Source organism: Kiloniella sp., assembly GCF_048259265.1.
Classification (GTDB): Bacteria; Pseudomonadota; Alphaproteobacteria; order Kiloniellales; family Kiloniellaceae; genus Kiloniella.
The window spans coordinates 346,029-403,699 of sequence record NZ_JBLXHT010000002.1 but is presented as its reverse complement, the minus strand read 5'-3'; the positions used below and the strand labels follow the sequence as shown (position 1 = coordinate 403,699).

The 57,671-nt window shown below is 44.0% G+C and carries 55 protein-coding genes and 4 tRNA genes (1 of these 59 only partly in view); 36 read left to right on the top strand and 23 right to left on the bottom strand.

Annotation, left to right across the window (positions count from 1 at the left end):
• The 5 genes from metC to ACN0QW_RS05095 form a co-directional block, all read left to right on the top strand.
• Positions 1-434: the final stretch of a cystathionine beta-lyase gene (gene metC, locus ACN0QW_RS05115; RefSeq protein WP_417429341.1), read on the top strand. It extends 748 nt beyond the left edge of the window; 434 of the gene's 1,182 nt are visible here — the last part of the coding sequence; its start codon lies beyond the left edge, outside the window; the stop codon is at positions 432-434.
• A gap of 11 nt (positions 435-445) precedes the next feature.
• Complete coding sequence (gene hisI / locus ACN0QW_RS05110; protein ID WP_417429339.1) at positions 446-856, top strand: phosphoribosyl-AMP cyclohydrolase; 411 nt, start codon at positions 446-448, stop codon at positions 854-856.
• Positions 857-1,053: 197 nt separating this feature from the next.
• On the top strand, positions 1,054-1,833 hold the full coding sequence (locus tag ACN0QW_RS05105) for a response regulator (protein ID WP_299372048.1): 780 nt from the start codon (positions 1,054-1,056) through the stop codon (positions 1,831-1,833).
• Positions 1,834-1,947: 114 nt separating this feature from the next.
• Positions 1,948-2,268, top strand: coding sequence for a peptidylprolyl isomerase (locus ACN0QW_RS05100; RefSeq protein ID WP_417429337.1), 321 nt, complete (start codon positions 1,948-1,950; stop codon positions 2,266-2,268).
• A 69-nt stretch (positions 2,269-2,337) separates the two neighbouring features.
• Positions 2,338-2,634, top strand: coding sequence for a PilZ domain-containing protein (locus ACN0QW_RS05095; protein WP_417429335.1), 297 nt, complete (start codon positions 2,338-2,340; stop codon positions 2,632-2,634).
• Positions 2,635-2,694: 60 nt separating this feature from the next.
• Here ACN0QW_RS05095 and ACN0QW_RS05090 read toward each other — a convergent pair whose 3' ends face one another.
• Complete coding sequence (locus ACN0QW_RS05090; RefSeq protein WP_417429333.1) at positions 2,695-3,423, bottom strand: protein phosphatase CheZ; 729 nt, start codon at positions 3,421-3,423, stop codon at positions 2,695-2,697.
• A gap of 254 nt (positions 3,424-3,677) precedes the next feature.
• On the opposite strand from ACN0QW_RS05090, the gene ACN0QW_RS05085 reads away from it, so the two are divergent.
• The 12 genes from ACN0QW_RS05085 (at position 3,678) to ACN0QW_RS05030 (ending at position 14,934) form a co-directional block, all read left to right on the top strand.
• A complete protein-coding gene (locus tag ACN0QW_RS05085) occupies positions 3,678-4,679 on the top strand; it encodes a BMP family lipoprotein (protein ID WP_417429331.1) in 1,002 nt (333 codons plus the stop codon).
• Positions 4,680-4,730: 51 nt separating this feature from the next.
• The gene (locus ACN0QW_RS05080; protein ID WP_417429329.1) at positions 4,731-6,380 is read left to right on the top strand and encodes an ABC transporter ATP-binding protein; all 1,650 of its coding nucleotides are present in this window, start codon (positions 4,731-4,733) and stop codon (positions 6,378-6,380) included.
• Positions 6,377-7,510: an ABC transporter permease gene (locus tag ACN0QW_RS05075; RefSeq protein WP_299372331.1), complete on the top strand. Its 1,134-nt coding sequence runs from the start codon at positions 6,377-6,379 to the stop codon at positions 7,508-7,510. Before ACN0QW_RS05080 ends, ACN0QW_RS05075 begins: the two co-directional genes overlap by 4 nt.
• Positions 7,503-8,477 carry an ABC transporter permease gene (locus tag ACN0QW_RS05070; RefSeq protein ID WP_417429326.1) on the top strand — a complete coding sequence of 325 codons (975 nt, stop codon included), beginning with the start codon at positions 7,503-7,505 and terminating at the stop codon, positions 8,475-8,477. Before ACN0QW_RS05075 ends, ACN0QW_RS05070 begins: the two co-directional genes overlap by 8 nt.
• Position 8,478: 1 nt before the next feature.
• Positions 8,479-8,877, top strand: a complete 399-nt coding sequence (gene cdd, locus ACN0QW_RS05065) for a cytidine deaminase (protein ID WP_299372325.1) — start codon at positions 8,479-8,481, stop codon at positions 8,875-8,877.
• The gene (locus tag ACN0QW_RS05060) at positions 8,874-9,692 is read left to right on the top strand and encodes a purine-nucleoside phosphorylase (protein ID WP_417429322.1); all 819 of its coding nucleotides are present in this window, start codon (positions 8,874-8,876) and stop codon (positions 9,690-9,692) included. The genes cdd and ACN0QW_RS05060 overlap by 4 nt, the downstream gene beginning before the upstream one ends.
• 4 nt (positions 9,693-9,696) lie before the next feature.
• A complete protein-coding gene (gene deoC / locus ACN0QW_RS05055; RefSeq protein ID WP_417429320.1) occupies positions 9,697-10,452 on the top strand; it encodes a deoxyribose-phosphate aldolase in 756 nt (251 codons plus the stop codon).
• Positions 10,452-11,774 carry a thymidine phosphorylase gene (gene deoA, locus ACN0QW_RS05050; protein ID WP_417429318.1) on the top strand — a complete coding sequence of 441 codons (1,323 nt, stop codon included), beginning with the start codon at positions 10,452-10,454 and terminating at the stop codon, positions 11,772-11,774. The genes deoC and deoA overlap by 1 nt, the downstream gene beginning before the upstream one ends.
• Before the next feature lies 1 nt (position 11,775).
• Complete coding sequence (locus tag ACN0QW_RS05045) at positions 11,776-12,996, top strand: phosphopentomutase (protein ID WP_417429316.1); 1,221 nt, start codon at positions 11,776-11,778, stop codon at positions 12,994-12,996.
• 78 nt (positions 12,997-13,074) lie between these two features.
• Positions 13,075-14,043: an adenosine deaminase gene (locus ACN0QW_RS05040; protein WP_417429314.1), complete on the top strand. Its 969-nt coding sequence runs from the start codon at positions 13,075-13,077 to the stop codon at positions 14,041-14,043.
• A gap of 39 nt (positions 14,044-14,082) precedes the next feature.
• A complete protein-coding gene (locus tag ACN0QW_RS05035) occupies positions 14,083-14,679 on the top strand; it encodes a thymidine kinase (protein WP_417429312.1) in 597 nt (198 codons plus the stop codon).
• A gap of 45 nt (positions 14,680-14,724) precedes the next feature.
• Positions 14,725-14,934, top strand: coding sequence for an ATP-binding protein (locus tag ACN0QW_RS05030; protein ID WP_417429310.1), 210 nt, complete (start codon positions 14,725-14,727; stop codon positions 14,932-14,934).
• 43 nt (positions 14,935-14,977) lie between these two features.
• On the opposite strand, the gene ACN0QW_RS05025 is transcribed toward ACN0QW_RS05030, so the two are convergent.
• Positions 14,978-15,478, bottom strand: coding sequence for a GNAT family N-acetyltransferase (locus ACN0QW_RS05025; protein WP_417429308.1), 501 nt, complete (start codon positions 15,476-15,478; stop codon positions 14,978-14,980).
• A 101-nt stretch (positions 15,479-15,579) separates the two neighbouring features.
• On the opposite strand from ACN0QW_RS05025, the gene ACN0QW_RS05020 reads away from it, so the two are divergent.
• The 3 genes from ACN0QW_RS05020 to ACN0QW_RS05010 all read left to right on the top strand — a co-directional run bounded on the left by ACN0QW_RS05020 (position 15,580) and on the right by ACN0QW_RS05010 (position 16,877).
• Positions 15,580-15,903, top strand: coding sequence for a dATP/dGTP pyrophosphohydrolase domain-containing protein (locus ACN0QW_RS05020; protein ID WP_417429305.1), 324 nt, complete (start codon positions 15,580-15,582; stop codon positions 15,901-15,903).
• 97 nt (positions 15,904-16,000) lie between these two features.
• Positions 16,001-16,453, top strand: coding sequence for a VOC family protein (locus ACN0QW_RS05015; RefSeq protein WP_417429303.1), 453 nt, complete (start codon positions 16,001-16,003; stop codon positions 16,451-16,453).
• A gap of 121 nt (positions 16,454-16,574) precedes the next feature.
• Positions 16,575-16,877 (top strand): Rap1a/Tai family immunity protein, encoded by a 303-nt coding sequence (locus ACN0QW_RS05010; protein WP_417429301.1) that lies wholly within the window; start codon positions 16,575-16,577, stop codon positions 16,875-16,877.
• A gap of 266 nt (positions 16,878-17,143) precedes the next feature.
• Here ACN0QW_RS05010 and ACN0QW_RS05005 read toward each other — a convergent pair.
• The 3 genes from ACN0QW_RS05005 to ACN0QW_RS04995 all read right to left on the bottom strand — a co-directional run bounded on the left by ACN0QW_RS05005 (position 17,144) and on the right by ACN0QW_RS04995 (position 17,687).
• Positions 17,144-17,220: transfer RNA gene (locus ACN0QW_RS05005), tRNA-Arg, on the bottom strand.
• Positions 17,221-17,239: 19 nt separating this feature from the next.
• A complete protein-coding gene (locus ACN0QW_RS05000; RefSeq protein WP_085902768.1) occupies positions 17,240-17,545 on the bottom strand; it encodes an ETC complex I subunit in 306 nt (101 codons plus the stop codon).
• 65 nt (positions 17,546-17,610) lie between these two features.
• Positions 17,611-17,687: transfer RNA gene (locus tag ACN0QW_RS04995), tRNA-Pro, on the bottom strand.
• Positions 17,688-17,908: 221 nt separating this feature from the next.
• On the opposite strand from ACN0QW_RS04995, the gene ACN0QW_RS04990 reads away from it, so the two are divergent.
• Positions 17,909-18,247, top strand: coding sequence for a DUF1491 family protein (locus ACN0QW_RS04990; protein WP_299377946.1), 339 nt, complete (start codon positions 17,909-17,911; stop codon positions 18,245-18,247).
• Between the two features lie 113 nt (positions 18,248-18,360).
• Here the strand turns inward: ACN0QW_RS04990 and ACN0QW_RS04985 are convergent, their stop codons facing one another.
• On the bottom strand, positions 18,361-19,938 hold the full coding sequence (locus tag ACN0QW_RS04985) for a peptide chain release factor 3 (RefSeq protein WP_417429298.1): 1,578 nt from the start codon (positions 19,936-19,938) through the stop codon (positions 18,361-18,363).
• 153 nt (positions 19,939-20,091) lie between these two features.
• Positions 20,092-20,415 (bottom strand): ArsR/SmtB family transcription factor, encoded by a 324-nt coding sequence (locus ACN0QW_RS04980; protein WP_417429296.1) that lies wholly within the window; start codon positions 20,413-20,415, stop codon positions 20,092-20,094.
• Between the two features lie 86 nt (positions 20,416-20,501).
• Between ACN0QW_RS04980 and ACN0QW_RS04975 the strand changes: the two genes are divergently transcribed.
• Together ACN0QW_RS04975 and ACN0QW_RS04970 are read left to right on the top strand one after the other, a co-directional pair.
• Complete coding sequence (locus tag ACN0QW_RS04975; protein WP_417429294.1) at positions 20,502-20,855, top strand: putative quinol monooxygenase; 354 nt, start codon at positions 20,502-20,504, stop codon at positions 20,853-20,855.
• A gap of 245 nt (positions 20,856-21,100) precedes the next feature.
• Positions 21,101-21,403: a hypothetical protein gene (locus ACN0QW_RS04970; RefSeq protein WP_417429292.1), complete on the top strand. Its 303-nt coding sequence runs from the start codon at positions 21,101-21,103 to the stop codon at positions 21,401-21,403.
• A 37-nt stretch (positions 21,404-21,440) separates the two neighbouring features.
• Here ACN0QW_RS04970 and ACN0QW_RS04965 read toward each other — a convergent pair whose 3' ends face one another.
• Positions 21,441-21,914: a DUF192 domain-containing protein gene (locus ACN0QW_RS04965; protein ID WP_417429290.1), complete on the bottom strand. Its 474-nt coding sequence runs from the start codon at positions 21,912-21,914 to the stop codon at positions 21,441-21,443.
• Between the two features lie 291 nt (positions 21,915-22,205).
• Here ACN0QW_RS04965 and ACN0QW_RS04960 point away from each other — a divergent pair, with 291 nt between their 5' ends.
• Entirely contained in the window at positions 22,206-23,036 is an 831-nt protein-coding gene (locus ACN0QW_RS04960; protein WP_417429288.1) for a universal stress protein, read from the top strand.
• Between the two features lie 78 nt (positions 23,037-23,114).
• On the opposite strand, the gene ACN0QW_RS04955 is transcribed toward ACN0QW_RS04960, so the two are convergent.
• The 3 genes from ACN0QW_RS04955 to ACN0QW_RS04945 form a co-directional block, all read right to left on the bottom strand.
• A complete protein-coding gene (locus ACN0QW_RS04955; protein ID WP_417429286.1) occupies positions 23,115-24,104 on the bottom strand; it encodes an alpha/beta hydrolase family protein in 990 nt (329 codons plus the stop codon).
• Positions 24,105-24,206: 102 nt separating this feature from the next.
• Positions 24,207-24,530, bottom strand: coding sequence for an antibiotic biosynthesis monooxygenase family protein (locus tag ACN0QW_RS04950; protein ID WP_417429284.1), 324 nt, complete (start codon positions 24,528-24,530; stop codon positions 24,207-24,209).
• Positions 24,531-24,711: 181 nt separating this feature from the next.
• Positions 24,712-26,169, bottom strand: coding sequence for a sodium:proton antiporter (locus ACN0QW_RS04945; RefSeq protein ID WP_417429282.1), 1,458 nt, complete (start codon positions 26,167-26,169; stop codon positions 24,712-24,714).
• Positions 26,170-26,528: 359 nt separating this feature from the next.
• Here ACN0QW_RS04945 and ACN0QW_RS04940 point away from each other — a divergent pair, with 359 nt between their 5' ends.
• The 3 genes from ACN0QW_RS04940 to ACN0QW_RS04930 all read left to right on the top strand — a co-directional run bounded on the left by ACN0QW_RS04940 (position 26,529) and on the right by ACN0QW_RS04930 (position 29,706).
• A complete protein-coding gene (locus ACN0QW_RS04940) occupies positions 26,529-26,768 on the top strand; it encodes a hypothetical protein (RefSeq protein ID WP_417429280.1) in 240 nt (79 codons plus the stop codon).
• Between the two features lie 292 nt (positions 26,769-27,060).
• Complete coding sequence (locus tag ACN0QW_RS04935) at positions 27,061-27,531, top strand: helix-turn-helix domain-containing protein (RefSeq protein WP_417429278.1); 471 nt, start codon at positions 27,061-27,063, stop codon at positions 27,529-27,531.
• Positions 27,532-27,717: 186 nt separating this feature from the next.
• On the top strand, positions 27,718-29,706 hold the full coding sequence (locus ACN0QW_RS04930; protein ID WP_417429276.1) for an MHYT domain-containing protein: 1,989 nt from the start codon (positions 27,718-27,720) through the stop codon (positions 29,704-29,706).
• Between the two features lie 150 nt (positions 29,707-29,856).
• On the opposite strand, the gene ACN0QW_RS04925 is transcribed toward ACN0QW_RS04930, so the two are convergent.
• The 3 genes from ACN0QW_RS04925 to ACN0QW_RS04915 form a co-directional block, all read right to left on the bottom strand.
• A complete protein-coding gene (locus tag ACN0QW_RS04925; protein WP_417429274.1) occupies positions 29,857-29,982 on the bottom strand; it encodes a hypothetical protein in 126 nt (41 codons plus the stop codon).
• A 167-nt stretch (positions 29,983-30,149) separates the two neighbouring features.
• A complete protein-coding gene (locus ACN0QW_RS04920; RefSeq protein ID WP_417429272.1) occupies positions 30,150-30,473 on the bottom strand; it encodes a hypothetical protein in 324 nt (107 codons plus the stop codon).
• Complete coding sequence (locus ACN0QW_RS04915) at positions 30,466-31,518, bottom strand: phosphotransferase family protein (protein WP_417429270.1); 1,053 nt, start codon at positions 31,516-31,518, stop codon at positions 30,466-30,468. Before ACN0QW_RS04915 ends, ACN0QW_RS04920 begins: the two co-directional genes overlap by 8 nt.
• A 132-nt stretch (positions 31,519-31,650) precedes the next feature.
• Between ACN0QW_RS04915 and ACN0QW_RS04910 the strand changes: the two genes are divergently transcribed.
• Positions 31,651-32,301 (top strand): DsbA family oxidoreductase, encoded by a 651-nt coding sequence (locus ACN0QW_RS04910; RefSeq protein WP_417429268.1) that lies wholly within the window; start codon positions 31,651-31,653, stop codon positions 32,299-32,301.
• 9 nt (positions 32,302-32,310) lie between these two features.
• Here the strand turns inward: ACN0QW_RS04910 and ACN0QW_RS04905 are convergent, their stop codons facing one another.
• From ACN0QW_RS04905 to dctP, 3 genes are all read right to left on the bottom strand, one after another.
• The gene (locus ACN0QW_RS04905) at positions 32,311-33,588 is read right to left on the bottom strand and encodes a TRAP transporter large permease (RefSeq protein ID WP_417429266.1); all 1,278 of its coding nucleotides are present in this window, start codon (positions 33,586-33,588) and stop codon (positions 32,311-32,313) included.
• Between the two features lie 9 nt (positions 33,589-33,597).
• The gene (locus ACN0QW_RS04900) at positions 33,598-34,119 is read right to left on the bottom strand and encodes a TRAP transporter small permease (protein ID WP_417429264.1); all 522 of its coding nucleotides are present in this window, start codon (positions 34,117-34,119) and stop codon (positions 33,598-33,600) included.
• A 96-nt stretch (positions 34,120-34,215) separates the two neighbouring features.
• Positions 34,216-35,205, bottom strand: coding sequence for a TRAP transporter substrate-binding protein DctP (gene dctP, locus ACN0QW_RS04895; RefSeq protein WP_417429262.1), 990 nt, complete (start codon positions 35,203-35,205; stop codon positions 34,216-34,218).
• 251 nt (positions 35,206-35,456) lie between these two features.
• Between dctP and ACN0QW_RS04890 the strand changes: the two genes are divergently transcribed.
• Both ACN0QW_RS04890 and ACN0QW_RS04885 read left to right on the top strand, forming a co-directional pair.
• Positions 35,457-36,179 carry a metallophosphoesterase family protein gene (locus tag ACN0QW_RS04890; protein ID WP_417429260.1) on the top strand — a complete coding sequence of 241 codons (723 nt, stop codon included), beginning with the start codon at positions 35,457-35,459 and terminating at the stop codon, positions 36,177-36,179.
• A gap of 70 nt (positions 36,180-36,249) precedes the next feature.
• Entirely contained in the window at positions 36,250-37,509 is a 1,260-nt protein-coding gene (locus ACN0QW_RS04885) for a hypothetical protein (protein ID WP_417429258.1), read from the top strand.
• 58 nt (positions 37,510-37,567) lie between these two features.
• Here ACN0QW_RS04885 and mfd read toward each other — a convergent pair whose 3' ends face one another.
• Positions 37,568-41,050 (bottom strand): transcription-repair coupling factor, encoded by a 3,483-nt coding sequence (mfd, locus tag ACN0QW_RS04880; protein ID WP_417429256.1) that lies wholly within the window; start codon positions 41,048-41,050, stop codon positions 37,568-37,570.
• 74 nt (positions 41,051-41,124) lie between these two features.
• Positions 41,125-41,409 carry a succinate dehydrogenase assembly factor 2 gene (locus tag ACN0QW_RS04875; protein WP_417429254.1) on the bottom strand — a complete coding sequence of 95 codons (285 nt, stop codon included), beginning with the start codon at positions 41,407-41,409 and terminating at the stop codon, positions 41,125-41,127.
• 123 nt (positions 41,410-41,532) lie between these two features.
• Here ACN0QW_RS04875 and recG point away from each other — a divergent pair, with 123 nt between their 5' ends.
• A complete protein-coding gene (recG, locus tag ACN0QW_RS04870) occupies positions 41,533-43,614 on the top strand; it encodes an ATP-dependent DNA helicase RecG (protein ID WP_417429252.1) in 2,082 nt (693 codons plus the stop codon).
• Positions 43,615-43,624: 10 nt separating this feature from the next.
• Here the strand turns inward: recG and ACN0QW_RS04865 are convergent, their stop codons facing one another.
• Together ACN0QW_RS04865 and ACN0QW_RS04860 are read right to left on the bottom strand one after the other, a co-directional pair.
• On the bottom strand, positions 43,625-45,055 hold the full coding sequence (locus tag ACN0QW_RS04865) for a DUF502 domain-containing protein (RefSeq protein WP_417429250.1): 1,431 nt from the start codon (positions 45,053-45,055) through the stop codon (positions 43,625-43,627).
• A gap of 175 nt (positions 45,056-45,230) precedes the next feature.
• Positions 45,231-46,103 (bottom strand): LysR substrate-binding domain-containing protein, encoded by an 873-nt coding sequence (locus ACN0QW_RS04860; RefSeq protein ID WP_417429248.1) that lies wholly within the window; start codon positions 46,101-46,103, stop codon positions 45,231-45,233.
• A 121-nt stretch (positions 46,104-46,224) separates the two neighbouring features.
• Between ACN0QW_RS04860 and ACN0QW_RS04855 the strand changes: the two genes are divergently transcribed.
• The 5 genes from ACN0QW_RS04855 to ACN0QW_RS04835 all read left to right on the top strand — a co-directional run bounded on the left by ACN0QW_RS04855 (position 46,225) and on the right by ACN0QW_RS04835 (position 56,328).
• Positions 46,225-46,926 carry an FMN-dependent NADH-azoreductase gene (locus ACN0QW_RS04855; RefSeq protein WP_417429246.1) on the top strand — a complete coding sequence of 234 codons (702 nt, stop codon included), beginning with the start codon at positions 46,225-46,227 and terminating at the stop codon, positions 46,924-46,926.
• 172 nt (positions 46,927-47,098) lie between these two features.
• Positions 47,099-48,094, top strand: coding sequence for a helix-turn-helix domain-containing protein (locus tag ACN0QW_RS04850; protein WP_417429244.1), 996 nt, complete (start codon positions 47,099-47,101; stop codon positions 48,092-48,094).
• Positions 48,095-48,316: 222 nt separating this feature from the next.
• Positions 48,317-51,724, top strand: a complete 3,408-nt coding sequence (locus ACN0QW_RS04845; protein WP_417429242.1) for a tectonin domain-containing protein — start codon at positions 48,317-48,319, stop codon at positions 51,722-51,724.
• A 91-nt stretch (positions 51,725-51,815) separates the two neighbouring features.
• A complete protein-coding gene (locus ACN0QW_RS04840; protein WP_417429240.1) occupies positions 51,816-53,747 on the top strand; it encodes a hypothetical protein in 1,932 nt (643 codons plus the stop codon).
• Positions 53,748-53,784: 37 nt separating this feature from the next.
• Positions 53,785-56,328: a tectonin domain-containing protein gene (locus ACN0QW_RS04835; RefSeq protein WP_417429238.1), complete on the top strand. Its 2,544-nt coding sequence runs from the start codon at positions 53,785-53,787 to the stop codon at positions 56,326-56,328.
• 600 nt (positions 56,329-56,928) lie between these two features.
• On the opposite strand, the gene ACN0QW_RS04830 is transcribed toward ACN0QW_RS04835, so the two are convergent.
• Positions 56,929-57,016, bottom strand: a tRNA-Leu gene (locus ACN0QW_RS04830).
• A gap of 118 nt (positions 57,017-57,134) precedes the next feature.
• A tRNA-Leu gene (locus ACN0QW_RS04825) sits at positions 57,135-57,222 on the bottom strand.
• Between the last annotated feature and the right edge of the window lie 449 nt (positions 57,223-57,671).

The following is a 57,671-nucleotide window of genomic DNA, read 5'->3' as shown; positions in this document are numbered from 1 at the left end:
TTTACCTCGCCCAACGCGGCTTAAGAACAATGGCGGTTCGCTTGAAACAGCACCATGAAAGCGGATTAACTGTGGCTAACTGGCTCTCAAAACGTCCGGAAGTATCCTCTGTTCTTCACCCAGCCTTGGAAAGCGATCCAGGTCACCAGATCTGGAAACGTGACATGTCAGGGGCAAGTGGCCTGTTCGGTTTTATCCTCAACCCAGCATCAAAGACAGCCGTCAACGCGATGGTTGACAGCTTGAACCTGTATGGGATTGGTTACAGTTGGGGTGGGTATGAAAGCCTTATTCTCCCGAGTGATCCAAGCTCCATCCGCACAGCAACAAAGTGGTCTGCTGCTGGTCCATTAATAAGGCTTCACATCGGCCTAGAAAACCCCGATGACCTTATTATGGACTTAGAGGCTGGCTTTAATAAATTATCATTCTAGGAATTCCATTAATGAGTAACACCAAATTGGATGCTCTTCTGTCCAGCCTCAAATTCAATGACCAAGGGCTTATACCGGCCATCGCACAGGATAGTGAAAAGAACGACGTCCTTATGATGGCTTGGATGAACAAAGAATCTATCAAAGAAACCTTTTCAAGCGGTCGTGTCTGTTACTGGTCAAGATCACGTCAGGCGCTATGGAAAAAAGGGGAAACATCTGGCCAGCACCAGGAGCTGGTTGATTTTCTTATCGACTGTGATCGAGATACAGTACTTGTAAAAGTCAAACAACATGGCGTCGCGTGCCATACAGGTCGCCGTAGTTGTTTTTATATTTCAGTTTCCGAAGATGGCGAATGCACAGAAACCTCGGATGTTGAAATAGATCCTAAGGATCTTTACAGGGGTAAGCTTTCATAAAAAAGCATCAATAATACGAATAAATAAAAGCTGCTTGGATCAATTCCGAGCAGCTTTTATTTATTCGTATTTCAGAAAATACAAGACCGCTAAAAAATCAAAAAAACCAGCGAACTAGCTGAAATATTAGCAGAGCATTAACCCATTCACTCTATCTTTGGCATTATATATTAATTAAAGATGTTAGGTGTGTGAAAATGAATTCGGGTTCTGTTATCAGCGAAGAAGAAGCAGATAAACTCGCTGAAGGCGAAATGTTGGATGAAGCAAGAGATGTGGCATCCAGTCTGGAAGTCAACCTTCAGCAAGTTCGAACAGGCGGACTGGATGGGAAAACTGCAGCTGAACGTTTAGCGCAAGATTCGTCTAACCTAAGATTTAAGGCAAAATCAGTTAATATACCGGGTTTAGCAGCCATAACCCATAGGCTGGATGAATATCTTTCCGGCCTAACAGATCTTGAACCCAAACACATTCAAGACCTTCAAACCTATAGTGACAAGATTTCCGCGTTGCTTGACGGCGAAGCTTTACCAGCAGAAAACATTGCTGAAGTTGTGCGCTCTATGCCGCACCAGATTACTTTTAATGTCGAAGACATCGAAATTACAAACACAGAAGTTTTGCTTGTGATCCCGCAAAAAACTGCTGGCAAGGTTGTGGCACGTGAACTCGCAGCATGCGGATATCGTGTTACGTCACTGACGGAACCTTTGGAAGCAATCACAATGATTCTGGAAACCAAGCCGGATCTCGTCATAACCTCTATGGTTATGCCTCGACTTGGCGGGGCTGATCTTGCTTGCGCCTTGAAGGCAATGCCATCAACCAAAAAATCCCACGTCGCTGTGTTGACAAGTTTGCCATCTGATCACCCAGACATGCAGGAATTACCAATGAATGTCGGTGTGATTCGTCGAGGAACAACCTTCGGTGATGACCTTGCTGACGTCCTACAAAAATTTAATATTACATAAAAAAATAAAATCAGACATTGCTCATTTAGAACCGCACGTTATGTATAAGGGGAAATTACCCCGCACAATGTGCGGTTTTTTTTATGGATAAACACTTTTTGAAGGAGAAACACCATGTCTGATCAAGTACGTGCATCACACATCCTGCTTATGTACGAAGGATCTATGCGTTCTACTGCCACCCGTTCACAGGAAGAAGCTCAAACTCTTATCCAAGACCTGAAAACCCAGATTGAAAGCGGCACTGCATTTGCTGATTTGGCAAAAGAACATTCTGACTGCCCATCAGGTAATGAAGGCGGCGATCTCGGCCACTTTGGCAAAGGAATGATGGTTCCGGAATTTGAAGAATCCGCGTTCTCAATGGAAGTCGGCGAAACCAGCGGTGTCGTTGAAACTTCTTTTGGTTACCACCTTATTCAACGCACTGAATAAGACAAAATTAACGAGATTCTGCACAAATTTATACTGACATAACTTGTATAGATGACAAAGGGGCGGACTTTGGATACGGATAAGACGGATCGTCGTCGCCATAAGAGATATCAAAAATCAATCCAGACATTGGTAAAAATCAATGAGCATTGGGAAAAAACTGAATGTTTTGATATATCTGGTGGTGGAGTATGTTTAGATTCTCCAGCCCGTCCCGAACTCGGCAAAACCCTCGAGCTTCATATTGAAGGGTTTGGACGCTTTGAAGGAAAAACCATCCGACATCTCGCAAATGGTTTCGTCATTCAATTCAGCTCCTCAGAACATATCCTGAACCAACTCGCGACAGATCTCAACAACACATAAAAAAGCGGGGAAAATAACATTCCCCGCTTTTTTGTTTCATCAACTATGATACGTAATTATTTAATCAAATAACGCATCAATATCATCTTGCGTGATGCCTTCGTTTTCAGCTGCCGGACCGTTCATAAGCTGCTCATCACCTTCTCGACCATCTTCAACACCGACCGGCAGATCCATAAACGCTTCGGCACCCCAAATGTTAATCATCGATACAATACGATCTTCGATAAAACGAAGCGTATTAATAATTTTCGTCATTCGTTGACCAGTAACATCTTGAAAGTTTGAAGCCTCAAGAATTGTAATCACATGATTAGCAATTTTGTCACAAGCCGTTTGCACATCCGAATCATCACTCATTAATGCAGAAAGCTCATTTACTGTTGCTTCGATCTGCTCATTCGCATCCAAAATGCTATTTGTGGCTGTTTCCGTGGCCATAACAATCGCATCAAGCTCATTAGTTGACTGAGCAAAGGGGTCATCCACATCATCTGGGTGCTTTATTTGAGCGATCTCTTTCTTCGTCTTACCGATCATCCGCACCATTTGAGCAATTTCGACACGAACATCTTCTGCATCGTTAAAACTTTTCTCAGCATCGGTTTGTTCAGCAGATGTATGTCGGATAGCTGCATTTGATTGTTTCAAAGCAACGATTTCGGACCTCAGCTCATTAATAGATTCAAACAACTGCATGTTTGAAACATTGGCATTCGGTGATAATCCCCTACGAAGTCGAACTCCTCGTTCAGCAGCGTATTCTTTTCTTGGATCGTTATTACTCATCTCTTACTCCCAAAAATCCCCCGTATTTGATGATGAAGATACCCGAACAAAATTAATGAAAATTGAATATGTTGTTATTTTAGCGTTTAAATTTCAGTTTTTTTTGACCAGTTGAACAAATTTTTGATCTTTGACAATAAGGATTAGTTGAACATATTGGCTTTTTGCCGCAACATACTTACCCGAGTCCGATAGAAATCGGACCTAAGGCAAAAAATATTTTTATAACTGATAAACAGGGATTGGGCTCTCAAATGAAGAAGCTATTCCAGACGGCTGCTGCGTCAATTATTGCATTAACTGCTGCAGCCTCTCATGCCGACGATATTAAACCAGCTGTTGTTTTTGATATGGGTGGTAAATTCGATAAATCTTTCAATGAAGGCGTTTATAACGGCGTTGAGAAATTCTCAAAAGAAACCGGCATTAAATATCGTGAGTTTGAAGTAACGAACCCTTCGCAACGCGAACAAGCAATTCGTAAAATGGCTCAACGTGGCGCAGACCCAATCGTAGGTGTTGGATTTGCTCAGGGACCAGCCATCGAAAAAGTTGCAAAAGAATATCCGGATATTCGTTTCACAATCATCGATTCTGTCGTTGACCTACCGAACGTACAGTCCGTTGTCTTTAAAGAGCATGAAGGGTCTTTCTTGGTTGGTGTTCTGGCTGCAATGGCATCTGAAAACCAAAAAGTTGGTTTTATTGGTGGTATGGATATTCCACTTATTCGTAAATTTGCCTGTGGCTATGCTCAAGGAGCTAAATACGCGGTTAATTCTGCCGAGGTTTATAGCAACATGACGGGCACAACACCGTCTGCCTGGAATGATCCAAGTAAAGGTAGCGAGTTGGCAAAAAGCCAGTTTGATAAAGGCGCCGATGTGATCTTTGCAGCTGCTGGCGGAACAGGTATTGGTGTTTACCAAGCAGCCAAAGATTCAGGTAAATACGCAATTGGTGTGGATTCAAACCAAAACCATATCCAGCCAGGAACAATGCTGACTTCCATGACAAAAGGCGTTGATGTTGCTGCCTATAATGCATTCAAAGATGCAATGGACGGCACCTGGAAGCCAGGTCTTCATGCGCTAGGTCTTGCTGAGAACGGCGTAGACTGGGCCCTTGATGACAATAACAAATCCCTTATTACCGACGCAATGAAAGCCAAGGTAAAAGAAGCACGTGATGGCATCGTATCCGGTTCCATTTCTGTTCATGATTTCACATCCGATAACAGTTGCCCTGCGCTGTAATTGGGTAACTGATTTGAAATCAGAATATATAATCAAGTACTAGGTTTTTCTATGAGCGTAGAACGCATCAAGGCCCAAGGGCCTGACGCGGTGGGGGGGCAATCAGCCCCCCCACCATCTATTGAACTGCCCGCTATTGAACTGAAGGCAATCAGTAAGAGCTTCGGCCTTGTAAAGGCAAACCAAAACGTAGATTTGAAAGTCCTTCCGGGAACTATACACGGCATCATTGGTGAAAATGGTGCTGGAAAATCAACGTTGATGAGCATACTTTACGGATTTTACGAAGCAGATAGCGGCGAAATCCTTATTAATGGTCAAACGAAAAAAATCCACTCTTCCAGAGATGCGATATCCTTTGGCATTGGTATGGTCCATCAGCATTTTATGCTCGTAGAAACCTTTACTGTACTTGAAAATGTAATGTTGGGCGCCGAAGGTGCCCCTCTTTTGAACAAAAGTAGTCAGACAGCAAGGGAAGAGCTTCTCAAGCTTTCGAAAGAATACAGCTTGGCAGTTGATCCCGATGCCATGACAGGTGATCTCCCCGTTGGTCTTCAGCAACGGGTTGAGATTTTAAAAGCACTCTATCGTGGGGCTGAAATTCTTATCCTTGACGAGCCAACTGGCGTCCTGACACCACAGGAAACAGATCAACTCTTCAAAATTCTTGATATCCTGCGCAGTCGTGGTGTGAGTATCATTTTGATCACCCACAAGCTTCAGGAAATTATGGCAATTACAGATCGTGTTTCTGTTATGCGTGCAGGAACCATGGTTTCTGAACGGGAAACATCAGCCACATCCAAAAATGAACTCGCCGAATTAATGGTTGGGCGGAAAGTTCTTTTGGAAGTGGATAAAACTGACGCTAATCCTGGTGAAATTCTACTGGACGCAAAAAACCTCTCCTATAGAGAAGATGGCATCACTAAGCTGGATGATGTTTCTCTCACCCTTCGCGCCGGGGAAATTGTCGGTATCGCAGGTGTATCCGGCAATGGCCAAACGGAATTACTTGCGGCCCTTAGCGGTATTTGCCCCCTTCAGACCGGATCAATTGATATTGGTTCCGTCCAAATCACACCACATGCCCTCAAAAACCCAAAAGAATTTAGAGAGTTAAGTGTAGGCCACGTTCCTGAAGACAGACATCGTATGGGAATGGTAACCGCTTTTAATGCCCAAGAAACGGCAATTATGGGTTTTCATGAAGATCCTGCCTATAACGGTAAGATCCTTATGGACAATAAAGCTGTCCAAGAACATTGTACTCGGTTGATGCAGGACTATGATGTCCGCCCCGAAGATCCCAAGTTAAAATCAGCAAATTTCTCTGGCGGCAATCAACAAAAACTCGTTCTTGCCCGCGAAATGGACAGACGCCCCGAAGTCCTTCTTGTTGGGCAGCCAACACGCGGTGTTGATATTGGGGCCATTGAATTTATTCATAAGAACCTGATCGCAATGCGCGATGCGGGATCTGCAATTCTTGTGGTCTCTGTAGAACTTGAAGAAATCATGTCACTCAGTGACCGCATACTCGTTATGTTCGAAGGCCGTATCGTTGGTGAAGTCGCAGGTAAAGATGCTGATGCCCGCCAACTCGGCCTTCTAATGGGGAATGCAGGCACACAATCCAAAAGCTCTGAGCAGCAAAACAACAATAACACGGCACACTCAGAGGAGATTTCGGCATGAGCAGTCCAAGTAAAGCGCTTCCCGCGTGGATTGACGTTGGTGTCATCCCCCTGATTAATATTTTACTCGCATTTTTTGTTTCAGGAATTGTTATTTTAATTATTGGTGAAGACCCAATAGAAGCAGTAAAAATTATAATCTACGGAGCTTTTGGGAATGACTATAATATAGGATATACACTCCATTATACCACGAACTTTATTTTTACTGGGCTAGCTGTTGCTGTCGCTTTTCACGCAAGCCTTTTTAACATCGGTGGCGAAGGACAAGCTTATATAGGTGGGTTAGGTGTCGGCTTACTTTGCCTGGCTTTGGACCAGTACGTTCCTTTCTGGATTATTCTACCGCTCGCGATTGCGACTTCCGGCCTTTTTGGTGCAGCCTGGGCTTATATTCCTGCTTACCTACAAGCCTATAGAGGCAGCCATATTGTTATTACAACGATCATGTTTAACTTCATCGCATTTAGTTTGATGAACTACATTTTGGTAAATGTTCTTATTGAGCCTGGTCAAATGTCTCCTGAAAGTCGTGATTTTCTGGCATCGGCTCAAATGCCAACAATGCAAGAAGCCGTTGGATGGTTTGGAATAGAGATACAAAAATCGCCGCTTAACCTTTCAATTCTTCTCGCTCTATTTAGCTGCCTTTTTGTTTGGTTGTTCATTTGGCATACACGCTGGGGGTATGCCATTCGGATGTTCGGATTTAATGAAAACGCCGCAAATTATAGTGGCATAAACACTCGACGTTTAGTCGTCGGCACCATGTGCCTTTCCGGTGTTTTAGCTGGCTTTGTCGGTATCAATGAAATTATGGGGAACCATAACAGGGTGATGCTTGATTTTGTCGCAGGCGCGGGTTTCACAGGTATTGCTGTTGCACTGATGGGACGTAATCATCCCGTCGGAATTATTATTGCCAGCCTTTTGTTTGGTACCCTATATCAGGGTGGCGCAGAACTATCCTTTGAAATACCGACCATACAAGGAGAGATGGTTAAGGCTATTCAGGGTCTGGTTATTCTTTTCTGCGGTGCATTGGCATACATGGCTCGACCAACAATTGAACGCCTTTTTACAGCTATTGTTGTAAACAACGGCGCAAGAAAGGAGCAGACAAATGGATGATTTTCTCCTGTTGCTTCTATCGACGCTCGACTCAACTCTACGCGTATCAGCGCCGCTAGTGCTTTGCGCTATGGCAGGCATTTTCTCTGAAAGATCCGGTATCATCGATATCAGTTTGGAAGGTAAGCTTCTTGGTAGCGCTTTTGCCGCAGCGGCGGTTGCAGCAGTTAGTGGATCCGCATTTGTCGGTTTGGGTGCTGCAATCATTACCTCTATCCTTATGGCGCTTTTACATGGTTTTGCTTGTATTACGCATCGTGGAAATCAGGTTGTCAGTGGTCTTGCTATCAATATTCTCGCTTCCGGGCTTACGGTTACCCTTGGCGGTGCATGGTTCCACAAAGGTGGTCAGACACCAACACTGAGCGGTGATGCACGCTTTTCACCAATAACGTTGCCCGGTGCAGATTTCCTGTCAGAAATCCCAATTTTAGGCTCCATATACGTTGAATTAATTAGCGGCCATAACTTACTGGTTTATATTGCATTTTTAGCAGTTCCTGTTACGTGGTGGGTGCTTTACAAAACCCGGTTTGGCTTACGCTTGCGTGCTGTCGGAGAAAACCCACAGGCTGTTGATACTGCTGGTATTTCTGTTACGTTCTTAAGATATCGCTCGGTTATTATCGCTGGTATTCTATGTGGCATTGCCGGGGCTTACCTCTCCACGGGGCAAAATGCGGCATTTGGTAAAGAGATGTCTGCGGGACAAGGCTATATCGCCCTTGCCGCGATGATTTTTGGTAAATGGAAACCCGTACCGGGTCTTCTTGCTTGTATGCTTTTTGGCTTCCTTGATGCAATGGCTGTCAGATTACAGGGTGTCGCAATTCTAGGGATCGGCGAGATACCCGTTCAGTTTATGCAGGCACTACCTTATGTTCTTACCGTGATCCTGCTTGCTGGATTTATCGGTAAAGCTATTGCGCCAAAAGCTATTGGTCGCCCGTATGTGAAGGAGCGCTAAGATGGAACGACCCGAAATAATAGCTCAACTTAAAGAGAACATGTCGCGGGCATACGCCCCCTACTCCAAGTTTCATGTTGGATCTGTTATAAGATCAACAGATGGGCAATATTATAATGGATGTAATGTCGAAAATGCAGCCTATCCGTTAGGTGTATGCGCCGAAGGTGGCGCGATTTCTGCCATGGTGCAAAATGGCAGTCGAGAAATTGCTGAAATCTATGTCATGGGTGATGGTGATGCACTCGTTACACCCTGTGGTGGATGTCGGCAAAAAATTCGTGAGTTTGCAAATGCAGAAACACAAATTCACGTTTGCGGTCCCGAGGGGCTGCGTAAAACCTTTACAATCGAAGACCTTCTTCCCTTTTCATTTGGACCTGATAATCTGAATAAATGACAAACCAAAATCAATCCTCGAATAATGCTTTAGACGTTATTCAAGGCCGCCTTAATGGCGTTATCCCAGAAGTAGCTATCATCCTCGGGTCTGGCTTAGGCCCCCTTGTTGAAGCCGTAGAAGACCCAACCACTATTTCATTTACTGATCTTCCCGGCTTTCCGCGCCCTTCCGTCGAAGGACACGCCGGGTCTTTGATTCTTGGGCAAATCAACGGAACAGAAGTCCTCATTTTACAAGGCAGAAGCCATTATTATGAAAATGGTGATGCCACTGGTATGCTGACAGCAATTGAGACAATCAAAGCCGTTGGCTGTAAGCAGTTGCTTCTGACCAATGCAGCTGGAAGTCTACGCGACGAAGCTGGCCCCGGAAGCCTGATGTTACTTACAGATCACATCAATTATTCCGGCATGTCACCCCTGATTGGTGCGCGTGGGAATGATCGCTTTGTTGATCTGACCGATGCTTACGATCCCGCCATACGGCAAGCCTTGAAAGCTGTTGCTGATGAAAACGAGATCAAGCTACACGAAGGTGTTTATATGTGGTTCTCAGGACCAAACTTCGAAACACCCGCAGAAATAAGAGCCGCAAAGATCCTCGGTGCGGATGCCGTTGGTATGTCCACTGTACCGGAAGTTATTCTGGCAAGGCGTGCAGGTATACCCACTACAGCAATGTCGATTATTACAAACTACGGTGCAGGTATGGGTGATACGGCTCTCACCCATGAACAAACCATGCGCAATGCCAAGATTGCCGCCAAAAGCTTAATTAAACTGGTAAGTAGTTATCTGAAGAGTTTGGGATAAGATCATGATAAAAAATGCAAAATTAGCTTTAAGCCTATTGGATCTCACAAGCCTTTCTGATGATGACACAAACGAAAGCATCCAAGCTCTCTGTTCAAAAGCAGTAACGCCCTTTACCTCTGTCGCAGCTGTCTGTGTTTATCCTCCTTTTCTGCCCGTCTGCCAAGATGAGCTTAAGGGACAGGATGTCAATTTTGCTGCCGTAGCCAATTTTCCATCGGGCGATGAAGGGTTGGAAGCAGCCATTTCACAGACAAAAAACATCATCGCACTTGGTGGTAACGAAGTTGATCTGGTGATCCCTTACAAAGAATGGATTGCTGGAAATAAAGATTCTGCACCAGAAATGATCCGCACATGCAAAGATATTTGCGGGAATCAGGTCGCGCTCAAGGTCATCCTTGAAAGTGGTGCATTCGATGATATGGACAGTCTTTACGACTTGAGTATTGCAGCTATTAACGCCGGAGCTGATTTTATCAAAACCTCAACAGGTAAAACAAACGTATCCGCGACAATCAAAGCCGCACAAACAATGCTCAAAGCAATTAAAGATAGCGGTAAAAATTGTGGCTTCAAAGCCTCTGGCGGTATTAAAACGCATGCCCAAGCCGTCGAATACATGGAACTTGCACAAAGTATCATGGGCGAAAACTGGGTCTGTGCAGATAATTTCAGATTTGGTGCAAGCGGCCTTTTGACTGATCTATTGAGCGTCTTAGACCAAGCCACTGATTCTGAGCAAAAAAGCACCTACTAATGTTTCTTCCCCAAGAAGTAATCCGAAAAAAACGTGAGGGGCACGAACTTAGCAGTGAAGAGATCGCTTACTTTGTCAAAGGAATCACGTCAGGCGATATGAGCGACAGCCAAATCGCCGCTTTGGCAATGGCTGTGTTCTTTCAGGGAATGAGTAATGCTGAAACCGTCAGCTTAACCCAATCCATGACTCAATCAGGTGATACAATCGACTGGTCTGAATTACGTAATTTGGGTCCGGTACTGGATAAACATTCAACTGGTGGGGTCGGTGACAAACTAAGCTTGATGCTCGCCCCTATCGTTGCTGCCTGTGGCGGTTATGTCCCTATGATCTCTGGTCGCGGTCTAGGTCACACAGGCGGTACGCTGGATAAGCTGGATGCAATACCCGGTTACCAAACGTCGATTGATATTAACCGTCTGAAATCCGTCACGAAAACTGCCGGCTGTGCCATTGTCGGACAAACAGGTGATTTAGCCCCCGCAGACAAGCGTTTTTATGCGATCAGGGATATTACGGCAACGGTCGAAGCAGTTCCCCTGATCACCGCATCCATCCTCTCCAAAAAGCTATCTGCTGGCTTGGATCGTTTGGTGATGGATATCAAGGTTGGCAGCGGCGCCTTTTCCGGCACCTTGTCTATGGCTGAAGAGTTAGCAGAAACTATTGTAAGCGTTGCCAACGGCGCAGGTTTACCGACCAGAGCTCTCATCACCGATATGGATCAAGTCCTCGGCTCATCAGCAGGAAATGCGCTGGAAGTAAAAGAGGCCTGGTCCTACTTATCAGGAGAAATGAAAGAAGAGCGTACCGATATTATAACCATGTCACTTTGCTCTGAACTCTTGATCTTGGGCGAGTTGGCAACGACATACGATGATGCCCATCATAAAATCATGACTGTTCTATCCAATGGCAAAGCTCTTGAACAGTTCCAGAAAATGATCTCAGGTCTGGGTGGCCCTGTAGATTTTTGTGAAAAGCCGGATAGCTATCTGAAATCAGCAACCTACTGTGAGGATATCTATCTGGATACATCGGGGTATCTTGCCTCTATGGATACGCGGGAAATCGGTATGGCCGTTGTTGCCCTTGGTGGCGGACGTTCCAAGCCGGGACAGGAAATTGATCATGCCGTCGGTTTTGATCACATAGCTCGGCTAGGAACTTACGTTGATTCTTCCTGTCCTGTTGCGCGCATACACGCCAACTCTAAAGATCAATTAGCACGGGCAAAAGCTCAATATCTAAACGGTCTTTCTGTGGCAGATAAAATGCCTAATCAACAACATCCAATCTTAAAGTCATTAGTGAGCTAATATGGCTAGAGCCTTTATATTATTAATGGATTCATTTGGTATTGGCGGAGCACCGGATGCTGGTAGTTTTGGAGATACCGGCTCGAATACCCTAGGGCACATCGCGGAACAATGTGGCCTGGGGAATGCAGATAAAGAAGGCGTCAGACAAGGCCCCCTTTATTTGCCGAACATGGAAAGCCTTGGTTTAGGGCATGCTGCTTTTCAAAGTACAGGTAATTACCCCCAAGGCTTTAATTCTCAAACCAAGGCTATCGGGTTACATGGTGCTGCCAGCGAAATAAGTAAGGGTAAAGATACACCGAGCGGGCATTGGGAAATAGCAGGCGTCCCTGTGACATTTGACTGGGGATACTTTCCGAACAAAACGCCTTGTTTTGAAAGCCCGCTTCTGGAAGACATTATCAAAGTCGGAGAGCTCCCCGGGGCTTTAGGTCTCTGTCATGCATCTGGTACTGACATTATTGCAAGGTACGGCCTAGAGCATATGAAAAGCGGAAAGCCGATTATCTACACCTCGGCTGATAGCGTTATCCAGATTGCAGCACATGAGCAAACCTTTGGCCTGAATAGGCTTATCGATCTTTGCGAAAAAATACGCGTTCTTGTCGATCCCTATAACATTGGTCGTGTTATTGCCCGACCTTTTCTTGGCGACGCGCCCGACACCTTTGTACGCACAGGAAATAGGCGTGATTTCAGCGTCTTACCGCCCGATCCAACCTTATTAGATAAAGTTAAAGAAGCTGGGAGGGACATGATTGCAATTGGTAAAATCGCCGATATCTATGCTCATCAAGGACCTACACAAGTGATAAAAGCCTCGGGGCACGACGATCTTTTCCAACGCACGTTAGAACAGGTAGAAAAAGCGCCTGAGGGGTCCTTAACCTTCACAAATTTTGTTGATTTTGACAGCCTCTACGGCCACAGGAGAGACGTTATTGGCTATGCCGCAGCGCTGGAACAATTCGACAGAAAACTTCCCGACCTCATATCAATACTGAAAGACGACGACCTGGTCGTTATCACTGCGGATCACGGGTGTGACCCAACTTGGCCTGGAACGGACCATACCCGAGAGAACGTTCCTGTTTTGGCTTTCGGCCCACAAATAAAAACACAAAACATAGGTACCCGGGAATGCTTTGCAGATATCGGACAGAGCATAGCCTCCTTCTTGAGTATCGGTACTTTAGAAACAGGAAAGTCATTTCTATAACTTCTGGTTAATCACTTCTGGCTTTTCTTTCTGAGGAGCCAAAAGTCAAAGAAACAGATACAAAAACAAGCGAGAGATATGATGGTTCTAAAAGCTGAGTTACACGTACATCTGGAAGGAACGACTTCTCCGGATCTTGTCAAACGTTTGGCACAGCGTAATTCAATGGACCTACCTGATGGCCTTTTTGATGCCGAAGGAAATTACCGCTGGACGACATTTTTAGAGTTTTTAAAAGCTTATGATCTTGCAAGTGCCGTGATCAAAACACCTTTGGATTACAGAGATGTAACCTACGAATATCTCAAACAATGCGCATCAGAAGGTGCCATCTATGTCGAAGTCATGTCTTCCCCTGATCACGCGGCTATGGCTGGTATGGGGTACCAAGATCATCTGGATGGTATTATTGCTGGCATAACCGACGCCGAAAGAGATTTCGGTATCGTTGGACGTATTATTGTTACCTGTGTGCGCCACCTTGGGCCAGAACAGGCCGTTGAGGTCGCGAAGCAGACGGTTGCGGCCCTACATCCCCTTGTTGTCGGTTTCGGTATGGGGGGCGATGAAAATGCCCATCACCCATCTGATTTCTCCAAAGCTTTTCATATCGCCCATGATGCGGGGCTATCGTGCAATGTGCACGCGGGTGAAATGGCGGGGCCAGAAAGCATTATTGCAGCACTTGATCATTTACCCGTTCAACGTATTGGCCATTGTGTTAGATCAATCGAAGACCCCAATCTTGTCTCTCGCCTTATTGACGAGAATATAACACTCGAAGTATGCCCCGGCAGCAATATCGCCTTGGGCGTTTACCCTGAGTTTGGCGCTCATCCCTTCCTGAAATTACGGGATGCAGGTTGCAAAGTAACCCTGAGTTCTGATGATCCACCCTTTTTCCACACATCAATCGGAAATGAATATGCCATTGCATCCCGAGAATCTAACCTCAGCGATCAGGAACTGGCCGACATCACAAAATGTTCCATAGAAAATGCCTTCGCCGACCAAGTGACCATAGACAAATTGCTGGCACGCCTATAGGTATGTCGCACACTCTCAACTTCTGTATCTGACGCATTTATGGCCAAGCTTTATTTTTACTATTCATCAATGAACGCAGGGAAATCCACCGTTCTCTTGCAATCCAGCTATAACTATCAAGAACGTGGCATGGGAACGCTTTTGTTCACCGCCGCTTTGGATGACCGTTATGGCAAGGGGAAGATTTCGTCACGGATCGGCTTACAGGCCGAAGCATTAATCTATGGCAAAGAAGACGATCTGCTGCAGATGACTAGGGATGAAATAAAGCAACGGGAAATCAATTGCGTTTTTGTTGACGAATCTCAGTTCCTATCAAAAGCGCAGGTTTACCAAATCAGCGAAATCGTGGACGAGTTAAATATTCCGGTACTAGCCTATGGTCTGAGGACAGATTTCCAAGGCAACCTGTTCGAAGGCAGCCAACAGCTTCTGGCTTGGGCAGATGTGCTTAATGAACTCAAGACGATTTGCCACTGTGGAAGCAAAGCAACGATGGTCATGCGTGTGGATGAGAACGGCACACCGATTCAGGAAGGTTCGCAAGTTGAAATTGGAGGCAACGACCGTTATGTCCCCGTATGCCGCAAGCACTTCAAATTAGAAGTTCTTGAACGGAATAAACCATACGAATGAGCTTCTTTCACTTGATATAGCCATCGCGAGTATTCTGGTATCGGCATGGGATTAAGCGGACCGACCTCGTATTTTAGAGCCCTTAGTTCGGATAGAACATCCCAAACCACAGAAGCATTAGGCACAGGGATTGGCCTCTCGCTCACTAAAAAGCTCATCGAATTCCATCAAGGAACACTTAAGATCGAAAGTGATTTGGGCAAAGGTACCAAAGTAACGATTACCCTGCCCAACGAGAGAATCATTCACTCTTAAATCTCTGATACCTTCTCCCGATCTGAGTTAGTTTGTACCTTTATTATTTGATACTGTTCAATTCATAAGATTTAGAAAAGCGATCGACCAAAGTACCATCTTTTAACGGAACTGCTTTTGCCGTTTTGTAGGTCGCAAACCCCACCTTTTCATAGTACTGAAGACCGCTGGTGTTATCGGCCCGAATAGTTGCGTTAATCGTAGAAAAACCTTTACGGATCAAATATGCGCAGCTTATGGGAAACAAAGCTTTACCGACGCCGTAAACACGAGGATGTACTCTGGCAAAGGTTCCAATATCAGCCCAGTCTTTGGGAAGTTCCGGGTGTCGCCCCAGAACCTGAAATCCGGTAATTGATTCATCACGGCCTTCGCTAACATGACAACAGATACAATGATCTCCCGTTAGAAAGTAATACTTGAACAAATCAACATCCAAGCTTTCTTCCATTGCTGTCGTGCCACCGATTTCTATAATTTCATTCAGAATAACACAGAGCTCTTCAGCATCTTCTTCACTTGCCAGCCTAACTTTAATGCTCACCCCACTCCCCCACTAAAATGATTATTCACATACAAGCGCTATGCTATAAGGAACCTCGCCTGATTTACATTTAAATTTTCACAAAGCTTCTTACGGAAAATATGATTAAAAATACTCACGAAACAGCCCAGAATTTCCTAAAACTTTATCAGGCACATCAAAGCTGGAGCGAAGCAACCTTCGGCACAGAAAAAGGCCCCACTGGCCCTCTCCGTCACCTGATTGATGAGGCACAGGAAGCAATCGAATGCCCTGATGATATCACCGAGTATGTGGATTGCCTGTTTCTAATTACCGACGCGGCAAGGCGAGCAGGCTTTAGCCTTGATGAGCTGGTCTCCGCAGGATTTGATAAGCTGGAAGTACTAAAAAGCAGAAGTTACAAACGTACACCAGAAGGTGAGCCTTCTTATCATGAGAAGTAATTTTCTGCATTCCATTACTCAGAAATAATTTAATCAGTATCCAACCAATTTTAAAAACGAGAAGAATAATTTATGAAACCCTTTGGTGAGGCCGGTTATGAAAGAAAGAGATTTTAAAGTACGGGCATTAGGTGAAATTGCGATCCGATGCCGTGACAAGAAAGCAATGATGAAGTTTTATGGTGAGGTGATTGGATTAGAGCACCTTGCCGGAGACGTGGATGACAGAGTGACATTTTTCAAAATTGCAGAGGGCTTTGGCGGTCACACAAGCGTTCTTGCATTGTTTCGCCCTGACAGTGAAACCAACGGAACAGACACCGTTGAGGATCAACTACCTGAAACTGGAGCAAGGTCATCGCTGCACCACATTGCCTTATCACTCCCCTATGAAGAGCAACAGGCTGTGATGGATTGGTACGAACGGATCAATCAGGATTACAGAGTTCAATTGTTCGACTGGATTGGCTGGCGTGGGATTTTCACCCGCGACCCGGATGGAAACACTGTGGAACTGGTAGCAAACGATCCTAAATGGTCAGCGACTTAACCTACAGCTCATTTGAATAAGCAACATTTTGTTCGTATTGCAGTGCGTCATTTGATAAAGATAAACCTCGCCCTCTTCCTTCTTTGTCTGGGTGTTTACCTTATTTAAAATCGGAAAATTAATGAAATATTTTACTACTCTTATTATCATATGTCTCAGTGGCTCTGCTTATGCAGATAAAACCGATAGCGGAAATGACCTTTTTCAAGCATGTAACGCAGGGAAAGAAGATTGCGACATTCCCATACAAGCGGCGTACGATACCCTTGAATACAATGAGTATATTTGCCCTCCAAGCGACATGAATAACGAAAAAGTTAAAAAAATCGTTATGAAAAATCTTAGAGAAAAGCCAAAAGAACGTAGCAAACCGTCCTTCGATTTGATGGTCAGTTGGTTTACTAAATCTTGGCCTTGCAAGTAAGTCCTCAGCTTCTCGTACAATGATTTTTGCCTTTGAGACTATGTTACCACCAGTGCGATAATCATTTACGAACAGACAAAAGACTGGGATATGGTCCTGTCCATTACTGGTCATGAGACTATGAAGATGACGCAAAAATATTCAACACAGAAAAAACGCTACTGCTACGATTAAGAAACTGTGTGAGAGTCGTGGTCAAAAAAGTAAACACCCTTGAAAGTGAAAACCCCTGACACTCATTTTCATAAGAGTATCAGGGGTGTATATGGTGCGCCCGGCAGGATTCGAACCTGCGACCTACTGATTAGAAGTCAGTTGCTCTATCCAGCTGAGCTACGGGCGCTTTATTCTTTTTAAGGTGATTAGTGTGTCCAACGACCGAGGCGGGTGGTACTGAAATTATCGCCATATCCTTTGGGCTTTAATTTCCGTTCCTTTGGCTCTTCAACGCTGTACATAACACCCTGACGTTGTGCATATGCAATCGCTTCTTCTTTACTATCGAACCACATACGAAGTTGTCCACGCGTATCACGAGAAGATGTCCAGCCCATAAGCGGTTCAATCTCGCGCGCTGCGTCAGGTTCATATTCAACAAGCCAGCGTTTGGTGTTTGCACGACCAGACTGCATTGCATTTTTCGGCGGCTGATAAATACGAACTTGCATGTTTACCTCTAGTATCAGGTCTTCAGAAAACCAGCGATATAATTTTGCCAACGATATAATCTTAGTGGTCGGGGAGAGAGGATTCGAACCTCCGACCCTCTGGTCCCAAACCAGATGCGCTACCAGGCTGCGCTACTCCCCGTTTCCACGAACATCGTATAAGACAGAGTAACACGCAAGGCAACAATCTTTTTTTAAATCATTGTAATTTTCGCCTTAAAAGAGACAATGCGCTGAATAACTTAAGAAAGTCTTTAACCCTAACGGCTAAAAAAGTGACAAAACAAAGTCACTTATCAAGCATCGAAGGTTCAAAAATTCCCCTTAAGATCGTGTAGATATAACAAGGTTTAATAAGCAGTTATGACAGAAAACGCCCTCGGATCTGATCTCTGGATCATGGCACAGGTCAGACAATCCAATCAAAATGGAATCCCGGCCATGATTATCCACAAGGGTGATCCCGATCGCGGGAGTTTGTTGCTGAAGATCAATCTTCTGGGACCAGGCTGTCAGGTATTAAGCCAGACACGGGATATAGACGGTAATCTGGCATGGTTAGCGGCCAACAAAGGCGAGCTTATGGATGACTACGCGGCCCATGAATATGTCGAACGGGCCGTTAACCGCGACCCTGATCTTTGGGTTGTCGAGTTCGAAGACAGAAACGGCGTAAACCCCTTTGGTGGAGAAATTCTCTAACGCCTTTTCTAACACCGGAGATTTACGCCATTTTGATTAGACCAATAATGATCTGGTCAATATTTGCACGATAGAAGAACTGACTTCTAATCAGTAGGTCGCAGTTACAGCCCCTATCGTTCTCTGGTCGCCGTAAAGTTGAGCTTGGGGTTATCTTCCTGAATTCGACCCATGTCCCAGTGGTTACGAGCCATGTAAACTGGGCATCCATCTCTATCGTCTGCCAACGAACCTTTGTTGCGATCAAGGAAATGCTTCATCGCAGCAGCATCGTCTGATGTTACCCAACGGGCGGTGACAAATGGTGCGGCCTCGAAACCAACATTAATGCCGTATTCCTGCTCTATTCGAGCCAAAAGGACTTCCAGCTGTAGTTGCCCGACAACACCAACAATATAGCTGGCGCCAATGATCGGACGGAAGACCTGTGTGACCCCCTCTTCCGCCAAACTCTCCAAAGCCTTGGAAAGATGTTTGGCTTTGAGCGGATCGTCAAGACGAACCCGTTGCAGGATTTCAGGGGCAAAGCTTGGAATACCAGAGAAGCGGATGTTTTCGCCCTCTGTCAGACTATCACCTACCCGAAGTGTTCCGTGATTAGGTATGCCGATAATATCTCCCGGCCACGCTTCTTCTGCCAGTTCTCTGTTCTGGGCAAAGAACATGATCGGGTTATGGATGCTCATGGATTTACCCGTGCCCATCTGATGCAGCTTCATGCCGCGCTTAAACCTGCCGGAACAGATACGCATAAAGGCAATACGGTCCCGATGTTTCGGGTCCATGTTTGCCTGCACCTTAAAGACAAAGCCGGTAACCTTGCTATCAGAAGGTTCAACTTCTTTGGGCTCTGCGGGCTGCGTCGTTGGTGCCGGGGCAAACTGCAACACAGCATCCAAAAGCTGCTTTACACCAAAGCTTTTCAAGGCAGATCCAAAATACACAGGCGTCAGGTGCCCTTCGCGGTAGCTCTCCAGATCAAAAGCAGGATAGCCATCCATGGCCAGATCTGCTTCTTCCAGCAGTGTATCGTACTGATCGCTCGGAATAAGATTAGGCAGTTCATCGCCCAGAAGCTCTGCCTTTACGGGCGTGCCATAGCTATCTTCCCCGGTAAAAGGGATCATTTCTTCACGGACAAGGTCATAACAGCCTTTGAACGTACCGCCGCCGCCAACAGGCCAAACCATCGGCACGGTATCAAGCGCCAAAGCTTCGGCAACTTCATCCAGAATTTCAAAGACTTCACGACCTTCACGGTCCATCTTGTTCACAAAGGTAATGATAGGGATATCGCGCAGACGACAAACTTCGAAAAGCTTACGCGTTTGAGCCTCAATACCTTTAGCCGCGTCAATCACCATGATCGCAGAATCAACCGCGGTCAACGTACGATAAGTATCTTCACTGAAATCTTCGTGGCCCGGTGTATCCAACAGGTTGAAAGTAGCTCCTTCGTATTCAAAGGTCATAACCGAAGTCGTAACCGAAATACCACGGGCCTGCTCAATCTTCATCCAGTCAGAATGCGCTCGTCTGTTTTCGCCCTTGGCCTTCACCTGTCCAGCCATACGAATAGCACCACCCAACAACAGTAACTTCTCTGTCAGTGTTGTCTTACCCGCATCCGGGTGCGAGATGATGGCAAAGGTGCGGCGGGCTTCGGCCTGTTTGGCAATTTCAGAAGACATGATTTTGTTTTTCTACCAATGTGTACACAAATATGTACACATTCCTGTAAACTTTAATATGCACATATATTATTCTGCCGGGACAATCTCTTTTATTCGCGTTGAGGTCAAGACCGAACAGGTTAAAGCGTCAGAAGAGAAATACTCTTATACCTATTTTGTCATGCCTTGCTCTGACCGGATCATATCCAATAACCCGGGAAATCGATTCTCGATATCCTCTATTCTCAATTGAGCGGCACGACTATTCCCACGATTAACCTGCCTGATAAGTCCAGACTCGCGCATTACCTTGAAATGATGCGTCGTTGTGGCCTTTGACACAGGCAATTCAAAAGAAGCGCACGTTCGCTCACATCCAACAGGTGCGAGTGATAACTCTCTGATCACCCTTCTGCGCAAAGGATCAGAAAGCGCTGATAACACATTACCAAGTTGCATCTCATCAACACTTGGGTGTCCTTCATCATCTGGCATTTTATCTCCATAGGTATGATTTGACTCGTACCTTAAACACAACTAAGCACATAGGTATGAAATAAATCATACCAAAGGTTAAGCCAATGTCCACGAATATTGTAATTGAACTCCCGGAAACTCAACCGAACGAAAAGGCCCCTTATGCATTAGTGGGTCGTGTCCATGCCAAACCCGAAATGAGTGATTTATTGGAAAAAAGACTATTAGAACTAGTTGAACCGACCCGCCGTGAAGAAGGCGCAATGCAGTATCATGTTCATAGAGATCGACATGATTTAAATCTATTTGTCTTCTATGAAGTTTGGCGCAGTAAGAAAGATTTAGAAGATCACCTGAACAAACCCTATGTGCAATATTTTTTAAAAGACAGGCTGTCTTACATAGAGGGTGATATGGAAATTACATGGCTAACAATGGCGAGTTCACACCCTTCCTAAAATTTAAAATGATAAAAGGGAGCATAAACATTTTTCACAGCAACATCACAAATCTGTGTTCCTTTTTAGCCAAGAAGGCAACTATCTATTTGTTTTAAAACAAATAACTATCACACCTAAAAAAACAGATCGTATTCACCCAAAAGTTGAACGAACTTGGTTTAATTGAAATTTAAGATACCTAGCGCAATATATTAAGCAGAGCAGGTGCTCGCTCTATATGGCACCCTTGAAAGGAGGCCCCTATGCTAAAGTACATCACCCTAGCTGTGATCTCTTTTACGGGTTTCGTTACGACATTACCGGCTTATGCACAAAATCAGTGCGATAAGCGCGATAGTATTCTTGAAATGCTTTCTGATCGGTATAGTGAAAAAACTCAAGCTGTTGGCGTTACGAATAAAGGCGGTTTAATTGAGGTTCTTACCAACAAAGATGGTGGAACATGGACCATTATTGTAACAACACCGCATGGTATTAGCTGTCTGGTTGCCGCTGGTGAAGGCTGGAAGCAACTAGAAAAAGCAGCTCTAGAGCCAGAGGTTTAGTCCAAGGATTAAGAAATAACCACTTCTGATTATTGCACTATCTTTGTAACAATGGATGCTGTGCGATATCGCCGACTTTGATGCCGAGCTGGAATGTCGTTCCCGCGTTAAGCTCTAATACCCCGATAACATCCTGACCAGACGCGATGGTCTTTGTAGAGTGTGGGGTCGTATTCTCTTTTATATAAACAACTTTACCTTCAGAGTTAAAAAACAACATGTCTAACGGAATATAGGTGTTTTTCATCCACATCGTGACATTGTTCTGCTTATTATAAACAAATAACATGCCCGCATTTGCTGCCATATTCTTCCGATACATAAGCCCTTGAGAACGCTCTTCATTAGTAGAGGCAATCTCGATGTTAAATTTATGGGCTTTACCAGTTGCAGAAAAAATAGTCAGAGTATCTTTTTCAAATACAATTTGTGCGACACTGATACTGGTCGCAATAAAGATCATCCCGAACAAAAGAGTAATCTTATATATATGTGTCCAGATAAAAGACATTGCGGTTACAATTATTCCTATTAATTTCAGGATTCCTGCTAATACTCGCCTACTTTATCAATCTCTCATCGTACAATATCAAAACCAAATTCATTTGGTTGGCGGCACCTAACTTTCAAAACGCTAATGCCTGTACAAATTACAAACAAGTAATAAATACACCAACAACATTACCTTTAACGTTGCTATGACTTTAAAGCAGAAAGATCTTGTCTTTACCATAACATCTTATGTTAATATTAATTGAAATATCAATCTGTTGTCCCAAAGACACCGATGAGGAAGAAACCGATGAGTCACAATAGCATCCTTGTTCACCTAGCCAATGACGATGAACACCAGACACGACTGGATGTCGCCCTACGCCTTGCTAAACAAAACAATGCTCATATATCGGCCCTCTTTATCACGACACCAATCGGCATGCCTGTAGAGGTTTATGGTCGCGGGGCATCAGTTCAATACCTTCTGGATGCGACAAAATCAGCTGAGAACAGAGCTGATGAGCTCGAAAAAGAGTTTAAAGATATCTGTCATCGTGAAAACATTTCTCATAACTGGATCGTCGAAGAAGGTGATCATATCAGCCTTTTGGCTGACCATGCTCATGCTGCGGATATCATCATTGTTAGTCAGCCAACATTTGAACACTTTGAAGATCGTTTTAGAACCCGTCTTGTCGAAGAAGTTACCCTCCTCAGCGGCCTGCCTTGCCTTATGATTCCTCGGGGGTTTGACGCTTCAAAAGATATTGGTAAGCGTATGATGGTCGCTTGGAAAGGAACCAGAGAAGCTCTTCGTGCTGTGCGTGACAATTTAAGTGAATTAAAAAAGGCGGAAAAGGTTTTCCTTTTGACAATTCAACCAGAAACAGAGGACGCCTTGTCTCTAAGCGAAGTTAGAAACTACCTCAAGCGACACAATATAGAGGCAGAAACCGTAAAGATTGCCCAAACAGAAAACTCTATCGGACAAACCATTCAAGATGCAGCATTGGCGCAATCTTGTGACGTTATTGTTTGTGGCGCTTATGGACATAGCCGCCTAAGGGAAATGCTTCTTGGTGGTGTCACAAAGTACCTGGTTAAAGAAGCAAAAATCCCTATCATCATGTCTCACTAAAAACGCAACGAGGGGATATCCCAAAAAGTTCCGTTAGGATCAATCAGGCGTAAAAATTCGCAGAAAATGAGTGTCTGACTATTTCTTCAGATACTTATTTAAAGCGCCCGTTATCGTATCAGCAATTTGATAGTGTAGTTTTTCACGTCCAACCTTTGCATCAGACACACAAATTTCATCACCACCTCCTTCTTCTTTTAAGATAAAGGCACCCTTTGGCTTACAAACACTGAATGCACTAAAATGAGCGGCGTTCTCTATTCTTGTATAGCTTGAGTTTGGTATCTTTCTCGCAAGGTCAGATGCATTAAGGGCCCTTGGGATGGTTTTTTCTGATCCTAAATTTATAATGCTAATAGGAACGGTTATCTCTTTTAAATCTTGCTCAGAAAAACTCGTCGTCAGTTCAGGATCAATAATAACAGCAGCTTGAATACGTTTATCCAAGTGTTTTTTGCCCAGCCCAGTTAAATCGATTACGCGCAAATTCACATCAAACTTTTCAAACCACTTACAATCCATTCCCCCATCGACCTCATCACATGATTGAACAAATCTGTCCTTATCAATACGCGCCCCGACAAGGTTTAACACAGATGTCCCCCCTAGAAAGAAGCCTACCGCACCTATTCTTTGATGATCAATCCGCGTACGCCAGTTTGGATTTTTTTCAATCTCTGTCAGGACTGTCGAAATGTCATCAGGACGTTTCCATAACTCTTGATTTGCAATTAGTGCGTCCTCATACCCTAGAGCAGGTGCTTTTACATCCACAACGATAAACCCGTTTTTGACAAGTTTAGAAGCAAGCCAAGAGCTTTGGTTGGGTGCAGACCTCATCCCACCATGAGAGAGAAGCACAACAGGAAAAGTTCCAGAGATAATAGAAGCATTTTTTTGTGCTGCAGTTCCTTCGAATACTGCATTTTGGCCAACATAAACAACTTTGCCACTTGCTCTTGCCGGATACCACATCATGACCTTTAACGGAACCGTCCGTTCCGGAGATTCAATCGCTAATTCCTTGACCCCAACAACGATTTCATCTGCCTTTGCGGCAAAACTCAAAAAAAAAAGAAGAAACAGAAAGGTAAACTAATATAACGAAAGAAATTTGCCGCAACTTGAACCTCCATCAGAGCTTCTCAAAAAAAGAATAGAGGGTTTACCTTACCCAATTATTTCAAAAACGCCGGGGTGAACCTTAATAGGCGCAGGAAAGCCTTTGCCCAAGACCCTCATTCCATCAGAGTTTAATCCGTCCTGGTTTTCATAGCCCTTGTTGACAACGGCATCATAGGATTCTCTATCTTTCCAAACGACGATATTGATATAATTAATTTTATCATTTTGAACCGACGCCCGATAAAAGGTCGAGGAAACAAAACCTGGCTGCTTTTTAAAATAAGTTACATACAGTTCACGTGTCTCAATTGCGATTTCCTCGTACCCGTCGGGTACTTCAATACAATTTATTGCACTGATTTGCGACATTACTGGATTATCTTTCTTCTTTGAAATTCTTCCACTCGAAATAAGCTTTCATAAAGAAGGTAGTAGCTCATTATATTAAATATTCTAGTTCAATAAAAGTTACCATTTTTATATAGATCCGACAGGCATAAAAAGCGCCCCTAAAAGGAGCGCTTTTTACAAAATCTACCTTAGTTTCAAACTAGATAAAGAAGATAAAGGTCAGCACAACAAAGCACGGGATAAGAATTGCCCCGGACCATAACATATACCCAAAGAAACTTGGCATTGGGACACCACTTTCTTCTGCGATGGAACGAACCATAAAGTTAGGTGCATTCCCCACATAGGTATTAGCCCCCATGAACACTGCACCCGCAGAAATTGCCAGCAACGTATTTGAAAGCTCTCCGGTAAGTGTCGCAACATCACTCCCTGTCGTATTAAAAAACACGAGATAGGTCGGTGCGTTATCAAGGAAGCTTGAAAGAATACCTGTGGCCCAAAAATACATATAGTTTACAGGCTGTCCATCAGAGGTACTTACAGATTCAACAATCATTCCCAAAGCACCAGAAGTCCCCGCCTTCAAGATCGCAATTGCCGGTATAATGGTAATGAAAATACCAATAAACAATTTGCCGACTTCAAGAATTGGAAACCAATTAAATCCATTTTCTTTCCGGCTTTGATCGTTGGTAAGCCGAAGGGATAGATATGCCAAAAACAGCAGTATCGCATCGCGAACGAGGTTCTGGATCTCAACATGTACATGATAGATATTAAAAGAAATGCCCGGCTTCCAGACACCCGACATCAAAACAGCCGCCACAACACCGACTAAAAGCAAGAGGTTGATTTTACCATCCAGGGCAAAAGAAGCCTCATCAGCAGGCTCTACCGTTGCGGGATCAACGATGATAGGGCCTTCTTTGCTGTATAAAAAACTATCAAGCGCAAAATACACCAATAGAAGTACGATAGATAAGAATAACATCGGCAAGAACATATGCACTGTCGGCCAAAAGAAATCTACGCCCTTGAGGAACCCCAAAAAGAGAGGCGGATCGCCAAGAGGTGTCAAAGAACCACCAATATTTGCAACAAGGAAAATAAAGAACACAACAGTGTGCGTTTTATGCTTTCGGTGCTCCATCGCCCGAATTAAAGGACGGATCAAAAGCATCGCCGCACCCGTGGTGCCCATAAAACTGGCTAAGGTCGTCCCGATCAACAAGATAATGGTATTGAGTACTGGTGTTCCTGTTAATTTTCCGCGGACTCGGACCCCCCCCGCCACTGTAAACAAGCTGAATAACAAGATAATGAAGGGAAAATATTCCAATAACCCAACATGAAGAGTTTCATAGAGTGCGAGTTCATAACCGTGGAAAATAGTAAACGGGATTAAAAAACAAACCGCCCAGAATCCAGATACTTTACCAAAGTTCTTATGCCAAAAATGTGGTGCGATTAACGGGAAAATCGCAATGGAGAGCAGCATACAAGCAAAAGGAACTACCCAAATCAGGCCAAGATCTTTTCCTTCGAGATGGGGGGCCCCCGCCCCAGCAGCAAACGCAATGCTTGGAAAAATACCCACGAGAAGCGTTAAGAAGCCGGATACGACGGCTCTGCTGAACCAAGGTTTAATTCCCATATTATCCCCTACCTTTGTTTATCTCGTTTAATAAAGTAGAACTCGATATTTTATATTTTTGTCTTATATTTGCCAGAGTATTGAATTTTACAGTGTCCATTTTTTTAAAGGCATTACACTATAAAAACAAGGTTTTGGTGTTACTTTAATTTGTACTCTGGATAAACAAATCAAGGGATTATCTCATTAATTATTTTGTTAAAGAGAACGCACCAACAAGCTCCTCAATCGATTTGGGATTACCTACCTATGGAGCAGAAATTCACGACATGCAGTCATTGATTGATAAAAAGTTGTTGCGGCGATCCTCTGTCATATGATTAATCCTGTGAATTACTCATATGTATAAAGGCAACATAATGACAAAACCAACAACCCTACCTGGCATTCAAAAACGTCTGGAAGTATTGAGCCAAGAACTGATTACCCTCATTCAGCAATACCAACTAGATGCACAAAACCCACTGGATGTAATTCCCGTTGCACGACAAAAGGTATCAAAGAAAGAAGATTACATCAGGTTTCTGGAACTATCCTTGGAAGGCCGTCTTCTTGGGGAGGCAGCTCAACATCTTGAAACATCATCAGAGAAAACATAAATGGCGCAACTGGTAACTAACACCAACACTATTACTCACAACGATAGGAAATAATTCCCCTTTAAAATACTCCTTTATTAGCAATTTATTAAAAAAACAAAGATAAAAATATTAACATATGACTGTTTTATTGATACATTAATCTTACAGTCACTCATAATACATCCTGCTATTGATTATATGCCGAATTATATTTTACTTTAATAGCATGTTACTCGACACTCACAGGCGAACACTTTGAATCAAGAGGGCGGTAAAGTATAAATGATTATCGCAACCATCAAGGGTAAGCATGAGAAATAAAAAAACACTTCCAAAAAGAATTACTGGTGTCCCTAACGCTGTTGATGTCCACGTTGGTCAAAGGTTACGGTTACGGCGTACTCTACTCGGTTTAAGCCAAGAAAAACTTGGCGAAGCACTTGGTCTGACATTTCAACAAATTCAAAAGTATGAGCGCGGAACCAATCGTATCGGCGCAAGTCGATTGTATGATTTAGCCCGCGTTCTTGATATTGATATCGGTTATTTCTTTGATGAAATGACGGATGAAGTATCCCATCGCTCCCCTGGTCAGATAAGAGGCATGGCAGCGGAAAGCGAAGAGCTTCCCTTTCAAAAGGACCCGATGGCCAGACGAGAAACCTTGGAATTGGTCAGGGCATATTACAAAATCGAAGAAACAACAGTTAGGAAGCGCTTGTTGGACATGGCCAAAACACTTGGAAAAGTGGCCAGCGACCCATCTGACTCTGAAGAGTAGCACACAGACTTATCTATCTACACCAACCTTGGAAACATACCAAGTACGATCGATTAAAATTCATATAAGCTCATTAGCGAGGTCCCACAAAAAGCCATTTTAGTGGTTTTTATCAGATTCAGAAAATTGCAGCATCTAGTAATTTTTTGAAAGATTTTAGTAAGTTTTCACTGCTAGAATTTTCACATGTATATTGACACTTACTTTTCATCTTTTGTCGATTTTCCCGGCAATGCTGCACCATATATTGGGGCTTTTCGTCCTGATCTCGTTGCACTTTCAGTCGCCATAGCCATATTTGGCGGATGGGCGGGAATGATGTGTTTGGCGCGCGCCGAAAAACTTACCGTAAATAACGAAGGAAGCGGTGCACTCTGGAAAATAGCTGGTGGGCTAGCCTTTGGCGGTGCAATCTGGGGCATGCATTTCATCGGGATGTTGGCTTTTTCACTTCCCTGCGGGATCACTTATGATTTCCTAACGACTTCTATCTCGATTATCCCGGCAATTCTTGCCAGTTTGACCGCGCTTTCTGTGGTCAGCCAGCAACGTTACAACCTTCATCTCCGGCTAATGATTGGTGCTGTCTTGATGGGCTCGGGCATCGGAACAATGCATTATGTCGGCATGGCAGCAATGCGTATGCCTGCCATTATCTTCTACGATCCACAATATGTGATTTTATCCGTCATAGCTGCCGTCGTCTTGTCTTATATTTCTCTGGCTGTTGTCGAGTATGGACAACGCCAAACTTCTTATCGCTTCGCACGACAAATAATCGCTGCGACGACACTTGGGCTCGCAGTTGCGTCAATGCACTATATTGCCATGCAAGCAGCGATTTTCTACCCAATCTTAGAGGATATCGGTCCAACGGGCAGACTGGCTGATGTTGTTCTCGCAATCTTTGTTGGTCTTGGCACGTTGGTCCTTGCCGGGGGTGTTGCCACGGCAGCCTTTGCCGCTCGCCTGAAAGAAAGTGTCCGAAATCTGGCCAATGAAGCCCGTCGACGTACGATGGCGGAAAAAGAGGCGCGTGCAGATCAAGCACGATTACAAGCAATTTTCGATACGGCCGTAGAGGCCATTATCGTGATCGATAAACAGGGTACCATTCGCAAATGGAGTGAAGGTGGATATCGTATTTTTGGATATACCGCACAAGAAGCTCTAGGGCAAAATATTGCCATGATAACCAATGGTATCAGCCCCCAAGAACACCAAAGATATATTAAACGGTTCGAAGAATCACGTGAAGCCCGCGTTATTGGTATTGGGCGTGAGGTTTCCGGGTTACATAAAGATAAAACAGTTATTCCTTTGGAACTGTCGGTTGGCGAAACCAAAATTGACAACGAGGTTTTCTATACAGGTATTTTACGAGACATTTCAGTACGTAAAAAAATTGAACGCGAGTTAAGAGAAACAACCCGCGCTAAAGAAGCCAATGAAATGAAATCAAATTTCCTGGCCCATATGAGCCACGAAATGCGAACACCTCTAAATGCCATTCTCGGTTTTTCTGATATTATGCGGGCACAGACATTCGGGCCAATTAGCGAAACGTATGTTGGATATTCAGAAGATATTTTTTCATCAGGGAACCACCTGCTTAGTCTTGTGGATGCCCTGCTCGAACTCTCAAAAGTAGAACAAAATGCTCAAGATCTGGAGTTGACAGATATCACGTTGCCCACGTTAATCTCGGATGCCATCAACATGCTCCAAAAACGTGCCAAGGAAAACAGCGTAACCCTATCCGTACTGTTGGACAATGATTTACCAGAAACCGTAAATTCAGATCGGGGTAAACTATATCAGGTCCTGATCAACCTTATTACAAATGCGGTACAATACACACCAGCACAAGGTCGGGTTACCATTCGCGCGTGGCCATGTAATGAGCTCATCAAAATTGTTATTGAAGACAACGGGATTGGCATGACCGAAGAAGAAGTCGAGTTCGCAATTAAACCGTTTGGACAAGTCAAAAATGCCTTTACTTCTGACTTGTCTGGAACTGGTCTTGGTTTGCCTATCGTTCACGCATTTGTAGATTTGCTCAGCGGCAAGCTTGAGATCACAAGCAAAAAAGGCGACGGCACAAAAGTGGAAGTTATGCTGCCAATATCTTTAGAAAAGCAGCTTGCTGAAAGGCAAACCGCCGTTGGATAAAATATCAGCGTGACAAGAAAGCCTTCCAATACTCTTTCCTAAAAAAGATACATCCCAGACAAAAGCATCATTAATCTAAAAATCGCTGGTAAGGCAGATAATACTGGTCAAAGTGCAACAGTTCTTCACAAAATTTACTGAGCAATAAATTTACTGCGCAATAACTTTAAAGGCAGTTAACCAACCATAAGAAAGCACGAATAGGAAGAACCCAAAACTACCAAACGCCACCAAACTGCTTAGTAAAAAATCCAACATTTTTGTTTCATCTTGCATATCAGGCTCCTCAGTTCAAACTCAACAAGAACAATGTATGAACATTTATGCCCCAGAGTATCAACTTCGTCAAGAACAAAAAGAGAACAAATTATGTTGATTTACATCAAAAATAGATAAAGGTGTTATTTTTCAATTAGCTAAAAGAGATAAAAATATTTAGGAGCCTAATCAGGCGTCTCTAGTAAAGGAACATAACGCACAAGGCTACGAGGACTAATTTTTAGCAAGGAACTTTCATTCTCACTGACAAGCTTGTCATAGAGGCTTTGATCCGCATCAAATTTTTTATTTCTTATTTTTTCACTCAAGCCTTCATCCCATGTCGGAAAAGGATTGTGTTCAGGCTCAGCTTCCAGAACTGACAAGGCAATCCATTCGATCCGTTTAATTGCCTTGAGTAGATCTGAAGGTATCGGCGTGTTATTTCTCTCATACTCAGAAGTGAGTTGATAAACCTGTCTGTTTAAGGCTTCGACATATTTACGCACAGGTATTCTCCACAGCCTCAGAGAACGACCAACTTTCCGGTGGTGTTAACTCTAATAACATTCGTTCAATTTCCAAAGGTCGAACCAGCCCTGTTAACCCCAGCTCCAAATCCTTTTCACCTTCGACAAAGTTTCGATCCCCTTGTTGAATTGCAATAATAAGCCACCTTATAAGCGACATCACCTCCCAAAACAGCACGCGGGTTTCATCAACATCAACACCCGTTACGGAACTATATCCCTTATAAAAGCTCGTTCTGCTTGATATTCCTCCTGCCGGCGAGTCTTCCATTCCATACCGCCAGCATTTTGCACAAAACCAGCCGAGATCGCTGTAAGGGTCCCCCCATCCGGAAAACTCCCAGTCTAACAATCCAGATAAACCATTCGGTGTTGCCAAATAATTGGCCGTTCTGAAGTCCCCATGCGTCATCGTAACGATGGATGGCTCCGTACGTTCCAATTGAGATTGACACCACCGCATCGCCCACTCGGCTGGTAAAGAGATATCATTCCGGTTATCAAAAAAATCTTGATACGATTTTATTTTCTGGCGAATTACATCCAGGTTGGATTTCGTTACCGTCGCCTGACTATCCTTGGGTTGAATAGTATGAATTTTGGCAAGTTCGCTCCCCAACTCCAAGCCCAGTTTTTCACCGATGTTAAGTTGACGAATTTGTTCAAAATCTGTTGTACCAGCCAAGTATTCTAAAAGAATAAAAGGCTTTCCTATTATGCTTAAGTCCTCACAAAGGCAAAAAGGTTCAGGAACTCTAACACCAGCCTTCCAAGCCAGAGACAGGAATTCGAACTCTTGCTTTTTAGATAGGCTACCCGGAATTTTTGTCTTGGCATCCGTCCGCAAAACAACAAAAAGTTGTTCGTCCTCAACAGAACGAAGCACCACTTTCCAGTTTTCCTGAATTGCACCTCCGGACATTGTGAACATCTTTTCAATACGAAGTCCTTGACGACCTAACACCTTGCACACAAATTGAGATAATGCTTCGTTTGTTATTTTATTGCCCAATGACAAATCCACAGCTTGTCCTTTTATTATGAAGCCAGTGTTCCTATATCTGGGTAACTCATAACAAATAGATCTTCGCCAACAAAGTCAGAAACAGACCGAGACTTTTCTAAATACGCTACAACCTATAAGGCCCGCATTACCATGACAAAGACGCCTATTGAAATCGATGTATATTCTGACCCTATTTGCCCCTGGTGTTACATTGGGTATAAAAGATTTCAAAAGGCGAAAAAACTACGGCCGGATTTTAACGTAAAAATTCGTTGGTTATCATTCCAGCTAAATCCCGATATGCCATCAGAGGGTATGGACCGCCAAACTTATCTGGATACAAAATTCGGTGGCCGGACCAATGCAACTCAATTTTACAGCCAAATTGCTGCGGCAGGAAAATCCGAAGGCATCGATTTCAAGTTTGATGACATCCGGAAAACCCCAAACACGGTTGAGGCCCATCGTCTTTCCCTTTTTGCCGCAACACAGGGGAAACAGGACGAATTAATGGAACGCCTGTTCGAAAGTTATTTCCTTGAAGGAAAAAACATTGGTGGACGTGACATTCTCATCAAAATAGCCACAGAAGTCGGTTTAAAAGGAGCTGACGAATATTTGGACAGCGCTCAGGGCCACGAAGACGTTTTATACACAGATCAAAACGCGCGTAACCTTGGCCTTACAGGCGTTCCCTGTTTCATTGTTAACCGCCAACACATTCTTCCTGGTGCACAAAGTCCAGATACCTTGGCACAAATGCTGGATATCGGGCACCAGCAACTAAGTGAAGACAGTTAAGCCGGCGCATTAAAATTTGGCACCGTAAGGTATGTACATCGCCAACCCAGGGACGAACCAAAGCAGTACAGCTGTGCAAAGCATAATTAAGACAAAAGGCCAAACACCCTGAATAACTTCAGACAGTTTGGCTTTTCCAACAGCTTGTACGACAAAAAGATTCATTCCCACTGGTGGCGTGATTAAGGCGCATTCGATCATAATAACAAAGAGAACACCAAACCAGATTGGATGAATGCCCATGGGTGCCAGAGATTCAAACAAGACCGGCATCATAATGAGCAACATGCTCAGCGATTCCAGGAACAATCCCATGACCAGTAATACGATACAGATAATCAGAGTAAACAGCCATGGTTCAGAAAAAGCAGTTGCAACAAAGCTCGTGACATCCTGTGGAATTTGATAAATTGTAATTGATTTCCCGAACAAAGCAGCAGCAGCAACAATAAGCAGAACGGTTACCGTTGTTTTCATCGCGGCCATCGCTGCAGTATGAATATCTTCGAGCGTATTTTTTCTTTTTGCTAAAACGATTGCTAGAGACAAGAAGAACCCGACCCCCGCAGATTCACTTGGGGTAAAAAGCCCCCCATAGATGCCACCAACAACAACAAACGCAATCAAAGCGACCGGAAGCGCAGCGATACTTGCAGAAATGCGTTCTTCCCTGCTCGCTTTTTCTGAACGAATATAGTCTTTATTAAACCGAGCAAAACCAAAGCTATAGAGAATAAACATCCCGGCAAGGAAAATACCCGGGCCAATCCCAGCGAGAAAGAGATTTGGGATCGATGCTTCGGTTATGACCCCGTAAATAATCATCGGAATTGACGGGGGAATTAGGATACCAAGCGTGCCACCAGCGGCAACCAAGCCAAGGACAAAGAACTTGGGATATCCTCTCTTGGTCATCTCCACAATAACAACAGTCCCAACCGTTGCAGCCGTTGCAACAGAAGAACCAGAAATAGCTGCAAACAGTGCACAGGTCAGAACCGTCGCAATCGCCAATCCACCGGGCCAATGCCCGACCCAAGACTGCACAGCCCGAAACAGATCAGAACCAATCCCACCCACGAGCAGAATATGAGACATCAAAAGAAAGAGTGGAACGGCCAGAAGCTCAAAGCTATCAACACCAGAGATCATAAACTGGCTGACCATAATCATCGGCAAGCCCTTGAGCCATAATAAAATAGCCCCGAGAGAAGCCATGGCAATTGCAACGGGAACGCGCAATAGTAACAGGCCAATAAGGGAAAGAAGTATAAGAATGGTTTCCATAATATGGCCCTAGTGCGCTTGATCTAATTCGCTTAAAGTTTCTTCAGTTCCAGTACAGGTTTTATAGAACTCTGATAAGCATTGGAGAAAAAGGAATGTTAATCCTAGAGGGAGCGAAATTTGAATAATCCACATCGGTATCGCCAGAACAGTATCTGTTGTGGCAGAGGTTTTGAGTGAATAACCGATATCTTTAAAGCTATTCACAGTAGCAACAATACAAAAGATTGCCGTCAACGAGATTGCAAAAAGATCCAAGCCCTTACGTAATAACGTACTCACGTTATCGCCAATAATATCAACGATAATCAAGCTTCTTTTTTGCAGTGCAAAGGCAATGCCCAAATAGACACACCAGATTTGGGCAATCTGGGAAAACTCTTCTGACCATTTGGTCGGCATGCCCAGTTTTCTCATTACAACTTCATAAGTGATAAAAAAACCGATCAAGAAGAAAAGCCACGCCGCAACAACACCTGCTGCGTTTGTTAGCTTATCTATTGCTTTAGAAAAGTGATTAAAGGATTTCATGATATCAAAGACTATTTATTGCCAGACACTTAAAAACTATAGAGAGGGATAAACAACATTATCCCTCTCTTGATAGTAACGTATTCACGCTAGGGTTTAGAGCTTACCTGCGGCCTCGACAATAGCTTTACCTTCTGCACCGGCTCGTTCAACATAAGCATCTACAACAGAAGACGTTGCTTTTTTCCATTCAGCGCGCTGTTCATCCGTAAGTTCAATAATATTGATTTTATCAGCAAGATATTTGCGTGCTTCAGCTTCCTTGTTTGCAATAGAAGCCCTCAGTTCCTGTTCAACACGTTGACCGGCTTTCGTAATAATAGCCTGTTCTTTTTCAGACAAACCGTTCCAGACGTCATTGTTAATAACAACAATGAATTCAATATCAGCGTGGTTTGTAAGGGTAAGGTGATCCATCACCTCATATAACTTTCTGGATTGGGCCGCCGTAATGCCGGTCATACCCGCATCAACTGTACCGTTCTGATATGCCAAGAATTGTTTGGAACCAGACATAATAGTTGGCGCAGCATCAAGAGCTTCGATTGTATCTGAAATCGTTGCTCCAAAAGACCGGATCTTCTTTCCTTTTGCATCTGCAGGAACGACAATCGGCTTATCTCCTTTTGTCAGAACAATAGCCCCACCAAAAGCTTGGTACCACAATGGCTTCGCACCCGTTTTCTCAATTGCAGGATCAAGAATTTGTCGAATAGAACTCCCCGGTGCCGTCGCGGCCTGTACCTTTTCACTGCTATCAAACAAAAACGGTACATAGAACGCATCAACGGCAGGAACAGTTCCCACAAAGCGTGTTAATGACGCAATGCCCATTTCAATAGCACCTGAAGCAACAGCTTGCGGAACCTCTTTATCCTTGAATAACTGCGCAGAAGGAAAAACTTCGATTTTTAATTCGCCGTTTGATTCTTTTTCAACTTCTTCCTTAAAGCTGGAAATGTTCTGGCCCAGTGGATGTTTCAATGGAAGTTGTAGCGTTAGTCGAAGCGTCGTTTCCGCCTGCGCAGCACCAACAAAAGAAGAGAAGACAGCGCCTGCGATCAGGCCGGGTAAAATTTTTTTCATAAGTTTGATCCCAAGTGTTTATTATTTTTTTGATCTTTACGGACTTAGATTAGGTGTTCCGCAACCTTTGATGAGGCTTATTCAATAATAGAGATATTAACTTAAATCAATTGATTTGAAAATAAGACGCAATAATAATACCTAACAGAGGCTTCTATGGATTGATTTTATTAAATTGGTAATGCTCGACTATTTTATTATTTTTCAAACACAATATTGATAAATCTCATACAGAAGAGGTTATTCGACAAATGCAGATCGCGATTATATCAGATATCCATGGAAACCTTCTGGCATTAGAAACTGTGCTTAGCGATATTAGACGCCGTAAGCCTGACCTTACCCTTAATCTGGGAGATTGCGTTTCCGGCCCCTTTTGGCCCAAAGAAACCTATGACCTTCTTAAAGAATTAGACTTACCAACCGTACGTGGCAATCATGATCGGTGGCTCGCGGAACGCAATGCTTCAGAAATCAATCCCGGCTATAATTTCGCCTGTGAAAAACTGTCCGGCTTTGAAAAGCAAAAACTTGGCAATCTCCCCTCTCGCCTTCATCTCGATGAAGATATCTTCGCCTTTCACGGTACGCCTGATAACGATACGAAATACTTACTCGAAGATAATGTCGATGGGCGCTTGGCATTAGCTCGTGGCGAAGATGTGCACAAACGTATCGGTCAGGATCATCAGGCAAGCTTGTATCTTTGTGGGCACAGCCATTTAGCACACGTTGCAATGGGGCCGAATAATAGCACAATCATAAACCCCGGCAGTGTCGGTTGCCCAAGATACACAGATACGGACAATCCCCTTGAAGCCGAGAATGGTATTGCACTTGCTCACTACGCCATTGCCACAAAAACTAAGCAACGTTGGTCTGTCGAACTTATCGCTTTGGACTATGATTGGTCAAAAGTTGCTGAACAGGCAGAACGAAACGGCTATCCGGGTTGGGCACAGGTTTTTACCTAGTATTATCATTTATTTCTGTAAAACAAATTGAGACTCATTGGGAGCCAACCCCTTACCCAAGGCATAAATCTTGAATAAAGTACTTAAAGTTCTTCTCTACATAGTTGGGTTTCTGCTCTCAATTCCCGTTATTTTTTATCTTATTCTAACGTGGTCTCAACGCCCTTATCACGCACCTACTTTTTATGCACGAATGACTGTGGATATGAAGGTTGATAGTTACCCTGTTCATATGGAGCGAATTATCACCTGTAAAACAGTTCCTATGGGAGGGAATGACCTTTCTCAAATGTTTAAGCGAGTTTCTAGCCAGTATGTCAGCTATCCTCGTGCTTTTGGGAGTTACTTGCCTGATGACGCCGCTGTAATGATGTGGACACCCTATGAGTGTGATCGCGAAGAATATCAGGATGAAAATGGTTTAACAAAGCTAAAGGCAAAACAGCTCCATCCTGATTACGTCCCACGTATTGGCTGGACGCCAGATACCGCGACAATGCAAACATTGGAACTGTATATTGACAGAGACTCATTCAAATCAAATACAGCCAGAGTAACGGATCTGAAATTTCACGTTGAACTGGTTGATGAAGATGTTGCTGAAAAGGAAATGGCTGAGCCAGATGATTTTCAGTGGTTTAGCGGCAATATTTATACTGATGGTGATTGGAAAGATTATAAAAGCGTTCGGTATAAATCCTACTACGCTTTAGTGCTAAAAGAGAACCAATGGCGTGGCTACAATCCTATTATTGATTCAGAGTTGGATAGTTATACATATCCCCAAATGGTTGAACGTCGCCCAGAACTTGGGGGGCAGCAACCGCGACACCTGCTGTCTAATTTATTTGACGCCAAAGGCCCTAATGATGATGCTGGAATAACATCTGGATACCGTGCAAATGGGGTGCTTTATTCTGTTTTAGCGGGTGGATTTCCAAAGATAGGACATGGTATAAAATCTAACTCAGAAAATCGTATTGAGCACCTTTTCCCTGAGGGGAAAGCATTAAGAGTTCAAAGAAGCGGTATTTGGGACCGCTTGGTTATGCAGAAGCAAGGTCCTAGGTTCATTGATGGTAAGAGAGTTACCGATAATCCAAATTTATTAGATAATGCTATTCCACCCTTAGAAATTAGATACTTACGGAGTAATGAGGTTATTTCCCCTAAGTCAGGATACGTCCCAACCAAAAAACTTCATCCAAGTCTTTATTTATATGATCCAAAAACAAAAGAAATCTTCCTGATCGAAGTTGCTGCGTATGTGATATACCCTGCTGTTGAACACCCCTTGTTTCAACAGGCTGAAACAAGAGGAGTTAAGTAATGACATCCCCAACGATAGACTATGCTTTGATATCAGCCCATGTGTATGAAAGCGTAACTTACTCTGACTTAGCCAGCTTAACCAACTCTTCCATCATCATTTTGACGCCTTTTAAGCGGCTTGCGGCGTCATCCCAAGCGCGACGGTAAACGAGCTTGTGGTCTGGGCGAATTTTAACCGTTCCCACCTGTTCTTGAATAAACATGATAAGCGCGGATGGATTTTCAAAGGTATCATTTCTAAAGGAAACAACTGCGCCTTTAGGGCCAGCATCAACCTTCTCGACACCACTTTGCTTGCAAAGCCCTTTGATCAACATGACTTGCAACAGGTTTTCCACCTCTTCCGGCAGGTCACCAAAGCGGTCAATAAGCTCAGCAGCAAAACCATCAATTTCGGACCGATCCGTCAAGGAAGATAAACGACGGTAAAGACCCAAGCGTACATTCAAATCAGCAACATAACGATCTGGAATTAACACCGACGTACCAAGATTGATCTGTGGCGACCATGTATGGTCCTCTTCGTTATTCACTTCATCACTGCGTAAGTTTGCAACGGCCTCTTCCAACATCTGTTGATAGAGCTCAACACCAACTTCTTTGATATGGCCGGACTGCTCATCGCCAACAAGGTTACCAGCTCCGCGAATATCCATATCGTGGCTGGCAAGATTAAATCCAGCACCAAGGCTATCCAGCGTCTGCATAACCTCAAGACGACGTTCGGCTGTTTTGCTCAACAACTTGCCAACAGGCAGGGTTAAATAACAATAACCCCGGATTTTGGACCGTCCAATACGCCCCCTGATTTGATAAAGCTGTGCAAGGCCAAACATATCTGCACGGTGAACTAGCATCGTGTTGGCGCTCGGAATATCCAAACCGGACTCAATAATACTCGTCGATAGCAAGACATCGTATTGGTGATCACAGAAAGCTGTCATAACGTCTTCCAGATCAGTTGCCGCCAACTGGCCATGAGCAACACAAATCTTCACTTCCGGTACAAGCTTTTCGAGGCGTTCCTTAAGCTCTCTCAGATCTGATAGGCGTGGGCACACATAGAACGTCTGTCCGCCACGGTAATGTTCCCTCAGAATAGCTTCTCGTACGATGACCGGATCAAAGGGAAGAACAAATGTACGTACCGCCAAGCGGTCAACGGGCGGTGTGGCAATCAGGCTCATTTCCTTAACACCCGACATCGCCATCTGTAGTGTCCGCGGTATCGGTGTTGCTGTGAGTGTTAGAACATGCACATCAGTACGCAGCTCTTTCAAACGCTCTTTCTGTTTGACGCCAAAGTGTTGTTCTTCATCAACAATCAACAAACCAAGATCAGAGAACTTCATATTTTTAGAGAACACGGCATGTGTGCCAACCACGATCTCAACAGTGCCTTCGGCAAGGCCTTTTTTGGTCTCGGTCTGTTCTTTGCTCGTTGCCAAGCGGGATAACTGTCCGATACGAACGGGCAATCCCTTGAAGCGTTCGACAAAGTTATTGTAGTGCTGGCGGGCGAGTAATGTTGTCGGCACGACAACAGCAACTTGCTTACCACTCATCACGGCAACAAAAGCTGCCCGAAGCGCAACTTCGGTTTTCCCAAAGCCCACATCACCGCAAATCAGACGATCCATCGGGCGGCCAGACCCCAAATCTTCGAAGACATCCGCAATGGCATTAAGTTGATCTTCGGTCTCAGGATAAGGGAAACGGGCCGCAAATTCGTCATACAACCCATCTGGCACATCAATTGTTTCGGCTTTACGTAGAAGACGATTTGCTGCAATGCCAATAAGCTGGTGTGCGATTTCCCGAATACGCTCTTTAACACGCGCTTTTTTGGCCTGCCATGCCGCGCCGCCCAGACGATCCAGTTCTGCACCACAATCCTCAGAACCGTAGCGTGAAAGGATTTCGATGTTTTCTACGGGGACAAAAAGCTTGTCTCCACCACTGTAGACGACCTTGAGGCAATCATGGGGTGCTCCCCCAACATCAACGGTTTCCAGACCAATATACTGTCCAATTCCATGTTCCATATGGACAACAAAATCTTTATCCTGAAGCGAGGACACTTCTCTTAGGAAATTATCTGATTTACGGCGTCGTTTTTGCGCGCGCGCAAGGCGTTCACCAAGAATATCCTGCTCAGTAATAAACGCGACATTGGGAGTTACCACACCGCGTTCCAGCCCCAGCGTCAGGAACTGGACCTGCTTGCGCATGGTTTTCTTGTGGATTTTCCAATCTTTCAGAACATCGGTATTGGTCAAACTGTGCTCATGGAACATGGAAATCAGTCGGTCGCGAGATCCGTCACTGAACCCGGTGACAATAATTTTTTTACCGTTCGTCTGTTGAAGGCGGATATATTCGCTGACCTCGTCAAAGACATTAACGTCTTCACGATTTCTAGCTTCGGAAAAATCCTTTCCCTGCTTGCCTTCGACCTCAATCAGATTTTCAAGATGATCAGGCAGCGTAAAACCTGAAAACTGTGTGACAGGCCTTTTGGATAGTATTGCATCCCAATCTTCAACAGACAGGAACAGACGCTGCATAGGAACTGGCTTGTAAACCCAGCCACCTTCCGCCGTATTTTCCATCGTTTGCCGGGCTTGGAAGAAATCGGTGATGGACTCAATCCGGGCATCTCTTGCTTCTGCCGCTTGTCCATCCAGTGTCACAACAGCTGTTGGAAGATAATCAAACAACGTTTCCAGATCGCCATAAAAAAGCGGCAACCAGTGTTCCATCCCAGGATACTGCCGCCCTTCAGATATAGCTTCGTACAGGGGATCATCCTTCGCAACAGCCCCGAAAGTCTCGCGATATCCCTTTCGAAAAGACTCTATTGTTTTTTCATCAAGAATTGCTTCACCAACAGGCTTAAGTTCCAGCCCCTCGGCATCACCCGTTGTTCTTTGTGTAAGCGGATCAAAATACCGCAAGGTATCCAACTCATCCCCAAAGAAATCCAGACGCAGAGGAAGTTCTTCACCCGGAGGATAGACATCAACAATCCCACCACGAATTGCATATTCCCCTGCCTCGCTAACCGTTTCAGAACGCAAATATCCATTGGTGGAAAAGAATTTCACCAAATCTTCGTTTTTAATCTCCACACCGGATTTAGCCACAAGAGTTCTGTTTTTGAATAGCTTTCTTGGTGGGATCTTCTGAAGTGCGGCAGAAATTGTCGTCACAACAAGACGGCCCGATTTAGTTACTGGCGTTGCCAGTAACTTCGCAAAGGCATTAATACGTGCGGCTAGAATATCCTTGTGCGGGCTCACCCGGTCATAAGGCAAACAATCCCAGGCGGGAATTTCAATAATCTCAATATCTGGTGCGAAGAATCCAACAAGCTCAGCAAGAACAGCCAGACGGTTATCATCAAGCGCAATATGCAGAACAGGTTGCGGTGCCAGTTCGACAACAAGCTCGGCAAGGAGCTGCGCATCATAGCCTTCAGGAGCTGATGAGATTTGGTAGTGATCGGCGGCTTGAAGTCGGGTCGCAAGTGTTTTCAATGTTGCAATTCTTTATATTAATCGTCGTTCTGAAAGCCTGAATATCGGCAATAAGACTTAATTCAACAAAAAAGTTATCGTTTATTCGGGGTGTATTTAAAGCTTAGCAAAGCATCAAGAACTTTGTTGTGCATATTTTCCGTTGGGGCCGAATTACCAATAATCCAGTCATAGAGTACAGGATCTGGAATTTCGAGTACCCGCTCAAAAAGGTCCAAATCTGTAGCATCCATATTACCGACGTTTTGATCAGCAAAGGTTCCAATAATGAGATCTGCTTCCTGTGTTCCACGGTGCCAGCTTCTGAATCTGAGCTGTTTACGCCTTTTGTCTAATTCAGCGTTGGCTGCCATCGTCATAAATCTCACCCGTCATTCAATTTAATACGCTTGTTCGTTTCGCTTGCACATTAAGCTGTGATATAGGAAACATTACTAGAACATTTAATAAACATCCGATTTAATTTCTGCAAGTTAAAGCCCGTGCGTCCAGAGATTCTCTTTCCACTTTTCACCCCAGTCTCAACTCTTCAAGGTGTTGGACCAAGATTAAGCACGCTTTATGAAAAGCTGGCTGGTGGACGTGTCCTTGATCTTTGCTGGCATTTACCAGTGGGGTTGGTTGATCGTCGGTATTCCCCAACCATCGCCGACGCCATCTCTGATCGCGTTGCAACGCTGAAAATCACTGTATCTCGACACATCCCCTCTGCCAACCGTCGCAGTCCCTATCGCGTTATATGCCATGATCAAACGGGCGAGATGACGTTGATCTTTTTTCATGCCCGCGATGATTATCTTATGAAGCTCCTTCCTGTTGGGGAAGAACGTATCATAAGCGGTCGGCTTGAACGCTTTGGTGATGTCCTTCAAATGGCGCACCCGGACCATATGGTTCCGATAAGCGAAGAGGAAGATGTCAAAACTGTAGAACCCGTTTACCCCCTCAGCGCAGGTGTAACACTCAAGCCACTTTCAAAAGCGATTAAAGCGTCCCTTGCTCTCGTTCCGACCATCCCCGAATGGCTTGATAGCTCTCTCAAAGAACAAGAAAGCTGGCTCGATTGGTATAGCTGTCTTCAAAAGGTTCACCATCCCCAATCAGAAGATGAACTGACAGCTTTCTCTCCCTATCGAAAACGATTGGCCTATGATGAGCTCTTGGCAAACCAGCTTGCCATTTCCCTTGTCCGGGAACAGCAAACAGCAGCAAAGGGGCGTATAATTAAGGGCGACGGCTCTCTCCGAGAAAGAATGCTGGACATCCTACCCTTCAAACTGACGGGTTCACAGGATCAATCTATTCGCGAAGTTATTGCCGATATGGAAAGCACCAATCGCATGCTCCGTTTGGTGCAGGGCGATGTAGGAAGCGGCAAAACAGCTGTCGCGCTCTTTCCCATGTTGGCAGCAATAGAAAGTGGCTCACAAGCTGCATTGATGGCTCCCACAGAAATCTTGGCACGCCAACACTACAAAACCTTACAGCCCTTCGCTGAAAAATTGGGAATTTCTATCGTAATCCTTACCGGTCGGGATAAAGGAAAAGCACGCAAAGCTATTCTGGAAAGTATCGCCGATGGCTCTACGCAAATGGTTCTTGGTACGCACGCGATTTTTCAAGATGAAATAGATTTCTCGGATCTTGCTTTGGCTGTGATTGATGAACAGCACAGATTTGGCGTTCATCAACGCTTATCCCTCGCCCGAAAAGGTGCTGGTGTTGATATGCTGGTTATGACAGCGACACCAATTCCTCGAACACTCATGCTAACGGCTTATGGCGACATGGCTGTATCTCGCCTGACAGAAAAACCAGCCGGACGACAACCTGTTGACACCAGGACAGTGTCCGTTGAACGAATTGATGATGTTATAAATGGGGTCGCCCGATCTTTGGATCAGGGTACAAAAGTTTATTGGGTTTGTCCCTTGGTTGAGGATTCAGACAAATCGGATCTTGCTGCAGCTGAAGAGAGATACCGGGAACTGAGCGAACGATTTGGCGACCGCGTAGGCTTGGTACATGGCCGCATGAAAGGCGCTGAAAAAGATGCCGTTATGGAAAAATTCTCTAAGGGTAATGTTGATCTGCTGATTGCAACCACAGTGATTGAAGTCGGTGTTGATGTCCCGCAAGCAACTATAATGGTGATTGAGCACGCCGAACGCTTTGGCTTGGCACAGCTCCATCAGCTTCGCGGGAGAATAGGACGTGGGAGCGAGAAATCCACCTGTATCCTGATGTACCAAGGACCTTTAGGCGAAACGAGCAAAGCCCGTTTAAAAATCATGCGGGACAGTGATGATGGTTTTGTTATTGCCGAAGAAGATTTACGCCTGCGTGGTGCGGGTGAAGTCTTGGGGACGCGACAAAGCGGGTTACCTGAATTCAAGGTTGCTGATCTTGCCTGTCATGGGGAATTACTAGCAACGGCGCGTAATGATGCCAAACTAATCATGGATAAAGACCCAACATTACAAACCCCTAGGGGGCAAGCTTTACGCACACTGCTGTATCTTTTCGAGAGAGATACAGCAGTTAAATATCTAAAGTCGGGCTAAAAATTATGGCCTACGACGCAGCCTTTTGAGTTTCCGCGTCGTCACCGTTTTGACCCGCTGTAACATCAGTATTAACGGTCTCTACGGTCAATTTTTCCTGCTCTTGTTCCGGAGCATGATATTCAGGGGTAACTATTCCCCCAGAGACAACCATCTTAATGCCCTCTTCCACCGACATTGTCAGCATTCTTGCTTCCTTACGCGGAACAAAAAGTAAAAAACCAGACGTTGGGTTTGGTGTTGTCGGTAGGAAGATATTAATTGATTCGTCTTCAGAGATATCTTTGATTAAACGATTAGAATCCCCAGTGTAGAACCCCAATGCCCAAGACCCCGGTCTCGGATATTGAAACAAAACAACTTCGCGAAATGCATTGGAATGATCCTGAAAAATCGTTTCAATAATTTGCTTAATTGCGCCGTAGACGGTTCGAATAACTGGCATTTGATCTAACAAACGCTCACTTATTCGGAGCAACGTTTTCCCTACAATCCCTGCGGTAAGAAAACCAATCACCGTCAAACTTATAAAAATAAAAAACAGACCAAGCCCCGGTAACGCAAAGGGAAGATAGCTTTCCGGATTCCACTTCAACGGTATATACGGGCGCACCCAGCTATCGATCAGAATAATGATTTCCCAAGCCAACCAGAACGTAAGGCCTATCGGGGCCGTAACGAGCATGCCGCCAAAGAAATAGTTTCTCAACTTCGTAAAAACACTTGGTTTCTGGTATGCATGTGCTTCTTCAGATGCTTTATTAGCTTTTTCCTCTAGTGTAAGTTTTTTGATTTCTGAGGGAGAAAGTATCCCACCCGAAATGACAAGCTTAATTCCTTCTTCAACCGTCATATCCAAATGATGAACATCCTGCTTGGGGATAAAAAGTAAGAATCCTGTGGTTGGGTTTGGTGTTGCTGGTACAAAAACATTAACGACAGTGTCGTCTGTCAAGCTTTGTACTTCCCCCTTTGTCCGCCCAGTAATAAAGCCAACAACCCAGCAACCTCGGTGAGGATATTCAACAAGCACAACCTCGTTAAAAGCGGTAGAGTTTTGAGAAAGAACGGTTTCAAAAACCTGTTGAGTCCAACTGTAAACACTGCGAACCACGGGAAGTTTTTTAACGACTGCTTCACTCGCACGTTTGAGTAGCCGACCAATATAGCCTGCGGTCAAAAAACCGATGAGAGTCAATCCGACAATAATAACCAGCAGCCCCAAACCAGGAACACCAAAAGGAAGGTAGTTTTCCGGGTTCCATTTTAAGGGGATAAGCGGCGTGACCTGATTATCAACAAAGGTGATGGCTCTCCATGCAAGCCATAGTGTTATGGTGACAGGCGCAGTTATCAAGACCCCGGCAAGAAGATAGTTACTAAGTCGTTGCGCGAAGGATTGCTTCGACTTGTGAGTGGCTTTAACGCCTTTATCTTTCATATATTCAGGTTCCATTTAACAACTATTCAAAACACCATGACAGGCTGCCTGTGCTTTGTATCTAAACATTGCTTTTAAAGCCCACATTTTCAAGAAGCAAATTAGAAAACTCTGGCGCATCAGATACGTAATCAGATAACCAACAGACAATCATCTTACATCAGAATGATGCTGTTCATATGACAACAAATTCATTTACAAGCCATTCTTGAAATCGCCTCACCTTATGATTGTGTGCATTATGAATTGGGATCATAAGAAAATAAGCTAACCCAGTTATTCTAGGTTGATTTGGAAACGCCACTAACCAGCCTTGTTTAATTGCAGTCTCTACTAACAAAGAGCTTACCAGTGCGACCCCTTGATCAGCCAACGCAGCCTGAATAACATGGTGTTCAAGGTCAAAATGTCTTCGATTTATCACATCAATTTTTCCGGCAACAACTCTATCCCACGAAATAGACGGTAAATCCTGGTTTTTCCATTTCGTCTCGATCAAACAAGCATCTTCTATTCTGGGCGTGTTTTCTAGGTACCGCGGCGTGGCATAAGCCCCAACAGTCTCTGTCACAAGTTTAATTTTATGAAGAGATTCAACATCATCACGACCGTAGCGAATTATAAGATCAATTCTCTTATCCCGGTCAAAATCATCTAGCTGCTCACCAGTTTTAACAACGACCTGAATTTGTGGATTGAGTTGATGAAACTTCTCGAGCCGGGGCACCAACCACATTGCCGCAAACGACGCCGTAGTACTTACTGTTAATGTTGTTTGTGTATTCGTTAATTCAGACACAACCGTCGAAAGCTGTCGTAAAGCTAGATAAGCTACTTGGGCGAGTTTCTCGCCTTCTTCTGTCAGCTCTATTGCGCGCGTTTTTCTTTCAAACAAAAGAGTGCCAAGAGAATTTTCCAAGCCTCGAATTTGGTGCGACACAGCTGTCGGCGTCACATTTAATTCAGATGCAGCAGCTTTAAAGCTCTTTAAACGCGCAGCGGAATCAAAAACCCGGATACTGTTCAAAGGGGGAAGATGAGAAAACATCCCTCACCTTATACATAAGTTTTTCTCATCTACAAATAAGAAATAGCCTTTTGTCAAAAGGGCACAGATGAACAATATAATTTCATATTGATAAATTTACTACGCGATATGAGGAAATACCATGACGACAATTCTACATCTGGATAGCAGTGCTCGCAGAACAGACAACTCTGAAGTAAGTTACAATTCTATCTCTAAAACCTTGGCTGCCGGATTTATCAAGGAATGGAAAAAACAAAGGCAAGCCGACACAATAATTTATCGGGATTTGGGCCAGACCCCACCAGACTTCATAAATCAAGATTGGATTGCTGCTGTTTTTACAGATGAGAAAAATCGGACAAACGCCCAAAAAGAGTTGCTAACATTATCTGATACTTTAATTGACGAAGTGAACAGCGCCGACATCATTCTAATGTCATCACCGATGTACAACTACGGGATGCCAGCAGCTTTGAAAGCTTGGTTCGATCAAGTTATCCGTATCCACAAGACCTTTACATTTGATTTAACGCGCGGAGACTATCCCCTAGAACCGATCTTGTCGGGAAAAACACTGGTGTTAATTACATCAACTGGTGAATTCGGTTTTGAAATAGGCGGTATAAGAGAAAATATTAATCATCTTGGCCCCCACGTGAAAGTCATGAGTAAATATCTTGGTGTTGAAAATTTTCATGAAATTAGATCTGAATATCAAGAGTTCGGCGACGATCGTCACACACAATCTATCGAAAATGCTCGCAACAAGATCCTAAAGTTGGTCCCGAAGATTTCTCAATTATACCAGATCAAACCAAGTTTAAGAAAAGCATCAAAATGAACACTCAACAAGCGGGCGGCCGAAATAGATTTTTATATTGCATTTTAGAGAGTTAAGATACCATTGCTCATAATGTCGATTATCATATATTAAACCTGAAGATTGTTTCTTTTCCGCTATAAATAAGTATAATATGACCAAAAAAAACAATCGGGGAATAATTAAGAATAATATGAACGACAGTGACGCAATAAACAAATACCACCTCTCTGTTGAACGCGCAGATGGTCAAACCGATAATTTAGTTGTTTCAGAAGGTCATCAACAGCCTGAAGATGTTGCTTCTACTCGACTTGAACGGGTAAATTTACGCAATGGCGGCAACGTCGACTATCAAGAATTTGCCCTTGAACAGGAAATGATCCTGAAAGCCCGAGGCGCGTCGAAAATTCTGCAAGTTTGTGTAATGTTACCACTCGAAGGGGCTTATTCCATGATAACCCCTGAAGGAGAAGAATGTCATTTCACACCAAACCAGGGATTTATGTTTCGCTATATTGGCGAAGAAGTCACGTTCACTTTACCCGGGCACCAAACAGTACGGAGCTTAGGGTTCTGCGTCTCACTTGACGTATTTAAGCGATATTTGGACAACCAGATACCAGATACGATCAAACCAATGTTACAGCCAAAAGAAATTGGATCACTTCCCGTACCCTTTCAAATCGATAACTTCATGAGAGAAACCTTAGATCGTAACCTTCAGGTAGAAGCACAGGGTTCCTTAAAACAAATTCGCTGGGAAGGTACGGCACTTCTTTGTATGGCTTTGGTTGAAGAAAAACTACACAAAGCAGCAAATCCAGAAACATTCAGCCTTACACAAGCATGTAAACAAAAAGCAGAAGCGGCGTTGGAACTATTGATGGCAGATATGCAGGACCCACCCTGTCTCGCAGATCTGGCGCAAGAACTTTCCATCACAGAAAAGAAGCTAAATCTAATTTTCAAATCATTGTACGGTGACACAGTTTTTGAGTATTTAAGATCTATACGATTGAATAAAGCAAAAAATCTTATTGAGCAGACAAACATGGCTATGAAGGAAATTGCTTGGACGGTGGGATATAATCACAGCACCAATTTCTCTAAGGCCTTTACCAGGCAATTTAATATTACGCCTGCCAATTTTGCAAAAAAAGCACGAAAATTGACTAAAGTTTCCTAAAGTTTTCAGTGTTAGTACCCGCTATTTAAAGAGATAATGATTAAGGAGATAGTGAACCCCCAACATACCGATCTCTTGCGCATACGATTCAACCTCTTGTGCATACAAAACAAGAATATATGTAGCTATACTAATCAAATACCCTAAAGAGAATATTGTTCGCAGACAGTTATATTTTCGAATGAAGAAAACTGCGACTTAGACAAAACAAGGGTATGGTTTATGCGTTGCTTTTTTATTGTTTTAGGTACTTTGATTGCACTACTTGTGAATATTTCACCAAGTAGTGCAAAGCCCGTTTGTGGGGGGATAGAACCAAACGGAAAACTTCAAAAAGCTTGCGAAAATCAGCCTGGAAAACTTATGGGCGCGCCAGTTGTCAGTTGTCCGGCTGGTCAAATTTATGATCTGGAAGCATGTTGGGTGTGTCCATCAGGTTTTGTTCGTTCCGCGGATTCAATCGCGACCAAAACAGCCTGCCATCGCGTCACCAATAAAGACATCTTTTCTGATGTAAAACGTGCTTCGAAGCTCTCAAAGGCGAGTTTTTGCCCCAAAGGTAGTTTTTTCGATCTTCATAATGGCGGCGGTTGCTGGTCATGTCCTAGTGGGTATCGCCGTACAGTATTCCCGGTTCATGAAGACAAAGCCTGCGAAACCGGAAGTCTTCTTGATGGTCTAAAATGGTTACCAGCAAACTTCACGTCAGCCACTTGTGGATCTGATGATGCTTTTTATGATTTAATAGATGGCGGGTCTTGCTGGACTTGCCCGAAAGATTACAAGCGGACCGTTTTCCCTGTAAACGGAAAGAAAGCATGTGGTCGTCCGTTATTTGAGGCCAAACCAGCAAAAAAGATCAAAAAAGCAGGATGTAAAGTTTATGGCGACGATGCCTTTTGGGATCCCAAAAAAACTAAAGGAACTGTCATAGGTAGCTGCTGGCAATGCCCCAGTAATCACGAAAGAAGTCTTTTCCCAGTAGATTCCAACCAGGCATGCAATGCACCAAATATCGCGTGGGACATGCCCAAATTACCCCAAAAAGGAGTTTTTCTACTTGATGGGGCCGCTGAAGTTGCCATAGCTCTTATCAAAGAACGTACTAAGTTGGAAAAAGTTGCCGTTGATTTGGGTAAGGCAATTGGGATCAATCGCCAACAGGCAATCGACGATCTTTGGCGAGAGATGGCGCAATATCCAGAGGAAAACTTAGCACTCCGCTATGTAATGCTTAAACATATTCTGGATATCTCTCTCGATAATAAAAAAAGGGTTGCAGCAAATAGTCCAGAAGGACGCCTTATTCGATCTTTCGAAGGTTTTATTTCTGGGTACAAAGCTTATTTGGCCCAAGAATCCCTTACCGCCTATGACAACTGGTTTTTGGCGCGTAAAACGGCATTAAAGAAGCGACAGGAAGAAGATGCAAAACATATGCGAAGCAATATGCTCATGTTATTTTCTGACCAAATGCCCGTTCCACCCGATTTCAGGCAAGTGATTGCAAGGTCCGCACTAATTAACATGGCTGCCGCAACACCGACAATTGGTCTCTTTTCGAGCAACTTCATTAAAGCAGATGATGGTTCGTTAGCCGACCAAATGATCTATAGAATTTTTAATAACCGGACGGAAGATTTAACGGAAGAGCTGTCAGAAGACTTCTTGAAAGAATTTGCAGACGAGACGACTGACTTAGGAAAGGCTGCAGTTAAGACGCTTGGTGAAGGTGATGAGGCCGCAGCTGTTGCCAAGAATTTCACGGGTGCCGTGGATGATGTTGCAAAAACGGCAGCAAATGCTGGAAAGACAGGTTTAACAGCGGGTAAGTTAGCCTCTAAAATGATGGCTATTTCAGGACCTCAAATAGCATTTGAATTTTTTATTCTCGTGTTTGAAGCAGAGCTGACCAAAAACATTGACAAGGCAGATGCCCGCCCAATACTCGAACGGTATTTGCACCAAGCGAAAAGTTATAGACCTAGCTTGCGAACCATTAGTCAGAATAAGGATGACGCCCCCAAGATTTTTAGTTACTGGGCGCTGGCAGCAACAGGAAACGCGAAACCAAAATCATCGTTACTGGCTCAGATCAAAAAAGCCTCTAATGAAAACCTTGCAAAGCACGAGCTAGTATCTGACCCGTTAGTATTCCAGACTAAAGACTGGACATGGTACAATGTGGCCGGAAGTGCAGCACAAATTTCAAGTGGTCTTGCTGGCGATGTTTGGCATGTGTCTAAAAACGGTGACGTTTATACCGCAAACATAAAATCCGACAAAAAATGGCAAAAAACCAAAATCTCTAATGCAATGAAAGTTGCCGCAATGGCGACAGCAAAAACTGCATTTATTCTAGATAAAGACGGGGCGATGAGCATTCTTAATGCTGGTAAACATCGCAAGATCTCTGGCTGGGCAGCTGACATCGCCGTGAATTCAGAAGGGGTCAAATGGCATGTTGGCGGTAATAATTCAATTTATACCGAAAATCAGAATGGTAACTGGCGCCGAGTAAACGGGCCCAAAGCCACAAAGATAGCTGCCGGTCCAGGCGATATCGCTTGGATAATTGATACAAATAATAACCTCCACTATCATTTCTCTGGAAAATGGACCAACGCAAATAAAAAAGCAAAAGACGTCGCGTTGGGCGTTAACGGCGCTGTTTGGATTACAGGAATGAATAGCGAAGCCTACCGATTGATCCACAATAATCGTTGGGAGCCCTTGAAAGGCGGTAGTATTGACAGACTTGGCTCGGGTTCTGTCGCCAGTCTATGGGCAATACGTCCGGACAATGCAATTATCCTTTTCCAACATGATCAGGATACGAAATCCCCCATGGCTGAGAAAGGTATGTTCAAGGACAGCACAACAACTGTCACCCAAAGCGATGGAATTAGCTTTACCCAGATACTGATAGACCAAAGTAAAGTTACGAAAACAACCGTCGTATCTGATGCCTTTAAGGGACCAGCAAAATGGACTGATGTTGCGGGGCAGGCTTCTCAAATTAGTACGAGTTCCAGCGGAGATGTTTGGCATATCGGCGGTAAGGGCAATTTGTATGTCAGATTGTCTGGACAATCGGGCTGGTTGAACACCGGTTTGACTTCCATCGCTGAAATCAGAGCAAAACGTCTTGCTGGCCAAGCCTTTGCTTTGGATGCAAACGGAAATATGTGGGATGTCTGGTCTAACGGGAAGAAAAGGCAAGTGCCGGGATGGGCAAGTAACATTGCTGTCGATAGTCAGGACGTCAAATGGCATGTTGGTGGTAACTCAACCATATATCAAATGGGTACAGGTGGGTGGGTTAAGATGCCTGGCCGCCTATCACGAGTTTCCGCAGGTAAAGACGGCGCCACTTGGGCGGTCGGACTAAATAGAGAAATTTATCGATTTGCTGATCAAAAATGGGCACGCGTTCCCGGTGCCGCAGATGAGGTCGCTGTTGGTTCAAATGGCTCCGTTTGGCACATAGGTGGTAGTAATACAATTTACCGGCTCGATGGTAAAGATTGGCAAAAAGTTGATGCGCAAAAAGCAATTTCTTTGTCGATCGGTTTAAACGATGAGATCTGGATCGTTAGGCCTAATGGCACAATGGCGGTTTATCGCTAACCTCCCTCACCCACGTTAACCGTCGGAAGACGCTATCGCGCTTTCGACGGTACCTTTTACTTTCCCAAAACACCAATAGAGTAGGTCCAAGATGTCAATTAATTCTGTGAAGCAGAAGGCTGTTTTTGTAGCAGGTTTTTTTCTTCTAAGTGGGTGCCAAACGATAGGAGATGCTTCTAAGAACGTCACTGAAAACAATATGCCAGAAAAGTTTGAGGTTGCGACAACATATCAAACAAGTGCCGTTCAGGAATTAGTCAAAGCCGGCATTGAGAAGATGCGTGAAAATAAGCTAAAGGAAGCATCGCGGCTGATTAATTTGGCATTGAAAATGGATATTACGAACGCGGATCTGCAATTACTTAATGGATTTGCATATCATTTAATGTCTAAGGCAGGAGATGCGACAAAATTGGACCTTGCAGAGCAAGGTTATAAGCAGGCCCTTAGGTTTGAGCCAGGTAATTTAGCCGCTCAATATCAATTAGGGCATCTCTATATGGATCAACGGCGCTATACACTTGCTCAGAAAAATTTTGCCGCTGTTGCTCAACACCATGCTGATGACCCCTTTGTTTTATATAATTTGGCAACTGCATCTTATTATGCCCGCGACCCCCGTACAGCAGAAGCAGCCCTCAATCAGTTGGTGGAAATAGATCCTCAAAAGTTAGAAGAACCTCATGTTCTAAAAGCCATGAGCCTCAGCCTTTCGGCGATGAATGATACAAGAAAAGCAAAAGAATTTGCAGACTATTTTCGCGAACGAGCTGAAGACCAGACCGACATTTCTTCGCTTGAGCGACGAATCAAGGGGTGGAACCATTTTTATAACACAGATGCCAAGATCTTAAAGGCGCAATATAGCAGCAATCCATACAGTACATCGAATAGCACCTCTCCGTACGGCAATGGATCATCTAATAGCGGCGCATATAGCCAAAGTAACCCCTATGGAAGCTCTCAATCTGGATCTCAACCCTATGGTCAGGGTTCTGAAAGCTCTTCTTTCGGAGATAGCAACCAGTTCAATGACCCTTCCATGGTTGTCGTTGATGTTGTTTTGATCGGTACACAAGAAGATGTTCGTGACACGAGAGGCGTCAACCTCTTAAACGGTCTGCAATTACAATTCGGAGACAGTTTAACGGGGCAACCTGGGTTTAGTTTCGGATCGACTTTAATCAAAGATTCCTTAGGTACGGGGCTAGCCCAAAAAACGCAGACAATTACCCGACTAATTTCTATACCCGCAGTCAATTACTCCCTTAACATTGCCAATTCAGCGGATGCCAGCAACAAAGTGTTGGCAAAACCCAGTTTGGTTGCTCAAACAGGGCAAACATCTGAATTTTTCTCTGGCACGGAAATTTTGGCCGCGGCGGTTTCTGGTGGGAATGGGGATAGCGTATCTGTTCAGAAAGAAGTCGGCGTAAAACTAGCAATAACGCCCGAAATTCTTCCAGATGACATGATCCGCCTACATGTTGTTGCTGAGAGAACTTTCTTAACCGATCCTTCTAATTCCGTGGTATTTGAGTTCCGTCTGGATACAACAAAAACAAACGTGAATTCCACCGTTACCATGAAGTTTGACGAAACATTGATTCTGGGCGGATTAAGCGAACGCGAAACGTCAAAATCAGCAGACGGTGTTCCCATTTTGATGGATATCCCCGTATTGAATATGGTGTTTTCACAGCGAACAGAACGGGAATTTGAACGCTCGGTATTAATATTACTTACACCGCGTCGCCCCCACTATGTGCGCCAAGCACATGATCGCAGAGAACAAACCATTGAAAGTCTTACGCCTCACGAGCAAGAGATAGAACGGTTAGAACAACGGCATAAAAACTGGTTCTCTCCTCGCCCAGCCTTTAATGACGTTATTGAAAGCTTACAGGGACAGATTTTCTTTGAAGAATTTAGAACTGGTGATGTGGAAGTTCTATCTTGGCAAAAAGACGGAACAGTACAGCAGAATATATCAATGCTGCAAAAAAGAATATTAAAGCAATAATATTGATTTCAATCACATTATTCAAAGGATTGAACTGTTGAAACGTACATTGAGTGTAGTATTTTTACGATTCTTCTTTACCTTTTTAATGTTTTTTTCAGCGTCAACTACCAGTTTCGCACAGTCGCAAAAAGACACTTGGTTTTCCGTACCGGGGCGTGCCATTGACCTTTCTATTAATTCCGAAGGGCAAGGATATGCCCTTGGGATGGACGGCGCTGTATGGCGCTGGGATAAGGTAGAACAACGGTGGCGCACTATGTCAGGCCACTTTATGCGTATCAGCGCAGCTGAAGGAAATCGTCCCTGGGCAATAGATAAGGACGGCAATGTTCACAGATACAACGGGTTATGGTGGGAGCTAAAGTCAACAAAAGTACTTGATGTTGCTGCGGATGCTCTGGCCAATGTTTATATTGTTAAACAGGATGGTCGCATCCAGAAATGGTATGCTCTACGCAGTGAATGGCACGATATTCCCGGCGATGCGGTGCGTATTACGGTTGCAGCAGATCAGAACCTATGGAGGATAGCACAGGATGGGAGTGTTCAGGTTTTAAAGGACGGTGCCTGGATAAACCACTTTGGTCAAGCAATCGACATCGCAACTGGCCCAGATGGAAAAGTCGCTATCGTTACACCGGAAGGTAATATTCGTCTATTAAACATTCAAAACAAATCTTGGGATCTGATTGGACAGACACAGGGTGTCTCCAGTGTCGCCATTACACCTCAAGGCGGCCTCTGGGCGCTTCAACGTGATGGGCGCATCTGGGTTGATAAGGAATTAAAACCTGAAGGTACGACAAAAATTGATCAAAAAGTTCAGGAAATCAATGCACCTTCAATCACGGTTTCGACTAATTCTGCACCATCTCAATCAGCCCCGTCTCAAACCGCACCATCCCAATCAGCATTGGTCGAATCAGCGGCAAGCATCACACCTCCTCAGGTTACAACATCACCACAATCAGAAACAACAGGAACAGCTGGCTCTCATCCACAATTAGCTAGCGTAATCGATCCTGCAACCATTTCTGGTCCGACGGACTTCATGTTTGTAAATACACGAAAGTTAGCTTCTTTTTTATCAATTGGTCGAGATGGAAGCATCTTTGGTTTAGATGAATTTGGAAATGTGCTCCGGTGGTCCAATCGTCGAAAGTCGTTTGAAAACTTTCCAGGCTCGTTAGCACGTATAGCCGTTGATCCCGAGGGTAATCCTTGGGGAATTTCTGTTCTAGGCCGTGTTTTTCGTCATGATGGGCGGGATTGGCAGCAAATACGTAACGCAGCGGCCTCTGACATTGCAATCGGGGGGGATAGCAGCGTTATTATTGCAAATTCATCAGGGGTTTTATTTAAGTTTCGGGCAGAAGAAAAGCGGTTTGAGCGTATATTTGGAAATGGGGTGTTAGTTGCGGTTGATCCAGATGGGCATCCATGGACAATTCGCAACGATAAATTGGTTCAACGTTGCGGGGAAAATTCCTGCGACGTTTTAGGGCAAAAAGCCAATAGTCTCTCTATCGGCCCTGATGGACGTGTGTGGATTGTTTCAAATACAGCGAGATTAATGCGGTTTGACGAAGAAGTTGGGCGTTTCATAATCGTCCCAACTCTGGGAATGGAGGTCAAGGATGTCGCATCTGGGCCTTTTGGATATCCTTGGGTCGCGACGGATGACAATATAGTTCTGTCATCCCAGTTCTTTACAAGGGAAGAAGAACAGGACCTTAGAGTTGCAGCAACAACAAGCGATGAAACAGTAGGCACAGGTGTCACTGATACGCCGATTTCAAATCAAGTCGCTGGATTTACATTTGTTAAAAACATGCGGTTTGAAACTCTTGGCCTAGGGGATTTAAACCCAATGGATGTTGTCTATCTGGATATAGGAAATGACGGTAAAGTATATGCCGCAGATCAGACCGGACAATTCACGCGCTTTCAAGAAACGAGTAAATCATTTCAAAGACAAGATACTCAAATCGGAAATATAGGCTATGAATTTAGTGATTTTGCTGTAGATTCAAAAGGAGGCATTTGGGTTTATATAAACGACTTACAAAAAGCAAAAGTCGGACTTTTTCGTGAAATTGGCGGAACGTTAAAAGAGTACACTGTTTCAGGTGGAATAAACTCTGGCGTCGCTATTGCACCAGACGATACAGTATTTGCCATATTCGCTTTTTCTGGCGGCAAGAGCTACCTGTATAAAAAACAACCCTCCTCCCAAACATTTTTGCGATTTAGTACATATAGTTTGGTCAATGACGTCTCTGTTGGAACCGGGGAAGACGTTTGGATTATAAATAAAAGCAATGAAGTCATGCAATGGACGGGACAGCGATTTGAAAAACGCCCTTTTTCAGGCCAATCAGCAAGTCAGATCAATATTGGCTCTGAGGGATCTGTATATATAGTGGACTTAGCTAATAAACTTTACAAATGGAACGGCGCGAACAATAGCTTTGATAGGGTAAACAATATAATATTAGATACTGTTGCTGTTGACGATACGGGTCGACCTTGGGTTGGAAGTGTTGATACAACCACCATAAAACGTGGTAAAGAATAGTGAGCGTTATTGATATCTGAACAGTAACCCAATTCCATCTCTTACTACATGTGATCTTTGCGCTTCATAGCGCGACATTAAAGGGTCTATACTCGGATATATCTCTAGTAGAGAGAATAAGGGCTCTGAAGGCTTCTTATGATGTTTTTGACGGTGCAAAGAAGTACCACCTCTGCCATTGTCCCTGATATGGCTTTTTCCCGCCTAAAAAAATCAAAATGAGCCATATCAAATGAATGTGCTATGGCTGTCAGCCTTTAGAAGGATTACTCAAAAACGATTCCCCATGAAAAACGTTATCAACGCGAGATATTATCGAGCGTTTCTTTTGTAAAGTGAAAAATATGAAGCTACTGGCAACCAGCTTTGGAAAAAGGAAGTCAACGTCCTGATCATTCAGTACTTGTTTAGACATAAAATGTTCAATCGACTAAGTTCACATCCTAAAATCCCTTGATTATCAGTATCAAGAACACACTATCTCTAAATGCAGTAATTGACTAAACTTCCCTACCCCGCCAACTTAAATTTTGTTGATAGGTGGAATTTTTTGGGTACGACGATCAAATTATAATGAAGAATATTAGGTCACGAATAGAATGGTGCGGCAAAGAGGACTTGAACCTCCACTCCCATAAAGGGAACTAGCACCTGAAGCTAGCGCGTCTACCAATTCCGCCATTGCCGCATCGCCTAAAAGGCTCTGAATTCCCGATCAGTTACGTGCCCTGAGTAAAGCAAATAATTTTGATTATCAAAATTCCTGGGGAATCATTAAGTCTTTTAAAGCAACAACATACCAATTTTGGTGCGGTCGAGAGGACTTGAACCTCCACGGGCTATTAGCCCATAACGACCTCAACGTTACGCGTCTACCAATTCCGCCACGACCGCATCGTTGTTGCTGATGGGGATATATACTGATCCACTCAGAAAGGGCAAACGAAAAATTTCAAAAAACTGAAATTTGTTGTGGATAAATCAAATGCTTCTCGCTTCTATAGTTTAAAAGAGGCTTTTATCAGAGCTTTAAAATCGTCCCAGACGGTTTTATGAAGCTATGCTTCATCCCTTCAAGACAAGAAAAACTGTAACCATACGAATAAGCTAATCGTAAGCTGTTTTTGCATAAAACTTCGCACTCTTCGAGGTAATACTTTGTTAATCTTCGTTAAATTACTGATTTAGAAACTCAGTTTAGACACAGAAACATCACAACCTGTTTCTGATTAGGTTTGATATGTTCTCTTTAACGCCCCGGAACGAGACGTTGGCCATACCATGCCTGTTCATGGTAACCCCCATTTGGCCGTCCCCCTGTTTTGTTCCGGGGCGTTTTCTAT

Bases quoted from the DNA above. Each gene is read 5' to 3' on its own strand.
- hisI (WP_417429339.1), top strand. From the start codon at position 446: ATGAGTAACACCAAATTGGATGCTCTTCTGTCCAGCCTCAAATTCAAT.
- ACN0QW_RS05105 (WP_299372048.1), top strand. From the start codon at position 1,054: ATGAATTCGGGTTCTGTTATCAGCGAAGAAGAAGCAGATAAACTCGCT.
- ACN0QW_RS05100 (WP_417429337.1), top strand. From the start codon at position 1,948: ATGTCTGATCAAGTACGTGCATCACACATCCTGCTTATGTACGAAGGA.
- ACN0QW_RS05090 (WP_417429333.1), bottom strand. From the start codon at position 3,423: ATGAGTAATAACGATCCAAGAAAAGAATACGCTGCTGAACGAGGAGTT.
- ACN0QW_RS05085 (WP_417429331.1), top strand. From the start codon at position 3,678: ATGAAGAAGCTATTCCAGACGGCTGCTGCGTCAATTATTGCATTAACT.
- ACN0QW_RS05080 (WP_417429329.1), top strand. From the start codon at position 4,731: ATGAGCGTAGAACGCATCAAGGCCCAAGGGCCTGACGCGGTGGGGGGG.
- ACN0QW_RS05075 (WP_299372331.1), top strand. From the start codon at position 6,377: ATGAGCAGTCCAAGTAAAGCGCTTCCCGCGTGGATTGACGTTGGTGTC.
- ACN0QW_RS05070 (WP_417429326.1), top strand. From the start codon at position 7,503: ATGGATGATTTTCTCCTGTTGCTTCTATCGACGCTCGACTCAACTCTA.
- cdd (WP_299372325.1), top strand. From the start codon at position 8,479: ATGGAACGACCCGAAATAATAGCTCAACTTAAAGAGAACATGTCGCGG.
- ACN0QW_RS05060 (WP_417429322.1), top strand. From the start codon at position 8,874: ATGACAAACCAAAATCAATCCTCGAATAATGCTTTAGACGTTATTCAA.
- deoC (WP_417429320.1), top strand. From the start codon at position 9,697: ATGATAAAAAATGCAAAATTAGCTTTAAGCCTATTGGATCTCACAAGC.
- deoA (WP_417429318.1), top strand. From the start codon at position 10,452: ATGTTTCTTCCCCAAGAAGTAATCCGAAAAAAACGTGAGGGGCACGAA.
- ACN0QW_RS05045 (WP_417429316.1), top strand. From the start codon at position 11,776: ATGGCTAGAGCCTTTATATTATTAATGGATTCATTTGGTATTGGCGGA.
- ACN0QW_RS05040 (WP_417429314.1), top strand. From the start codon at position 13,075: ATGATGGTTCTAAAAGCTGAGTTACACGTACATCTGGAAGGAACGACT.
- ACN0QW_RS05035 (WP_417429312.1), top strand. From the start codon at position 14,083: ATGGCCAAGCTTTATTTTTACTATTCATCAATGAACGCAGGGAAATCC.
- ACN0QW_RS05030 (WP_417429310.1), top strand. From the start codon at position 14,725: ATGGGATTAAGCGGACCGACCTCGTATTTTAGAGCCCTTAGTTCGGAT.
- ACN0QW_RS05020 (WP_417429305.1), top strand. From the start codon at position 15,580: ATGATTAAAAATACTCACGAAACAGCCCAGAATTTCCTAAAACTTTAT.
- ACN0QW_RS05015 (WP_417429303.1), top strand. From the start codon at position 16,001: ATGAAAGAAAGAGATTTTAAAGTACGGGCATTAGGTGAAATTGCGATC.
- ACN0QW_RS05010 (WP_417429301.1), top strand. From the start codon at position 16,575: ATGAAATATTTTACTACTCTTATTATCATATGTCTCAGTGGCTCTGCT.
- ACN0QW_RS05000 (WP_085902768.1), bottom strand. From the start codon at position 17,545: ATGCAAGTTCGTATTTATCAGCCGCCGAAAAATGCAATGCAGTCTGGT.
- ACN0QW_RS04990 (WP_299377946.1), top strand. From the start codon at position 17,909: ATGACAGAAAACGCCCTCGGATCTGATCTCTGGATCATGGCACAGGTC.
- ACN0QW_RS04985 (WP_417429298.1), bottom strand. From the start codon at position 19,938: ATGTCTTCTGAAATTGCCAAACAGGCCGAAGCCCGCCGCACCTTTGCC.
- ACN0QW_RS04980 (WP_417429296.1), bottom strand. From the start codon at position 20,415: ATGCCAGATGATGAAGGACACCCAAGTGTTGATGAGATGCAACTTGGT.
- ACN0QW_RS04975 (WP_417429294.1), top strand. From the start codon at position 20,502: ATGTCCACGAATATTGTAATTGAACTCCCGGAAACTCAACCGAACGAA.
- ACN0QW_RS04970 (WP_417429292.1), top strand. From the start codon at position 21,101: ATGCTAAAGTACATCACCCTAGCTGTGATCTCTTTTACGGGTTTCGTT.
- ACN0QW_RS04965 (WP_417429290.1), bottom strand. From the start codon at position 21,914: ATGTCTTTTATCTGGACACATATATATAAGATTACTCTTTTGTTCGGG.
- ACN0QW_RS04960 (WP_417429288.1), top strand. From the start codon at position 22,206: ATGAGTCACAATAGCATCCTTGTTCACCTAGCCAATGACGATGAACAC.
- ACN0QW_RS04950 (WP_417429284.1), bottom strand. From the start codon at position 24,530: ATGTCGCAAATCAGTGCAATAAATTGTATTGAAGTACCCGACGGGTAC.
- ACN0QW_RS04945 (WP_417429282.1), bottom strand. From the start codon at position 26,169: ATGGGAATTAAACCTTGGTTCAGCAGAGCCGTCGTATCCGGCTTCTTA.
- ACN0QW_RS04940 (WP_417429280.1), top strand. From the start codon at position 26,529: ATGACAAAACCAACAACCCTACCTGGCATTCAAAAACGTCTGGAAGTA.
- ACN0QW_RS04935 (WP_417429278.1), top strand. From the start codon at position 27,061: ATGAGAAATAAAAAAACACTTCCAAAAAGAATTACTGGTGTCCCTAAC.
- ACN0QW_RS04930 (WP_417429276.1), top strand. From the start codon at position 27,718: ATGTATATTGACACTTACTTTTCATCTTTTGTCGATTTTCCCGGCAAT.
- ACN0QW_RS04925 (WP_417429274.1), bottom strand. From the start codon at position 29,982: ATGCAAGATGAAACAAAAATGTTGGATTTTTTACTAAGCAGTTTGGTG.
- ACN0QW_RS04910 (WP_417429268.1), top strand. From the start codon at position 31,651: ATGACAAAGACGCCTATTGAAATCGATGTATATTCTGACCCTATTTGC.
- ACN0QW_RS04905 (WP_417429266.1), bottom strand. From the start codon at position 33,588: ATGGAAACCATTCTTATACTTCTTTCCCTTATTGGCCTGTTACTATTG.
- ACN0QW_RS04900 (WP_417429264.1), bottom strand. From the start codon at position 34,119: ATGAAATCCTTTAATCACTTTTCTAAAGCAATAGATAAGCTAACAAAC.
- dctP (WP_417429262.1), bottom strand. From the start codon at position 35,205: ATGAAAAAAATTTTACCCGGCCTGATCGCAGGCGCTGTCTTCTCTTCT.
- ACN0QW_RS04890 (WP_417429260.1), top strand. From the start codon at position 35,457: ATGCAGATCGCGATTATATCAGATATCCATGGAAACCTTCTGGCATTA.
- ACN0QW_RS04875 (WP_417429254.1), bottom strand. From the start codon at position 41,409: ATGACGATGGCAGCCAACGCTGAATTAGACAAAAGGCGTAAACAGCTC.
- ACN0QW_RS04865 (WP_417429250.1), bottom strand. From the start codon at position 45,055: ATGAAAGATAAAGGCGTTAAAGCCACTCACAAGTCGAAGCAATCCTTC.
- ACN0QW_RS04860 (WP_417429248.1), bottom strand. From the start codon at position 46,103: ATGTTTTCTCATCTTCCCCCTTTGAACAGTATCCGGGTTTTTGATTCC.
- ACN0QW_RS04855 (WP_417429246.1), top strand. From the start codon at position 46,225: ATGACGACAATTCTACATCTGGATAGCAGTGCTCGCAGAACAGACAAC.
- ACN0QW_RS04850 (WP_417429244.1), top strand. From the start codon at position 47,099: ATGAACGACAGTGACGCAATAAACAAATACCACCTCTCTGTTGAACGC.
- ACN0QW_RS04845 (WP_417429242.1), top strand. From the start codon at position 48,317: ATGCGTTGCTTTTTTATTGTTTTAGGTACTTTGATTGCACTACTTGTG.
- ACN0QW_RS04840 (WP_417429240.1), top strand. From the start codon at position 51,816: ATGTCAATTAATTCTGTGAAGCAGAAGGCTGTTTTTGTAGCAGGTTTT.